Genomic DNA, 46,910 nt, shown 5'->3' with positions numbered 1-46,910 from the left:
TTGAGTTCTCAAGAATCACACGCACCAACCGCCTCGCGTTTCCGCTCCGCTGGCCGGGCAACCTGCAGAAACTTACGCAGTCTGCCTGGCGAAGTCAACTCGTGCGAGCCGACTCGCCGGACAGACCGAGATCTGCCTCTGCGGCCGCTGGGACGAACGCCTCGGTCGCAGCCTGACCGGCTGTCGTCCTCCGCGCCGTTCCCGGCGACGAAGAGAACATTACAGACGTGTTGCCCTGAGGCCAAATCCAGGTTGCGTGGTCTGCGCCTCACCCGCCTGGAGCCTTCTTCCGGACGGCCGCAGGACGGTACGCGGAGACGCTCCGCTCCCCCGCCAGCCACCAGCGCCACGGGCGGTCCGCAGCCCGGCGCAGGCCCACCCGCGGGCCGGCCTGGACGCGGTCCGGGTCCACCGGGGTCACGGTCGGCTCCAGCCGGGGGGCCCCGTCGCCGAGGAGCGGGAGGCCGTCGTCCTCGAGCGAGAGTGCCAGGCACCGGACCAGGCGGGCGGGACCCCGGGCCAGGTCGCGCGTGGAGCTCCCCGGTCGGCGCTCGCGAGCGAGAGCCAGGCCGTCGAGCACCTCGCCCGCTCGGAGCAGGACGGCGCCGCCCTCCCCCTCCGGGCCGGTCACCACGTTCGCGCACACGTGCATCCCGTAGGTGAAGTAGCAGTAGAGGTGGGCGGGCGCGCCGAACATGGACGCGTTGCGAGCCGTCGGTCCACGGAGGGCGTGGGAGCCGGGATCGTCGGCGCCCCCGTAGGCCTCGACCTCGGTGAGCCTCACCGTGACGCCGGCGTGGGTGAGCGTGGCTCCCAACAGCAACGGCGCCACCGTCTCCGGTGGCGCCGTCCAGTCGATCACAGGGGTCCCGTCAGCCCAGGCGGGACCGCAGTGCCTCGGCGCGGGCGAGCAGCTCGGCGTGCTGCTCGCGGACCCGGACGGGAGCGGTGCCCCCGCGGCCGTCACGCGAGGACACGGAGCCCTCGACCGTGAGCACGGAGCGCACGCCGGGCGTCAGGTGGGGCGAGATCTCGGCGAACTGCTCGTCGCTGAGGTCAGCCAGCTCGATCCCGAGCTCCTCGCAGCGGCGCACGCAGGCGCCCGCGACCTCGTGGGCGATGCGGAACGGGACGCCCTCGCACACGAGCCACTCGGCGACGTCCGTGGCCAGGGAGAAGCCCTGCGGGGCGAGCTCGCCCATGCGGTCCGCGTCGAAGACCAGCGTGGCGACCTGACCGGTGAAGGCCGGCAGCAGCACCTCCAGGGTGTCGACCGAGTCGAACACGGGCTCCTTGTCCTCCTGGAGGTCGCGGTTGTACGCCAGCGGGAGCGCCTTGAGCGTGGCGAGCAGTCCGGACAGGTTGCCGATGAGGCGCCCCGCCTTCCCGCGCGCCAGCTCCGAGATGTCCGGGTTCTTCTTCTGCGGCATGATGCTCGACCCGGTCGACCACGAGTCGTGCAGCGTGACGAAGGCGAACTCCTTCGTGGCCCAGAGGATGATCTCCTCCGCCATCCGGGAGACGTCGACGCCGATCTGGGCGGCGACGAAGGCGAACTCCGCGACGAAGTCGCGGCTCGCGGTGCCGTCGATGGAGTTCGCGGACGACCCGGAGAACCCGAGCTCGGCGGCGACACCGGTCGGGTCCAGGCCGAGCGACTGGCCGGCCAGCGCGCCGGAGCCGTAGGGCGAGTCACCGGCGACGCGCGCGTCCCAGTCGGCGAGGCGGTCGACGTCGCGCAGCAGCGACCAGGCGTGCGCCATCAGGTGGTGCGAGAGCAGCACCGGCTGGGCGTGCTGCAGGTGGGTGCGTCCCGGCATCACGGTCGGGGGCGTCACCTCGTCACCCAGGTGCGCGGCCGCCTGCTCGGCGATCGCCGAGACCAGGTCGAGCACGAGGGACGACATCACGCGGGCGTGGTCGCGGAGGAACACCTTGAACAGGGTCGCGATCTGGTCGTTGCGCGACCGACCCGCGCGCAGGCGTCCACCCACGTCGGGCCCGACCTCCTCGAGCAGGAGCCGCTCCAGGGCGCCGTGGACGTCCTCGTCGGTGACGTCGGGGTGCAGGTCGCCGGCGGCGAACCGCTCCCCCAGCACCGACAGGCCACGGAGGAGCTCTGCGTGGTCGGCGTCGGTCAGCAGCCCGGCGCGGTGCAGCGCGTTGGCGTGGGCACGGGAGCCGGCCAGGTCGTAGGGGGTCAGCCGCCAGTCGAAGTGCGTGGAGCGCGACAGCGCGTCCAGCTCCGGCGACGGGCCGCCGGCGAACCGACCGCCCCACAGCTTGCCGGTGTTCGTGCCGTGCTCGGTGCTCACTTCTGCTGCTGCCTCTCTGCCCGCGGGTGCGCGGTGGTCATCTTCTCAGCGGTCCTGCCTGCGGGCCACGGGTGCCCCGCTCGCCGCGACGCGGCCCCCGCCCCGAGGAGGGTGCGGGGGCCGCGCGGCTCGTCCGGTGGTGCCGGCTCGACGGCTCAGTCGTTGCCGGACTCGAACGCGACGTGGTCGAGCGCCTGGCTGCCGTCCTTGATCTGGTCGTTGGCCGTGATCCGGTCGCGGCCGCCGGCCTCGATCTCGCCGTACAGCGTGCCGTTCTCGACGAGCACCTGACCCTGGTCGAGCGGCTGGAGCGCGTACTGCTCGAGCTTGTCGCGGGAGTCGGCGATGTCGAGGTTGCGCATGGTGAGCTGGCCGATGCGGTCCAGCGGGCCGAACGCGGCGTTCTCGGTGCGCTCCATCGAGAGCTTCTCCGGGTGGTAGGAGAAGGCGGGGCCGTCGGTGGAGAGGATCGAGTAGTCCTCGCCGCGGCGGAGGCGGAGGACGACCTCACCGGTGACCAGCGAGGCGATCCACCGCTGGATGCCCTCACGGATCATCAGGGCCTGCGGGTCGAGCCAGCGGCCCTCGTAGAGCAGGCGGCCGAGCTTGCGGCCCTCGTTGTGGTACTGGGCGACGGTGTCCTCGTTGTGGATCGCGTTGACGAGGCGCTCGTAGGCGATCCAGAGCAGGGCCATGCCGGGCGCCTCGTAGATGCCGCGCGACTTCGCCTCGATGATCCGGTTCTCGATCTGGTCGCTCATGCCCAGGCCGTGCCGGCCGCCGATCGCGTTGGCCTCCATGACCAGCGCCACCGGGTCGTCGATCACGGTCCCGTTGATCGCGACCGGGCGTCCGTTCTCGAAGCGGATCGCGACGTCCTCGGTGTCGATCTGCACCGTCGGGTCCCAGAACTTCACGCCCATGATCGGCTCGACGGTCTCCAGCGAGACGTCCAGGTGCTCGAGCGTCTTGGCCTCGTGGGTCGCGCCCCAGATGTTGGCGTCGGTCGAGTACGCCTTCTCCTGCGAGTCGCGGTAGGGCAGGCCGTGCTCGACCAGCCACTGGCTCATCTCGGCGCGGCCGCCGAGCTCGGAGACGAACTGGGCGTCCAGCCACGGCTTGTAGATCCGCAGGTCGGGGTTGGCCATGAGGCCGTAGCGGTAGAACCGCTCGATGTCGTTGCCCTTGAAGGTCGAGCCGTCGCCCCAGATGTCCACGCCGTCCTCACGCATGGCACGGACCAGCATGGTGCCGGTGACGGCGCGGCCGATCGGGGTGGTGTTGAAGTAGGAGCGGCCACCGGAGCGGATGTGGAAGGCGCCGCACGCGATGGCGGCCAGCCCCTCCTCCACCAGCTGGCGGCGGCAGTCGACCGCCCGGGCGATCTCGGCGCCGTACTCGCGGGCCCGACCGGGGACGCCCGAGATGTCCGGCTCGTCGTACTGGCCGATGTCGGCGGTGTAGGTGCAGGGCACGGCGCCCTTGTCGCGCATCCAGGCGACGGCGACGGAGGTGTCGAGGCCGCCGGAGAACGCGATGCCCACGCGCTCGCCGATGGGCAGCGTGGTCAGGACCTTGCTCATGTGGTGCTCCTGTGTGGTGCGAGGGTTTCAGGGGGTACGAAGTGCGGGGTGGAGCAGGACGCCGGGTCGGCCGCTCAGGCGGGCCCGTCGCTGGCGGCCAGCTCCAGGAAGGTGCGGGCGAGCGCCTCGCCGCCCAGCGGGTCGCGGCCGATGACGAGGACGGTGTCGTCCCCGGCGATGGTGCCGAGGACCTCGCCGAGCTCGGCCTTGTCGAACGCCGAGGCCAGGTACTGCGCGGCCCCGGGCGGGGTGCGCAGGACGACGAGGTTCGCGCTCGCCTCGGCGCTGACGAGCAGCTCGCCGCAGAGCTTGGCGAGCCGGGCCCGGCCGGCCGCGGTCTCCGACGGCACGACCGGACGGCGGTCGCCGCCCTCGGCGGGCACGGCGTAGACCTGCGGGCCCTCGGCGGAGCGGACCTTGATGGCCTGGAGCTCGACGAGATCCCGCGAGAGCGTCGCCTGGGTGACGTGGACGCCGGCCTCGGCCAGCATCGCGGCGAGCTCGACCTGCGAGTGCACGGCCCGCGACGACACCAGCTCGATGATGAGCTGGTGCCGCGCCGACTTCGTGGCGGGACGCAGGGCGGACTCGGTCATGGCGCTCACACGCTCGCGGACTGTGCTGCCGGGGTGGTCGTCGAGGTGCCGGGCTCGTCGTCGAGGTGGGCCAGCAGCCAGGCCATGACGGCCTTCTGCGCGTGCCGACGGTTCTCGGCCTCGTCCCACACGGCGCTGCGCGGGCCCTCCAGGACCGAGGTGGCGATCTCCTTGTCCCGGTAGGCGGGCAGGCAGTGCAGGACGATCGCCTCGGCGTCCGCGTGGGCGAGGAGCTCCTCGGTGAGCGACCAGGCGCCGAAGACCTTGACGCGCTCGGCCGCCTCGTCCTCCTTCCCCATGGAGACCCAGGTGTCGGTGACGACGACGTCGGCGCCGGTCACGGCCTCCACGGGGTCGTGGTGGCCGGAGACGGAGCCGCCGGTGGTCGCCGCGATCTCGGCGGCACGGGCGAACATCGCCTCGTCGGGGAGGTAGCCCTCGGGGCCGCCCATCCGGACGTGCATGCCCGCGGTCGCCCCCGCGAGCAGCCAGGAGTTGCCCATGTTGCAGGCCGCGTCACCGATGAAGGCGACGGTGACGCCGGCCAGGCGGCCGAGGCGCTCCTGCACCGTGAGCAGGTCCGCGATGAGCTGGCAGGGGTGGAAGTCGTCGGTGAGCGCGTTGACCACCGGGATGCCGGCGTTGTCGGCCATCCGCTCGAGGTGGGACTGCAGGAACGTCCGCCAGACGACGACGGAGACCTGGCGGCCCAGGACGCGGGCGACGTCCTCGACGGACTCGCGCACGCCGATGCCGGCGAGCTTGCCCTCGACGAGCATCGGGTTGCCGCCGAGCTCGGCGATGCCGGCCCCGAACGAGGTCTGGGTCCGCAGCGTGGGCTTGTCGAAGATCATCGCCACGGACTGCGGACCCGCCAGCGGCTTGGCGCCGTAGGGGTCGGCCTTCATGGCGGCGGCGAGCGCCAGCACCTCGGCCTGCTCGGCCGGGGTGAGGTCGTCGTCGCGGAGGAAGTGGCGCACGGTCAGGCTCCTGCGGTCTCGGCGGCGGCCCAGGCGGCGTCGAGGATGCCCGGCCAGTCCGCGAGGAACCGGTCGGCCTCGGCCTGCGTGAGGACCAGCGGCGGGGCGAGCCGGATGCGGCTCGGGGTGGGCATGTTGACGATGTAGCCGGCGTCCTGGGCGGCCACCACGACGTGCGCGGCGACCGGCGCGGCCAGGTCGAGGCCGATGAGCAGGCCGTGGCCCCGCACCTCGGTGACCCGGGGCTCCGCGGCCAGCCCGGCACGCACGTGCGCGCCGAGCGCGGAGACGTGGGCCAGCAGCCCGTCGTCCTCGATGGTGCGCAGGACGGCGAGGGCGGCCGCGCAGGCGACCGGGTTGCCGCCGAAGGTGGTGCCGTGGTTGCCCGGCTCGAGGAGGTCGGCGGCCCTGCCGAGGCCGACGACGGCCCCGATCGGGAAGCCGCCGCCCAGGCCCTTGGCGAGGGTGACGATGTCGGGGAGGACCCCGGCGCGCTGGTGCTCGAACCAGATCCCGGTCCGCCCGACGCCGGACTGCACCTCGTCGAACCACAGCAGCGAGCCGTGCTCGTCGGCGATCGACCGGGCGGCGGCCAGGTAGCCGTCCGGCGGGACGACCACGCCCGCCTCGCCCTGGACGGGCTCGAGGCAGATCGCGGCGGTGGCGTCGGTGACGGCCGCGGCCAGCGCCTCGGCGTCCCCGTAGGGCACGAAGGTGACCTCGCCCGGCAGCGGCTCGAACGGCTCGCGGTAGGCGGCCTTGCTCGTGAGGGCGAGCGCCCCCATCGTCCGGCCGTGGAAGCCGCCCTCGGCGACGACCACGTGCGTGCGACCCGTGCGGCGGGTGAGCTTGAACGCCCCCTCGTTGGCCTCGGTGCCGGAGTTGGCCAGGAAGACCTTCCCCTGGGCCGGGGCCCCGCCCGTGCCGAGCAGCGAGAGGAGCTTCTCCGCGAGCTCGACCTGGGGCGGGGAGGTGAAGAAGTTCGAGATGTGGCCGAGCGTGGTGAGCTGCTCGGTGACCGCGCCGACCAGCGCCGGGTGGGCGTGGCCGAGGCTGTTGACGGCGATGCCCCCGAGCAGGTCGAGGTAGGCCTTGCCGTCGGAGTCCCACACGGTGGCGCCCTCGCCGCGCACCAGCGCGAGCTTGGGCGGGCCGAACGTGTTCATCAGCGCGTAGGTGTAGCGCCCGACGAGCTGGTCCTGGGTGTCGTGCAGGGTGCTCACTTCACCACCGCCTTCTTCCGGGCCTTGCGGATCTTGGTGTCGACGCCGGGCAGCACCTGGGTGCCGACGCCCTCGTCGGTGAACAGCTCGAGGAGCACCGCGTGCTTCTCGCGGCCGTCCACGACGGTCGCGCGCGGGACGCCGGAGGCGACCGCCTTCCGGCAGGCCTCCATCTTCGGGACCATGCCGGAGGCGAGCGTCGGCATGAGCTGGGCGAGCGTCTCGGGGCTGATCTCGTAGATGACGTCGTCGCTGTCCGGCCAGTCGCGGTACAGGCCCTCGACGTCGGTGAGGACCAGCAGCTTGTCGGCGCCCAGGGCCACGGCGAGCGCGGCCGCCGCGGTGTCGGCGTTGACGTTGTGCACCGCGCCGTGGGCGTCGGGGGCCACCGACGAGACGACCGGGATCCGGCCGGCCTCGATGAGGTCCATGATCGCCTCGGGGCGGACCCGGGCGACCTCGCCGACGAGGCCGAGGTCGACCTCCTCGCCGTCGACGACCGTGTGGGCGGGCTCGGCGGTGAACAGCCCCGCGTCCTCGCCGGACATCCCGACGGCCAGCGGGCCGTGCTCGTTGATGAGGCCCACCAGCTCACGCTGGACCTGGCCCACGAGCACCATCCGGACGACCTCCATGGCCTCCGGCGTGGTGACCCGCAGCCCGCCGCGGAACTCGGACTCGATGCCGAGCCTGCCCAGCATCGTGTTGATCTGCGGGCCGCCGCCGTGCACCACGACCGGCTTGAAGCCGGCGAAGCGGAGGAACGCGATGTCCTCGGCGAACGCGCGCTTGAGCGCGTCGTCCGTCATGGCGTTGCCGCCGTACTTCACCACCACGATCTTGCCGTAGTAGCGCTTCATCCAGGGCAGGGCCGCCGCGAGGACGGACGCCTTCTCCGGGTCCGCGGGCGGGACCTCGCTGAAGTGCATGGTGGACGGGTCGATGGCGCTGGGCACGTCGATGTTCTCGCTCATGAGCTGTAGGCGCTGTTCTCGTGGACGTAGGCGTGGGTCAGGTCGTTCGTCCAGACCGTGGCGCGGGCGTCGCCGGCCTTGAGGTCGATGGTCACGCTGACCTCGCGGCCGGTCAGGTCGACGGTCTCGGGGTCGGCGTCCGGGGTGCTGTTGCGGCACACCCAGACCCCGTTCATCGCGACGTCGAGGTCGGCGGGGTCGAAGGCCGCGCTCGTGGTGCCGATCGAGGCGAGCACCCGGCCCCAGTTCGGGTCGTTGCCGAAGATGGCCGCCTTGAACAGGTTGGAGCGGGCCACGCTGCGCGAGACCTCGACCGCCTCGTCCTCCGAGGCGGCGTTGAGGGTGGTGATGGCGATCTCGTGGTCGGCGCCCTCGGCGTCCTTGAGCAGCTGCATGGCCAGGTCCGTGCAGACCTGGACGAGCGCGTCGGTGAAGTCGCCCAGCGGCGGGGTGATGCCGCTGGCGCCGCTCGCCAGGAGCGTCACGGTGTCGTTGGTCGACATGCAGCCATCGGAGTCGAGCCGGTCGAAGGAGACCCGGGTGGCTGCGCGCAGGGCGGTGTCCAGGTCCGCGGCCGGCACCACGGCGTCCGTGGTGAGGACGACGAGCATGGTGGCCAGCTGCGGTGCCAGCATGCCGGCGCCCTTGGCCATGCCGCCGATGCTCCAGCCGGCGCCCTCGACGACGACCTGCTTGGAGACCGTGTCGGTGGTCATGATCGCGGCCGCGGCGTCCGCGCCGCCGTCGGCGGCCAGGCCCGCGTGGGCGGCGTCGACGCCCGCCAGCAGGTCGTCCCGGTCGTTCTGCTTGCCGATGAGACCGGTGGAGCAGACGACCACGTCGATCGCACCGATGCCGAGCTTCTCGGCGACGCGCTCGGCGACGGCGTGCGTGGTCTGGAAGCCCTCGGCGCCGGTGTAGCAGTTGGCGCCGCCGGAGTTGAGGACGACGGCCTTGACCGTGCCGTCCTTGACGACCTCCTTGCTCCAGAGCACCGGGTTGGCCTGGCAGCGGTTGGCGGTGAACACGGTGGCCGAGTCGAAGGTCGGGCCGTCGTTGACGACGAGCGCGACGTCCTTGGCGCCGGTCGACTTCAGTCCGGCGACGACGCCGGCGGCCCGGAAGCCTGCGGGGGTGGTGACGCCCATGGTGGGCTCCTGTCTGGGAGGGGTGGTCCGTCGGTCGAGGGAGGCCGCGCGCCCGGCCGGAGCCGGCGCGGCCCCGGCCTCAGGGGGCCAGACCGACGGTGGTGAGCCCGGTGGCCTCGTCGAGGCCCAGGGCGAGGTTCATGCACTGGACGGCGGCGCCACCGGTGCCCTTGGCGAGGTTGTCCACCACGCCGACGGCCACCAGGCGCCCGGCTCGCTCGTCGACCGCCACCTGGACGTGGACGGCGTTCGAGCCGACCACCGCCTTCGTCTGGGGCCACTGGCCCTCGGGGAGCAGGTGCACGAACGGCTCGTCGGCGTAGGCCTTCTCGTAGGCGGCCCGTGCGTCCTCGGCGCTCACGCCCGGCTTCAGCGGCGCGGAGCAGGTCGCGAGGATGCCGCGCGGGCTGGGCGCGAGGACGGGGGTGAAGCTGACCCGCACGTCGCCCGCGACCAGCTTGGAGAGGTTCTGGGTGATCTCCGGCGTGTGGCGGTGGACGCCGCCGACCCCGTAGGCCGACAGGTTGCCCATGATCTCGCTGCCGAGCAGGTGGGGCTTCGCGGCCTTCCCGGCGCCCGAGGTGCCGGACGCGGCGACCACCACGACGTCCGGCTCGACGAGACCGGCGGCGACGGCCGGGGCCAGCGTGAGCGTGGAGACGGTCGGGTAGCACCCGGGGACGGCGACCCGCTTGCTGCCCTGGAGCAGCGCCCGCTGCCCGGGCAGCTCGGGGAGGCCGTAGGGCCAGGTGCCCGCGTGGTCGCTGCCGTAGAAGTGCTCCCACTCCCCCGCGTCCTCGAGCCGGAAGTCGGCGCCGCAGTCGATCACGACGACGTCCTCGCCCAGCTGGGCGGCGACGGCCCCGGACTGACCGTGGGGCAGGGCAAGGAAGACGACGTCGTGCCCCGCGAGGTTCTCGAGGGTGGTCTCCTCGAGCACGCGGTCGGCCAGCGGCAGGAGGTGGGGCTGCAGGGCGCCGAGCTTCTGCCCGGCGTTGGAGCCGCCGGTGAGGGCGCCGATCTCCACCTGCGGGTGCCCGAGGAGGAGGCGCAGCACCTCCCCGCCGGCGTAGCCACTGGCTCCTGCGACTGCTGCTCTGACGCGGGTCATGTGCATGAACATACATGCCTTTGCATGGATATGTGAAACGGGTGGAAACACGCTTCCGTCACATGCTCGTGCGGCCTACGGTCGCCGGGTGACGGCGGCCTCCACTCTCCTACCCACGCACGTCCTGCTCAACCACCTGCGGGTCGAGTCCCAGCGGTTTCTCGACGTCCTCACGGGGTGCGACCCACACGCGCGGGTGCCCGCGTGCCCGGACTGGGACGCCGAGGACCTGGTCTGGCACCTCACCGAGGTGCACTCGTTCTGGGCGTGGGTGATCCGCCACCGCCCGCAGGCACCTGAGTCCCTCGACCGCGTCCGGCCCGCCGACCGGGAGGGCCTGCTCGCCGCGCTCGCCGAGGCCGGCGCCGACCTGCACGCCCTGCTGCGCCAGGCCGACCCGGCGGAGGAGGCCTGGTCGTGGGCCGAGGAACAGACCGTGGGCTTCACCGTCCGCCGGCAGGCGCACGAGGCCCTCGTCCACCGGCTGGACGCCGAGCAGGCCGCCGGGTGCGTGACGCCGCTGCCCGCCGAGCTGGCCGCGGACGGCGTGCACGAGCTGCTCGACGTCATGTACGGCGGCGAGCCGCCGGCCTGGTCGACGTTCACCCCGGACGGCCACGCGACCGTGCTCCGGCTCCTCGACACCGGCCACGTGCTCCGCGTCGTGACCGGGCACCTGGTGGGGACCTCCCCGGAGGGCTGGAGCGTCGACGGCCCGCACCTGGTGCTGCGCGCGCAGGACGCCGGGGCGGCCCCCGACGACCGGCTCACGTGCGAGGTCCGTGGCGACGCCGCCGACCTCGACGCCTGGCTCTGGCACCGCCGGGACGACGCCGGGATCACGGTGACCGGCTCGCCCGAGGCCTTCGCCGCCTTCCGGGCGGCCGTGGCGGCGCCGCTGACCTGAGGGCCACGGGCGGTTCACGGATGGTGTTCCGCAGCCGGTGTTTCACGGGTGGGGCGGGCAGTGAAACACCGGTGAAGGCGGGCGCGGGCACGGTGGCGCCATGACCACCAGCCAGTCCCCCGGCCCACAGCTCAGCCCACGCACCGACACCCGGCCCGACACCCGGCCCGACACCCAGCCCGGCGACCTCGCCGTGCAGGCCACCGGCCTCGTCAAGACGTTCGGCGGCCACCGCGCCGTCGACGGCGTCGACCTCGAGGTCCGACGCGGCGAGGTGTTCGGCGTCCTGGGCCCCAACGGCGCGGGCAAGACCACCACCCTGTCCATGCTCGCCACGCTCCTGCCGATCGACGGCGGCGAGGCCCGCATCCTGGGCGTGGACGTCCGGCGCGAGCCGCACAGGGTCCGCCAGCTCATCGGGCTCACCGGCCAGTACGCCTCCGTCGACGAGCGGCTCACCGCCACGGAGAACCTGCGGCTCTTCGGCCGGCTGCTCGGGATGAGCCGCCGCGAGGCCCGCAGCCGGGCGGTCGACCTGCTCGAGCGATTCGGCCTCCAGGAGGCCGCCGACCGCCCGCTCTCCGGCTTCTCGGGCGGCATGCGCCGGCGTCTCGACCTCGCCGCGAGCCTGCTCAGCCGCCCGCCGCTCATCTTCCTGGACGAGCCCACGACCGGGCTCGACCCGCGCACCCGCGGGCAGATGTGGGACACCATCCGCGAGCTCGTCGCCTCCGGCTGCACCGTGCTCCTGACCACCCAGTACCTCGACGAGGCCGACCAGCTCGCGGACCGGATCGCGGTCATCGACCACGGCCGCAAGGTCGCCGAGGGCACGCCCGAGGAGCTCAAGGCCGCGGTCGGGTCCTCGACCCTCCAGGTGCGGCTCACCGACCCCGCCCGGACCCAGGAGGCCGCCGGACTCGTCGCCGGGGCCACCGGCCAGGCGCCCACCGTCACCCCCGAGGCCGGCGCGCTGAACGTGCCCCTCGCGCAGGCGGACGCCGCGGCCGACGTCCTCATCGCCCTGCGCGCGGCGGGGGTCTCCATCGCCTCCGCCACCGTCGCCCAGCCCACGCTGGACGAGGTCTTCCTCACCCTCACCGGGGCGCCCACGGGCGCCGCCGCCACCGACCAGCACGAGAACGGAGAGGTGGCCTGATGACCACGCTCACGACCCCCACCGACACCCGCCCGGCCGCAGCCGGGGCCGCCGTCGTCGTCGACCCCGCGACCCTCCCGGCCCGCCCCGGCCTGCGCGACACCCTCACCCAGACGCTGGCCCTGGCCGGCCGCTCGCTCATCACCATGCGCCGCAACCCCGAGCAGCTCGTGGACGTCGCCATCCAGCCGCTGCTGTTCACCGCGATGTTCGCCTACCTGTTCGGCGGCGCCATCGCGGGCGGCGTGAGCAGCTACCTGCCGACGCTCATCCCCGGCATCCTCGGGCAGACGGCGCTCACCGCCTGCATGGCGACCGGCATCTCGCTGCGCGACGACATGGACAAGGGCGTCTTCGACCGGTTCCGGTCGCTGCCCATCGCCCGCATCGCCCCGCTCGCCGGGCCGGCGGTGGCCGACCTGGTCCGCTACGCGATCGCCGCGACGCTCACCGTCCTCACCGGCCTGGCCATGGGCTACCGGCCGGGCGGCGGCCTGCCCGGCGTCGTCGGTGGCTGGCTGGTGGTCGTCGCCGCGGGCTGGTCGCTGTCCTGGATCTTCACCTGGCTGGGCACCGTCGCCCGCTCGGCGCAGAGCGTGCAGGGCATCTCGATGATGGTGATGTTCCCGCTGACGTTCCTCTCGAACGCGTTCGTCCCGGTCGACACGCTCCCCTCGTGGCTCCAGCACTTCGTCACCTGGAACCCGGTCAGCCTCGTCATCGCCGCCGTGCGCGACCTGCTCAACGACGGCCAGGTCACCTGGCACGTGGGCGCCGCACTCCTGGGCTGCCTCGTCGTCGTCGCGATCTTCGCGCCGCTCTCGGTGCGCTCCTACGCGCGGAAGGTCTGACCCCGCCGTCGAGGGGCTACGAGGGGCGGTGGACGCCGTCCAGGGCGGCCAGGCCGGCGCCCACCTCGTCCGAGAGGCGCCGCGCGGGCTCCTCCCCCAGCGCCAGGGACGGCACCGAGGCCAGCAGCCCGGGCGCGCGGCCGTCGAGCTCGGCGGCCAGCGGCGCCCAGGCGAGCGAGGGCACGTACCGGTTGTACCCGGCGGCCTCGGCGGCACGCAGCAGCCGGGCGGCGGCCGGCAGGGCGGCGTCCGGGCCGCGGTGGACCTCCCAGCCGCCCAGGGCGAACGCGACGATCCCCAGGAGCGGGACGTCGAGCTCCGGGCGCACGCCGGCGTCGGCGCCGGCGCCGGCGTCGGCTCGCAGCAGCTGGTCGACGTGGGAGCGCAGGTCGGCGTGGACGTCCTCGCCGGCCCCACCGGCGCCGGACCGGCCGTGGCGGGCGAGGGCCATGGTGAGCGCGGCCGCCGCGAACAGCTGCCAGGGGGCGAGGAGGCCGGCCTCCTCCCAGCCGGGCAGCCGGAGCTCGGAGATGTCGGTGACCGCCTCGCGGTAGACGGCCAGCCCCTCGGCGACCCTGCCCTGCGCCAGCAGCAGCTCCGCCCGCAGCGGCCCGACCCCGAAGCTGGAGCGCAGCCCCAGCTCGGCGGCGTGCGGGCCGCTGAGCAGCCGGTCGGTCTCGGCCAGGAGCGCCTCCGCCTCCTCGAGGTCCCCGGCCGTGATGGCGGCACACCCGAGGACGGCGAGCAGCTGCACGCAGTCGTCGACGGCGCCGAGGCGCTCGAGCATCGGCAGGACCGTCCGGGCCTGGCGCACCACCGTCGCCTCGTCGCCACGCTGCGCGTGCAGGTCGATGAGCTGGGAGAGGGTCTGGACGCGTTGCCAGGGCCCGTCCTCGGGGCGCCACAGCGCCAGCGCGGCCTCGCCGTCGGCGACGGCCGCGGCGATGTCGCCGGAGTTCTCCCGGGCGTGGCAGCTCCAGGCCAGGGCCAGTGCCCGGGTGCGCCGGTCCTCGTGCTCCACGAGGGCGGCGAGGTGCTCCCGGGCGCCGGCGAGATCCACGGCGCCGGGCGAGGCGAGCAGTCGGGCCGCGGCCCGGACCGCCGGCAGCGAGGCCTCCTCGCCGTGCCGACGCAGCAGCTCGCGAGCGGCCCCGGTCGGCAGGGTCGCGGCGATCACCGCGTTGCGCACCACCGCGACGCTCGCTGCCAGGGCTGCGTCGCGATCGGGTGGCGCGGGCTCCCACCCGGCCAGGACGTCCTCGACCGTGGCGAGCAGGGAGAGCATGCGGACGTGGTCGCCCCGGATCGTCCACACCGCGCCCAGCGCCGCGAGCAGGCGGACGGCGTCCTCGCGCTCCACCGCGTCCAGCGCCCCGCGCAGCTCCGCGGCCAGCGTCGTCATCTCGGGATCGAGCCGGTCCAGCGCGGCCAGCTGGTCCGCGCCGTGCAGCCCCGGGGTCTCCCGCTCGGCCAGCGCCACGGCCCAGCCGCGCAGCCGTGCGCGCGCCGCGACCTCGTCACCGATCGCGGTCAGGCGCTGCAGCCCGAGCTCGCGCACGGTCTCCAGCATCCGGTAGCGGGGCTCACGCCCACCCTCCTCCACCAGCGAGAGCAGGGACTGGTCGAGGAGGGCCTGCACGGCGTCGAGCGGGTCGCTGCCGCCCGGCAGCACCCCGCTGAGCAGCGCGTCGGCCCCATCCAGGGCGAACCCGTCGGGGAACAGGGCGAGCCGGCACAGGGCGGCGCGCCCGTCGTCGTCGAGCAGGTCCCACGACCAGTCCACGACGGCCAGCAGCGTGCGGTGCCGGTCCGGCGCCGAGCGGTCGTTGCCGCGGAGCAGGGCGAAGCGGTCCTGGAGCCGGCGTGCGACCTCCGCCACCGACATCACCCGCACCTTGGCGGCGGCGAGCTCCACCGCCAGCGGAAGGCCGTCCAGGCGGGCGACCACCTCGGCGACCTCGGCGGGGTCGAGCTGGACGCCGGGACGGGCCGCGCGGGCGCGCTCGGTGAACAGCCGGACGGCGTCCTCGCGCCCGAGCACGGGGAGCGCGAGCACGGCCTCCGCAGCGATCGCCAGCGGGGCCCGGGTCGTGGTCACCACGGTGAGCCGCGGGCAGGCAGCGACGAGGAAGGCCACCACGTCGGCGACCGCGGCGACCACCTGCTCGCAGTTGTCCAGCACGAGCAGGGTCGGGGCACGGCCGAGGTGCGCGGCCAGCCGACCGCGGACGTCGCGCTGCTGCTCGGGGGTGAGGAGCAGCCGCTGCCCGGCCGAGTCGCGCACGCCCAGGACCGAGGCGAGCTCCGGCAGGACTCCTTCAGGCTCCGTCACGCCGACCAGCTCGACCACGCGGACCACCGGCTGCACGGCCTCCGCGGCCAGCGTCATGGCCAGGCGCGTCTTGCCCAGGCCTCCCGGGCCGAGGATCGAGACCACCCGGTGCCGCGCCAGCAGCCCGCGCAGGGTCCGCAGGTCGCCGTCCCGGCCGACCAGCGACGTCGAGGCGTGGGCCAGGCCCTCGCGCACGGGCCGGTCGGCCGCCAGCAGCTCGGCGTGGAGCTCCTGGAGCCGCGGGCCCGGGTCGATGCCGAGCCGGTCGGAGAGGTCGGCCCGCAGGCCGTCGTACCGCTCCAGGGCGGCGGGCACGCCCCGCACCGCGGCCAGGCTGCGCAGCAGGGCCGCCTGGGCGGCCTCGTCGTCGACGCCGTCCCCACCGACGTGCTGCTCGAGCAGCGGCAGCGCCTCGGGGTGCTCGCCCCGCGCGCAGAGCGCCCGTCCCAGCAGGGCGCGGCCGCGTGCCTGCGTGGCCAGCGCCTCGAGCCGCAGCTCGGCGAGCGGGCCTCCCGCCTCGAGCGTCCCGGCCTCGCCGACCGGCAGCGCGAGCGCGGACCGGGCGGCACGGACGGCCTCGTCCGGGTCGCCCTCGTCCGTCGCGGTCGCCGCCGCCCGGGCGAGGACGTCCAGGACCAGGACGTCGACGTCGTCGTCCGCGAGGCCGAGGCGGTAGCCCTGCGGGGTGCGGACGACGGCCTCGGCGCTCGTCTGGGTCCGCACGCGCGAGACGACCACCTGGAGCGCGCGGGTCGGGCTGGCGGGCACGGCGTCCTCGTCCCACAGGCCGTGGACCAGGCGCTCCTCGGAGACCGGCCGGCCGCCGGCCGCCGCCAGCAGCGCCAGCAGCGCGGGGCCCCGGCCCGCAGGCAGCGCAGCACCGGCCCACGCGACGCGGTCGAGGAGCTCGAGCGACGGGGGCGGCATGCTCGGCGGGCCGCTCATCGGCGGCTCATCGGCATCGCAGTGCAGCCCGCCGCCGGTGACGGCGACGGGCTGCGGGGCGCGTCTCAGCGCTGGGTGGCACCACAGCGCTCCGCGGCGAGCGCCACAGCGCCGTCGCGGGCGCCCTTGACCTCGTCGTCGGTGAGCGTGCGGTCGCCCGCGCGCAGGCGCAGCGCGAAGGCCAGGGACTTCCGGTCGGAGCCCAGCTGCTCGCTGCGGTAGACGTCGAAGAGCCGGATCGACTCCAGCAGCTCACCCGCCCCCTCGCGCAGCGCGGCCTCGACCTGGGCCGCCGGGACGTCCTCGGCCACGACCAGCGCCACGTCCTCCTTGGCGACCGGGTAGGTCGACAGGGTCGGCGGCACGGCGCGCTCCGGTGCGGCGGCCATCAGCGCGTCCAGGTCCAGCTCCAGGGCGGCCGCACGGGCCGGGAGGTCGAAGGCCTTGACCACGCGCGGGTGCAGCTCGCCGGCGTGGCCGAGGGTGCGACCTCCCACCCGCAGGGCTGCGCAGCGGCCCGGGTGCCACGGCTGACGCACGCTGGCCACGACCTCCAGGTCGACGCCGAGCTCGGTGGCCAGGCGGCGCGCCACGGCGATCGCGTCGGCCCAGTCGGCCGCGCGTCCCTCGCCCCACCAGCCGGCGCGCTCGCGCTCGCCGGCCAGCACGACACCCAGGTGCAGCGGCTGGGCGGGCAGGGCCGCGAACAGCTGCTCCACCTCGGCCTCGGTGGGCCGGGTGTGCGTCGGGTAGATCGGGGCGGGGCCGGCGCCCTCGCGCGGGATCGCCACGGTGGCGGTCTCGAAGACCGCGGCCCCGGCGGCACCCCGGGCGACGTTGCGGGCGGCCGTGCCGAGCAGGTTCGGCAGCAGCGTGGTGGTGTACTCCGGCTCCTCGTTCGAGAGCGGGTTCGCCAGGCGCACGGTGCTGCGCCGCGGGTCGTCCGCCTCGAGCCCGAGCTTGTCGAAGGCCGCCTGGCCGACGAACGGGAAGCACACGACCTCGGACAGGCCTGCCCCGGCCAGGGTGCGGCCGACACGGCGACGCAGGCGCTGGCTGCGGGTGAGCCCGCGGCCGGCCGCCTCGCGCGGGAGGACGGAGGGCACCTGGTCGTAGCCGACGACGCGGAGCACCTCCTCGACGAGGTCGAAGGGGTCGGTGACGTCCGGGCGCCAGGTCGGCGGGACGGCGACGAGGCGGTTGGTCGGCACGCCGTCCTCGCCCACCTCGGCGACCAGCGTGACCGTGCACCCGACGCCCTCGAGGGCCGCCACCGCGGTGGCGGTGTCGATCGGCAGGCCCGCCACGCGCTGCGGCAGGTCGGCGGCGATGGTGATGGCGGACGGCGCGGGCACCGAGCCCACCACGGTCACGCCCGGCTCGGCGGTGGCGCCGCCCAGCTCGCAGAGGAGCTCGACCACGCGGTCCGCGGCGGCCTCGCAGGACGCCGGGTCGGCACCGCGCTCGTTGCGCTTGCCGGCCTCGGAGGAGATCTTGTGGCGCTTGCCGGTGCGGAACATCGACACCGGCTCCCAGTGCGCGGACTCGACGAGCACCCGCGTGGTGGAGGCGGACATCTCGGTCGTCTCGCCACCCATGACGCCGGCCAGGCCGATCGGGCCCGAGTCGTCCGCGATGACGAGGTCCTGCTCGGAGAGCACCCGCGCCGTCCCGTCGAGGGTGGTGAGCTTCTCGCCCACCGTGGCCCGGCGCACGCGCAGCGCGCCCGCCACCTTCTCGGCGTCGTAGCCGTGGATCGGCCGGCCTGTCTCGAGCATCACGTAGTTGGTGACGTCGACGGCCAGGCTGATGGGCCGCATGCCCGCGGCGGTGAGGCGCGAGGCCATCCAGTCGGGGGTCTCGGCCGTGGGGTCGAACCCGGCGACGGTGCGGGCGACGAAGACCGGGCAGCCGGCCTCGTCCTCGACGACGACGGGGTGACCCGCGTCGTCGGCGGCGGGCAGGACCCGGTCGCACGGGTCGGAGAACGGGGCGGAGAAGCCCAGCGCGGCGTCCCGGGCGATGCCGCGCAGGGACAGGCCGTAGGCGCGGTCGGGGTTCACCTCGAACTCGATGATCTCCTCGTCCAGGCCCAGGAGCGGGCGGACGTCGGAGCCGGGCTGCAGCGCGGTGTCGGCGGGCAGCACGATGATGCCGCCGGCGCCACCGAAGGCGTCCTCGGGCAGGCCGAGCTCGGCGGCGGAGCAGATCATGCCCGCGGAGACGTGGCCGTAGGTCTTGCGCGCGGAGATCGCGAAGCCGCCCGGCAGCACGCCCCCGGGCAGGACCACGCAGACCAGGTCGCCCGGGCCGAAGTTGTGGGCGCCGCAGACGATGCCCTGGGGCTCGCCGGTGCCGTTGGCGTCACCGACGTCGACGGTGCACCAGTTGATGGTCTTGCCGTTCTTCTGCGGCTCCTTGTCCTGCGTCAGGACACGGCCGACCACGAGCGGGCCGGTGATGGCCGCGCCGGGGCTCTCGATCGCCTCGAGCTTGAGACCGAGCAGCGTGAGCTTGTCGGTGAGGGCCTCGGTGGTGACCTCGGCGGGCAGGTCCACGTACTCGCGGATCCAGCTGACGGGGGCCTTCATCTGGTGCTCAGAGCTCCGTTCCGAACGCGGGGGTGAAGCGGACGTCGCCCTCGAAGAACGAGCGCAGGTCGGTGATGCCGTGGCGGAACATGAGCGAGCGGTCGATGCCCATGCCGAACGCGAAGCCGGTGTAGGTCTCCGGGTCCACGCCGCAGGCGACGAGGACGCGCGGGTTCACGACGCCGCAGCCGCCCCACTCGATCCAGCCCTCGCCCCGGCACGTGCGGCAGGCGTCGCTGTCGACGCCGCGGCACACGAAGCAGCGCAGGTCGACCTCGGCGCTCGGCTCGGTGAAGGGGAAGTAGGACGGGCGGAAGCGCGTGTCGATGCCCTCGCCGAACATCCGGGCGGCGAAGTGGTCGAGCGTGCCCTTGAGGTGCGCCATGGAGATGCCCTCGTCCACGACGAGGCCCTCGACCTGGTGGAACATCGGGCTGTGCGTGGCGTCGTACTCGTCGGTGCGGAACACGCGACCGGGGCAGGCGACGTAGATCGGCGGCTTCCGGGTGAGCATCGTCCGGGCCTGCACGGGGCTCGTCTGGGTGCGCAGCACGACGTGGTTCTCCGCCGGCTCGGTCCAGAACGTGTCCTGCATCGTGCGGGCCGGGTGGTCCGGGCCCAGGTTGAGGGCGTCGAAGTTGAGCCACTCGGCCTCGATGAGCGGGCCCTCGGCGATCTCCCAGCCCATCGAGACGAAGATGTCCGCGATGAGCTCGGCGCCGGTCGTCAGCGGGTGCCGCCCGCCGGTCGGCACGCGGTCGGTCGGGAGGGTGACGTCGACCGTCTCCTCGATGAGCATCCGCTCCTCGTGCTCGGCCTCGAGCACCTCGGTGCGAGCCGCGAGGGCCTTGTTCACCGCACCGCGCGCCTGGCCGACCCGCTGGCCGGCCTCCTTGCGGGCCTGCGGCGGCAGGGCGCCGATCTCCCGGTTGGCCAGGGCCAGCGGGGAGCGGTCCCCGGCGTGGTCCAGCCGGACCTGCTTGAGCGCCTCGAGGTCGCTCGCCCCGGCGATGGCGGCCAGCGCCGCGTCGCGCGCGGCCTCGACCTCCTCGGCCTGCAGCGGGGTGACCTCGACGGGGTCGTACTCGGTGTTCGGGCCCGACATGGCAGCCTTTCGAAGCAGGTGGCGGGACAACCAGGTCAGTCTAGGAAGGTGGCCCGCCGGGGAGCGAACCGGTCACCCCTGCCGGACGTCCGGGTGGACCGCGTGGGCGTGGGAGGAGACCTCCGCGTGCGCCGCGAGGGCCGCCGTGCCCGTCCGCACGAGCGCCTCCCGCAGCGCGACGGGCTCGAGGAGCTCCACGTCCCCGCCGAGACCGAGGACGAGCGCGAGGGCCTGGCGCCGGTGCCGCACCACCGCCTCCAGCAGGACGCCGGGCTGCGGCCGCCCGCCGACGTGCTCGGTCCGCCCCCGCCCGCGCACGGTGCCCGGGAGCGCCTGGAACCCCAGCAGGCGGCGGACGTCCTGCTCGACGTCGGTGGCGACCGCCAGCAGCACCCGCTGGTCGTCCCCGGACTCGAAGCGTCGGCGGGTCGCCTCCCACTCCGCCGCGAGGTCGAGGTCGGCGGGGCGGTCGGCCGGCTCGTCCAGCACCTCGACCTCCTCGACCCGGGACACGCGGAAGCTGCGGACCTGCGTCTCCCTGGCCTCCCCCGTCTCCCCCGTCTCCCCCGTCTCCCCCGTCTCCCCCGTCTCCCCCGCCTCCCCCGCCGCCCCCGCGATCGGCTGCGCGGCCAGCAGGTACCACCGCCCGCCGCTCTCGACGAGGCCGTAGGGGTCCAGGACGCGCGTGCGGGGCCGCTCGTCGCCGGGCGTGGCGTAGCGGACCCGCACCCGGCGGCCGGCGACGGCCGCCTCGCGCAGCACCGGGAGCACCGGGACCTCGTCGACCGCCGAGAACCACCGGCGTCGGTCCACGACCAGCACCGCGGACAGCGCCTCCGCGCCCGCCAGTGCCGGCGCCGGGACGGTCGCGGCGAGCTTCGTCAGGGCGGTGCCGAGCTCGGCGCCGAGGCCCAGCTCGCGCGCCGCGTCCCGCCCGTTCCAGGTGAGCAGCGCCTGCGCCTCGCCCGTGGTCAGCCCGGAGAGGTCGGTGCGGTAGCCCTCCATGAGGACGCACCCGCCGCCGCGCCCCCGCTGGAGGTAGACCGGGACGCCGGCCGCCGAGAGCGCCTCCATGTCCCGCAGCACCGTGCGCTCGGAGCACTCGAGGAGCTCGGCCAGGCGCCGCGCGGGCAGGCGGCCGTGGCGCTGGAGCAGGTGGAGGAGCTGCAGGAGACGGTCGGCGCGCACAGGACGACTCTCCCAGGAAAACCTGACAGCAGGTGTCGTCTTTGTGTCGCAGAGTGGAGTCATGACCCAGACGCAGCAGCTCCCCGACCCCCGCCCCCGGCTCCTGGCGACCGCCGACGCCGTCACCCCGCTCCTCGAGACCCTCACCGCCGACGACCTGGGCCGCCCCACCCCGTGCGCCGGCTGGACCGTGGCCGACCTCCTCGCCCACTTCGTGGCCGTCGAGCACCGGGTCGCGCACATCATGCGCGGCGGCAGGCCGTTCGAGGTCCCCTCGGTCGTGGAGGTCGAGGACCCGGCCGACCCGGACGTCTGGCGCGCCGCCTGGGCCGCCGGACGGGTCGTGCTCGGCGAGGCGCTCGCGGACCCGGCCGTGCTCGAGGGGCTGGTCCACCACCCGGCCGCGACGATGCCCGCGCCCGCCGCGCTCACCACCTACGTGAGCGAGCTCGGGACGCACGGGTGGGACCTGGCGGTCGCGCTGGGCCGGCTCGACGAGCTGCACGTCGACCCCGCCGCGGTGGAGGCGGCCCTGGCCGTGGTCACCCGGGCGATCCCGGCCTCCGACCGGCCCGCGGGCGTCCCGTTCGACGACGCCGTCGACGTCCCCGAGGACGCCGACCCGCTGCTGCGGCTCGTGGCCTTCTTCGGCCGCGACCCCCGCTGGGCGGGGCCGGCTCAGTAGGTCTGCTCCACCGGCCACGTGATGCTCACCAGCGCACCGCCCCCCGGGGCGGTGCCGAGGGTGACGGTGCCCCCGTGGGCGCGCACCAGGCCGTGGACGATGTAGAGGCCGAGCCCGGAGCCGCCCCGCACGCCCGAGGTCCAGAACTTCGTGAAGACCCGGGCGCGCATCTCGGGGGCGATCCCCTCGCCCTCGTCGCTGACCTCGAGCAGGACGTGGCCGGGGTCCGGCACGCTGAGGCGGACCAGGACTGTGCCCTCGCCGTGCCGGACCCCGTTCTCCACGAGGTTCGTCAGCACCTGCGTCAGCTTGTCGGGGTCGGCGTGCAGCCTCGGCAGGCTCCCGTCGGAGGCGGGGACGCTCTCCAGGACCACGGCGCGCGAGGTGGCGGCGGCCACCGACGCCACCACCCGCTCGGCGATGACCGCCGGGTCGGTCGGGCGGGGCGAGAGCTGCAGGCGCCCCGTGTCGATCCGTGCGACGTCCAGGAGCTCGACGATGAGCCGGCTGAGCCGGTCCGCGTCGGAGGCGACGGTGGTGAGCATGAGCTTCTTCTGCTCGTCCTGGAGCTTGTCCCAGCGGTTGAGGAGCGCGGTGACGAAGCCCTTCACCCCGGTCAGCGGGGAGCGGAGCTCGTGCGCGACGGTGGCGACGAGGTCCGAGCGCTCCCGGTCGAGCCGCTCGCGTCCCCTCGCCGAGCGCAGGCTCACCGCCGCGGCGGTCACCGGCCCGCCCCGCTCCGCGCGGTGCAGCCGCGCCGTCACGAGGACCTCGCCGCCGTCCGGGAGCAACCAAGACTGCTCGGGCACGGCCGTGCGCGTGCGCAGGCCGGCGAAGGGGCGGTTCACCTCCGACCACGCGCAGCCGCGCTGGTCCAGGAGCGTCAGGACGTCCGCCAGCGGCCGGCCCACCGCGGCGTCCGGTTCCGTCCCGAGCATCCGGGCGGCCACGACGGAGACCCGGCGGACGCGCCCGTCCCCGTCCGCGAGGACGACACCGTCGGGCAGCAGGTCCAGGTCGTCCGGGGGCACGCCCCGACCCTAGGCGTCCGCGCGCGGGGCCGCGAGCACCCGGGAGGCCAGGGCCAGGGGTCGGCCAGGGAGGTCGGAACCTCAGGCCCGCTGCGCGCGGGCGCTCGCGTAGAGGCAGAGCGCGGCGGCGGTCGCGAGGTTGAGCGACTCGGCGCGGCCGTGGATCGGGATCGAGACCCGGTGGTCGGCCGCGGCGGCCAGCTCCTCGGGCAGGCCCCAGGCCTCGTTGCCGAAGAGCCACGCCGTCGGCCGCGCGAGCAGCTCGTCGGCCTCGAAGAGGTCCACCTCACCGGCGCCGTCGGCGGCCAGCACGGTCAGCCCCGCCGCCTGGGCGGCGCGCACGGCGGCGAGCGGGTCCGGCTCGAGGGCCACCGGAAGGTGGAAGACGGAGCCGACGGACGCGCGCACGGTCTTGGGGTTGTGCAGGTCGACCGACGAGCCCGCGAGCACGACGGCGTCCGCGCCCGCGGCGTCCGCGCACCGCACGACGGTCCCGGCGTTGCCGGGGTCGCGCACGTCGGCGCAGAGGGCGACCAGCCGGCGTTCCTGCCCGACGGGGGGCGTCAGGACGTCGGCCAGCGGCCGGTCGAGGAGACGGCAGACGCCCACCACGCCGGCGGGGCTGACGGCGTCCGAGAGCGCCTCGATCCCCCGATGCTCGACGAGCGTCCACGGGACGCCGGCCGCCTCGCAGGCGGCGAGGAGGTGGGGGTGGGCGAGGTGCGCCTCGGGCGCGGCGAAGACCTCGACGAGGCAGCCGTCCCGCTCCAGCGCACCCTCGACGGCCTTCGGGCCGTCAGCGAGGAACAGCCGCCGCTCGGATCGCTCCGAGCGGCGGCTGAGCCTGCGTGCGTCCTTCACGCGGCGGTTGGCCGCGCTCAGGGGTGCCTGCTGGTGCGCGGAGGGCGCACCGTGCGAGGCGTCTGCGTTCAGGCCGAGGCCTTGGGCGCGTTGACGTCCTCGGGGAGGGCGGCCTTCGCGGTCGCGACCAGCGCCGAGAAGGCGGCCGGGTCGTTGACGGCGAGGTCGGCGAGGATCTTGCGGTCGACCTCGACACCGGCGAGGCCGAGGCCCTGGATGAACCGGTTGTAGGTCATGCCCTCGGCGCGAGCCGCGGCGTTGATGCGCTGGATCCACAGACGACGGAAGTTGCCCTTGTTCTTGCGGCGGTCGTTGTAGCTGTAGACGAGCGAGTGGGTGACCTGCTCCTTCGCCTTGCGGTAGAGGCGCGAGCGCTGCCCGCGGTAACCGCTGGCGCGCTCGAGGACGACCCGGCGCTTCTTCTGGGCGTTCACTGCCCGCTTGACGCGTGCCATGTTTACTCCTTGGTGCTTGTTGTCAGGGGGTCAGTGAGGCTCAGATGCCGAGCAGCTTCTTGACGCGCTTGACGTCGGCCTTGTCGACGTCGACCTCGCCGGCGTTGCGGCGGTGCTTCTTGCGGCTGCCGGTGGTCGGGGACGACGCGAACGCAGCGCCCGACTTGCGGTGGGCCTGGAGGCGGCGGACCTTGCCGCTGCCGGTGACCTTGAACCGCTTCTTGGTCCCGGAGTGGGTCTTGTTCTTGGGCATCGTGCTCTCTCTTCTTCTCAGCTCGTGCCGGCGGCCGGCCCGCGAGGGGCCCGCCGCCGGGAGGGCGTCAGGGGTGGATCAGATGTCGACGTCGGGGTCGAGGTTCTCGGAGGGCCCGCGCTTCTTGGCCTCGTTCGGCACGCGCGCCGCGTTCGCGGCGGTGCGCTCGGCCTTCTCCTCGGCCTCGTCGGCGGCGCGCTCCGCGGCCCGGGCGGTCTTCGCCGCCTTGACCTCGGCCTTGGCCTCCGCCTTCTTCTTGTGCGGACCCAGGACCATGATCATGTTGCGGCCGTCCTGCTTGGGCGAGGACTCCACGAAGCCCAGGTCGTCCACGTCCTCCGCGAGACGCTGGAGCAGCCGGAACCCGAGCTCGGGGCGGTGCTGCTCGCGACCGCGGAACATGATCGTGATCTTGACCTTGTCGCCGGCCTTGAGGAAGCGCACCACGTGACCCTTCTTGGTCTCGTAGTCGTGCGCGTCGATCTTGGGCCGGAGCTTCATCTCCTTGATGACCACGTTGGTCTGGTTCCGGCGGGCCTCACGGGCCTTCTGGGCGTTCTCGTACTTGAACTTCCCGTAGTCCATGAGCTTGCACACCGGCGGACGCGCCATGGGGGCGACCTCGACGAGGTCCAGGTCGGCCTCCTGCGCGAGGCGCAGCGCGTCGGCCGTCGGCACGATGCCGACGGTCTCACCGTTGGGGCCAACGAGTCGGACCTCCGCGACGCGGATCCGGTCGTTGATTCGAAGCTCGGTGCTGATGTGTCCTCCTGGGAGTCGGGTGCTGGCCTGTCTCCGTCGCCGTGGGCCGCGGCCCGAAAACGACGAAGGCTTCCGCTTGGTCCAAGCGGAAGCCAGTCACGACACGGCACCTCGGGGAGGAGCAGTCTCACTCCGGGACGTCTCGACGCACCCTCTCGCGAGGGCGTGCCGGGCTCCCGGCGACCGGACCCGACGACCTGTGGCGGCCGATGCGGGTGGGAGACGATCGTGCATGGTCCCCGCTTGTGGGATCGGCCCTCGCTGCTCGCCCTGCCCCTTGCGGAGCCCTGCGCACACCGAGGACTGATCGGTCAACAGGAGAGACTACGCAGTTCTTCCCGTGACGACCAATCGGCGCGGTGGGCGCCCCGCACAGGGGACGGAACAGGGACGGCCGGGGGCGGCGGTCAGGCAGGCCGGACCCAGCCCACGGTAGCCGAGGGCCCCTCGCCGACCCGTGCCAGTGTCCACCCCGAGGCCAGCGCCCCGAGGTCGTCGCCCTCGACCACCAGCCGGTGCGGGCCGGCGAGGTCCAGCACCAGCGCCGAGGCGCCCTCGGCCAGGGCGGCCTCGGCTGCCACGCGGGCGGGCACGCCGACGGGGCGGGCCGCCGCGTCCCAGGCCGCCATGGTGGCGGCGGAGCTGAAGGCGAGCAGGGCGGTGCGGCCGTCGGCCCCGGTGAGCAGGACGGCGGCCATGTCGCTGTCCTTCTCCACGCGCAGCCCGTCGGGGCTCACGTCGACCTCGCCGAGCACGGCCACCACGGGCACCAGCAGCCGGGCCCGGGTCAGCGCGTCCAGGCACGCCAGGTAGGCCTCCCCCGCCGCCGCCCGGTCACCCGCGGACGCGGCTCGGCCGGCGAGCGCGGCGGCCAGGCCGGCGTCCGCGCTGCCGTCGTCGTCGGGGAAGGCGGGCGCCTCGAGCGCACGGCCGTCGCCCTGCACGGGGAAGGACCAGGTGCGCTTGCCGTCGGCGTCGACGTGGGGACGGTAGGGATCGACCACGCGCCCCATCGTCGCGCACGAGGGCCGTGACTCCCACTCCGGGAGCCGGCGCTGTGGCAGGCTGGCGGTCGTGGACGACGTCGCCTGGCTGGCCCTGTGCACCGCCCTCACCGTGCTCGGTGGCCTGGGCACCTGGTTCGCGTGGCGGCGCCGGGGGCTCGCGGCGGGCCTGCGGCTCGCCGGGCTCACGCTCCTCGTGCCCGCCGCCTACCTCACGCGCACGCTGCGGATGTTCACGCGGATCGTGGACGCGGTGCTCGACTGGGTCCTCACGCTCGTCCTCGTGCCGACCGTGTGGGTCGGGATCGTGCTGGCCGGCGTGGCCGTCCTGCTGCTGCTCGCCTCGAACCGGCTCCGCGCGCGCGAGCTCGCCCGGGCGAGGTCCGGCGGTGCCCCCGCCGTCGGGGCGGGCCGCCCGCGGTCCTCGCAGTCCGCGCCCCCGAGCCCCGCCGGCGCGCCGGCCGCCTCCGGCGACGACGACCTGGACGAGATCGAGGCCCTCCTGCGCCGCCGGGGGATCAGCTGAGCACCGCGGCGCCCGGGCCCGGCGGATCGACCCCGGGCGCGCCCGACGCGGTCGCCAGGACCCTGCTCGAGCTCGCGCTCGCGCGGGGCCCGCGCGCCGGGAGCACGCGCGTCGTGGCGCTCGACGGGCCCTCGGGCTCCGGGAAGACCACGCTGTCCCGCGCGCTGGCGGCGCAGGCGGAGGCCGCCGGCCTCGCCTGCCGGCAGGTGCACATGGACGACCTGTACGAGGGCTGGTCCGGCCTCCCGCACGTCCGCACGCAGCTCGCCACGCTGCTGCGGCCGCTCACGGAGGGCCGCGCCGGGGTCTACCGGCGCTGGGACTGGTTCGAGTCGGCCTGGGCCGAGGACGTGGAGGTGCCGCCGACGGACCTGCTCGTCCTCGAGGGCGTCGGGTCGGGGGTGCGCGCGACCGCTCCCCTGCTGACGCTCCTGGCCTGGCTCGACGCACCCGTGGAGGAGCGGCACGCGCGCGGCCTGGCGCGCGACGGCGAGACCTTCGAACCCTGGTGGGACACGTGGGCGGGCCACGAGGCGGCCCTCTACGCCGAGGAGGGCACGCGCGGTCGGGCCGACGTCCTCGTGGACGGGACCGGGGCGACGCCGCCGGTGCTGGTGGGCGGCGCCGCCGAGGGCTGAGGCGGGACTTTCGGCCCGCATCCGGACCGCGGCGTCCGAGGGCTGGGCTTTCACCCCGTGCGGTGCCCCGCCCGGTCCTACGCTGTGCCGCATGCTTCCCCCCAGTGGCGAACAGTTCGAGATCGCGGCCGGCGGCTACCGCGCCGTCATCACCGAGTCCGGTGGCGCGCTGCGTCTCCTCGAGCACGGGGGACGCCCGCTCGTCGACGGGTTCGGCGAGGACGAGATGTCCGCGGGCGGTCGTGGCCAGCAGCTGGTCCCGTGGCCCAACCGCACCCGCGACGGCCGCTACACGTTCGAGGGGACGACCCAGCAGCTGCCGCTCACCGAGCCCAAGCGCGGCAACGCCTCGCACGGGCTGGCGCGCTGGGTGGCGTGGAGCGTGGAGGAGCACACCGCTCACTCCGTCTCGCTGCAGTACCGGCTCATGGCCCAGACCGGCTACCCGTGGACGCTGGACCTGCACGTCGTCTACGACCTGTCCGCCGACGGCCTCACCGTCACCCAGACCGCGACGAACATGTCCGGCGCCCGGGCGCCGTACGCCGTGGGGTCGCACCCCTACGTGTGCGTGGGCGACGGCCCCGTGGACACCCTGGAGCTCACCTTCCCCGGGGCGACGCGCTACCTGGTGGACCCCGAGCGGCTGCTGCCGCACGGCAGCGAGCCCGTGGAGGGCACCGAGTTCGACTTCCGCCTGTCGCGGCCGCTGAAGAAGACCGTCCTCAACGACACCTTCACCGACCTCGACCGCGACGAGCGCGGCGTGGCCACGGCGACCCTGCTCGACCCGGCCACCGGTCAGGGTGTCTCCCTGTGGGTGGACGCCGGCTACTCCTGCCTGCTGCTCTACACCGCCGACGACGTGCCCGCGACCGCCCGCCGGTCGCTGGCGATCGAGCCCATGTCGGCCCCGCCGGACGCGCTCAACTCGGGCACCGACCTCGTCGTCCTGTCCCCCGCCGGCACCGACGGCGACGAGCACACCGCCGCCTGGGGCATCCGCGCGGTCGACTGACCGCAGGGGCCCCGCCCCTTCGGGGCAGGCTCAGCGGGTGGGCTCAGCGGGTGGGCTCAGCGGGTGGGCTCAGCGGGTGAGCTCGGTGGCCAGCGCGCGCAGCTGCTGCACGGCCTCGACCGCGCGGCGGCCGTCCGCGCCCTGGATGGCCAGCGCGCCCACGCTGGAGCCGTCGGAGAGGTCGAGGGTGACCCACGGAGCGCCCGGCGGCATGGACACCGCCACGACCTGGGCCCACGCGTACTCGCGGCGGCGGTAGCCGTTCACGATGACGACCTTGTCGCGGTAGGCGGTGACCTTGCACCGGACGACCGCGTAGAGCGTCGCCCAGCCGCCGGCGACCAGCAGCACCAGGGTGATGAAGTGCCGCAGCTTGAACTCGGCCCGCACCTCCGGGGAGAGCGTGAACCAGGCGAAGGCGAACACCACGCCGAAGCAGATGCTCAGCGCCCAGGCCATGATGCGCACGCCCAGCGGTCGCCAGGTGTGCGGCAGCGTCGGGCCCAGCCCGTCGACGTCGGGCGCCGCGTGGTCGCGGTCAGAGTCGGCAGGCATGGATGCCGGTGAGGAGGATGCCGCGGGCACCCACCTGGTAGAGCTCGTCCATGAGCCGCTGGGAGCCGTCGCGGGGCACCATCACGCGCACCGCCGACCAGCCCTCGCGGTGCAGCGGGGCCACGGTCGGGGACTCGAAGCCCGGGGTGAGCCGCACGGCCTCCGGCAGGCGGTCGGTGGGGATGTCGTAGTCCATCATCACGTAGCTGCGCGCGACCAGGACGCCCTCGATGCGTCGCTGGAAGACCTCGAAGCCGGACGGGACGTCGCCGGTGCGCGTGATCAGGACGGCCTCGGACTCGAGGATCGTGTCCCCGAAGACCTCCAGCCCGGCACGACGCAGGGTCGAGCCGGTCTCCACGACGTCGGCGATCACGTCGGCCACGCCGAGCTGGATCGAGGTCTCGACCGCACCGTCCAGGCGGGTCACGGACGCCTCGATGCCGCGCCGCTGGAGGAAGGCCTCCACGACGCCGGTGTAGGACGTGGCGATCCGCAGCCCGGCGAGCTGGGACAGGTCGGTGTAGCGACCGGCCGGCCCCGCGAAGCGGAAGGTGCTGCGCCCGAAGCCGAGCCCGCGCACCTCCTCGGCCTTGGCGCCGGAGTCGGAGAGCAGGTCACGGCCGGTGATCCCGACGTCCAGCGTGCCCTCGCCGACGTACAGCGCGATGTCGCGCGGGCGCAGGTAGAAGAACTCGACGCCGTTCTCGGCGTCCACGAGCGTGAGCTGCTTGGAGTCCTCGCGCTGGCGGTAGCCGCCCTCGCGGAGGATGTCGGAGGCCGCCTGCGAGAGGGCGCCCTTGTTGGGGACGGCGACGCGGAGCAGGGTCATGGTCGGGGGCCTTCCGAGCTCAGAGGTGCGCGTAGACGTCGTCGAGGCTGATGCCGGAGGCCAGCATCAGGCACTGCGCGTGGTAGAGGAGCTGGCTGATCTCCTCGGCGGCGCGGGCGTTGCCCTCGTGCTCGGCGGCCATCCACGACTCGGCGGCCTCCTCCACCAGCTTCTTGCCGATGAAGTGCACGCCGGCGTCCAGCTCGCGCACGGTGCCCGAGCCCTCGGGCCGGGTCTGGGCCTTCTCGCTCAGCTCGTCCCACAGCTGCTCGAACGTCTTCACGAGGAGTCAGCCTAGGTGCTCACGGTCGCGGGTGCGGAATCGCGTGGCCGGGGCGAGACGGCACAAAGGCCCGGGCGCGCGGCCCGGGGCAGTGCCACGATCGGCCGATGAGCTCCCCCCAGCCGACCCGCCGGTCCCCCGGGCCTCCCACGACCCTGCACGGCTGCCGCCCGTGGCCGCTGCGCACGCCGCGGCTCCTCCTGCGGCCGGAGACGCCGGCCGACGCCGACGCCACCTGGGCGTTCCGTCGCCTGCCCGAGGTCACGGAGTGGATCGGCTGGGCCTCGACGCGCCGCGAGGAGTACCTCGAGCGGTTCCTGCGGCCCGAGCGCATCCGCTCCAAGCTCGTGGTGGCGGACGTCGGGGACGGGAGGGTGCTGGGCGACCTCATGCTCGCCGTCCGCGACGGCTGGGCGCAGGCGGAGGTCCGCGAGCAGGCGGAGGGCTGCGAGGTGGAGCTCGGCTGGACGCTCCACCCCGCCGAGCAGGGGCGCGGCCTGGCCACGGAGGCCGTGACCGCGGCACTGGCCGTCGCGTTCGAGGACCTGGGCGCCCGGCGGGTGACCGCGAGCTGCTTCGCCGACAACACCGCCTCGTGGCGGCTCATGGAGCGGGTCGGGATGCGTCGGGAGCTGCACGGCCGCGCCGACTCGCTGCACCGGACCCGGGGCTGGCTCGACGGCTACGGCTACGCGCTCCTGGTGCAGGAGTGGCGTCAGGCCCGCGTGGAGAGCGCGACCGCGACCAGCGCCACCGCGTAGACCAGCGCCAGGAGCGGCACGAGCAGGACGATCCGCGGTGTCCGCGGCCGCAGGCGCAGCCGCCCGTGCGGCCCGCCCCGCCCGTGGACGGTGAACGGCACGTGGTCCGGCACGCCTGCGCCCACGTGGTCGCCGGGGCGCAGGCGGTCGTGCTCGGGCGGCAGGTCGGCGGGCAGGGCTGCTCCTGGCTCTGGTCTCGTCGGGTGGGCTGAGGGGGAGGGTGTCGCTCAGGCCTCGGCGGCGCGCATGGCGTCCACCGCGTTGAACCCGCCCAGGATGTCGGAGACGTCGGTGAACCCCTCGCTGCGCAGGTAGGAGGCGGCGACCGAGGACCGCCAGCCCCCCGCGCAGTAGACCACGACGGCCTTGTCGCGCGGGACCTCGTCGACGCGGCGGCGCAGCTCGGCCAGCGGGATGTTCAGCGCGCCCTCGACGCCACCGGCCTCGACCTCACCGGCGTTGCGGACGTCGACGAGCACGACGTCGCGGGCCTCGTCGGCCAGGACCTCGTCGAGCTGGGCCGGGGTGAGGCGGCTCGCGTGGCCCACGCACACGCCCTCGGCCTGCGTGAGCACCTCCTCGATGTCCGCGAGGTGGCCGACGACGCCGTCGAAGCCGATCCGGGCCAGCCGGGTGACGGCCTCGGCCTCGTGCCCCTCCGGGGCGACCACGACGATCTCGTCGTGCGGCTTCAGCAGCATGCCGGCGGTCTCGGCGAAGCGACCGTCGAGCGGGACCGACACGGACCCGCGCAGGTGGCCGGCCGCGAACTCGGACTGCTCGCGCGTGTCCAGGAGGACGGCGCCGCCGGCCGTGGCCTCGGTGGCCTGGGCGAACGTCAGCTCGGCGGCGGCCGACTCGTCGTACGTGGCGTGCTGACGGCGGTTGAGGGTGGCGTCGTAGCCGAAGTACTCCGGGGCGGAGGGCTGCCCGGCGGTGACGATGTCGACGAAGGTCTGCTCGTCCATCGGCTGGCACGCGTAGTTGAAGCGGCGCTGCTCCCCGATGGTGGACTGCGTCTCGGTGGAGAGGTTCTTGCCGCAGGCCGAGCCGGCGCCGTGGGCCGGGAAGACCCGGACCTCGTCGGGCAGGCCCATCAGCTTGTGCTGCACGGAGTCGTAGAGCATCCCGCCGAGCTCGCGAGCGGTGACGCCGAAGGAGGCCAGGAGGTCGGGCCGGCCCACGTCGCCGATGAAGAGGGCGTCACCGGTGAGGGCGCCGTAGGGCGTCTCGTCGGTGCCGTGCTCGTAGACCAGGACGCTGATCGACTCGGGCGTGTGGCCCGGCGTGTGCATGATCTCGAGGGTCACCCCGTCCGGCCCGCCCAGCTCGACCCGCTCGCCGTCGGCGAAGGAGCGGATGTCGTAGTCGGTCTCCGCCCGGTCGCCGTAGCCGATCCACGCGCCGGTCGCCTCGGCCATCTCCAGGTGGCCGGCGAGGAAGTCGGCGTGGAAGTGGGTGTTGATGACGCCCACGATCCGCAGGCCGTGGGCGGCCGCGTCCTCGACGTACTCGGCGACGTCACGGCGGGGGTCGACGACGACGGCCTGGCCCGAGGCCTCGTCCCCGACGAGGTAGGAGGCCTGGGACAGGCAGTCGAGGTAGTGCTGGGCGAAGTACATGGCGGAACCTTTCATCGGGCGGGGCCCGTGACGCGGGCCGGTCGGAGTGCGTGGTGCGGTGCGGTGCGGTGCTGGCGTGGGGAGCTGGTGGTACTCAGACGACGGTGGAGACGGCGGTGGCGGCGGCGACCAGCACGAGGAGTGCGGCGAAGCCATGCCGCAGGCGGGCGGCGGGCAGGCGGTCGGCGACGCGCCGGCCGAGGAGGACCCCGGCGACGGCCGCGAGGGAGAAGGGGACGACGACCGCCCAGTCGATCTCGAGGCTGCCGAGGCGGGCCAGCAGCGAGCTGGCGGAGTTCAGCGCCACGACCACCAGCGAGGTGCCGACGGCCACCGACATGGGCAGGCGCAGCACGATGACGAGGGCCGGGACGACGACGAACCCGCCGCCCACGCCGAGGAACCCGGTGAGCAGGCCGACGGCGAGGCCGACCGCGCCGGCCGCGGCCAGGCCGCGACCGGTGCCCGCGGGGGCCCGGTCGGCGATCTCGCCGGACACGGCGGTGCGGGCGGCCACGAGGACCCCCGCCCGGCCGGCTGCCTGGCCACCGGCGACAGGGGTGCCGGCGGCCGCGACGGTCGGACGGACCGCGGGCGAGGTGGGGGCGGGGCGGGCGTCGCGGTAGCGACGCCGCAGGGACGGGAGGGCCGGGAGGCGCGGGGTGGGCGCCTTCTCGGGGTCGATCTCGATGCAGGAGGGGCAGCCGCGGACCATCGCCGCCGCGGCCACGACCATGAGGCCCGAGAAGGCGAGGAGCAGCACCGGCTCGGGGACCGCGTGGCTCAGCTGCGCGCCGACCCAGGCCGTCGGGAGCCCGGCCACGCCGAGGCCCAGTGCGGTGCCCCAGCGGACCCGCCCGGCGCGGGCGTGCCCGAGGGCGCCCACGACGGCCGCGACCCCGACGACGACGAGGCTGCTGGCGGTCGCCTGCACGGCGGACTGGCCGACGACCAGGACGAGCGCGGGGACCGTGAGGACTCCACCGCCACCGCCGAGGCCGCCGAGGACGAGGCCGATGGCCAGGCCCAGCCCGGCGAGCAGGAGGAGCTCCACGACTCGTTCACTCCCCCGCGACGACGAGCGGCAGGCCGGCCTCGGCCCAGGCCAGGACGCCGCCGGTCATGTTGACGACGTCGACGCCGGCACCGGCCAGGGCCTCCGCGGCGCGGCCGGAGCGGTTGCCGGAGCGGCACACGGCCACCACGAGGCGGTCGCGGCCCACGGCGGCGGGGTCGAGGGTGCCCAGCGGGACGTGGGTGGCGCCGTCGATGTGGGCCTGCGCCCACTCGTCGTCCTCGCGGACGTCGAGCAGGACGGCGCCCTGGTCGGCGAGGCGACGGGCTTCGTGGACGTCGACGGTGCGGACGGCGGTGGTCATGGCGGTCTCCTGGGTCTGTCGCGGGGTGGGCGTGCGGGGTGGTCCGGGGGTGCGGCGCGTCAGGACTCGGCGGTGACCTGGACGCGGTCCGGGCTCGCCAGGTCGGTGACCAGGGCGTAGCGGTCGCCCCGGACGAGGGTCCGACGGAGCTCGACGAGGCGGCCGAGGCTCGTGCCGACGCGCTCGAGGTGCAGGGCAGCGACGTCGGCGCCGATGCCGAGGGTGCGGCGCTCGGCCGACGTCGGGACGACGGCGCGGACCTGCTCGGTGCCGCCGGTGAGGCGGATGCCGCAGTGGGCCTCGAGGGCCCCGTAGAGCGAGGTGGCGGAGAGGTCGACGGTGAGCAGCGGCGCGGCGACCTCGGCGGGCAGCCACACCCGGTCCAGCGCCAGGGGCTCGTCGTCCATCATCCGCACGCGCTCGAGGTAGACGAGCGGCGAGGACTCCTCCAGGCCGAGGCGGCTGGCGACCACGCCGTCCGCGAAGACCTCGAGGCGGCGGACGACCGAGCGCTGCCGGTGCCCGGTCGACTCCACCGAGGCGAAGAGGCTGTAGAGGGTGCCCTGCGACTGGGTGATCCGGGGGGCGGCGACACGGGGCTGGCGGCCGCGAGCGGACTCGATGACGCCCGTCTCGCGCAGCGCCCGGAGCGCGGCGCGGACGGTGTGCCGGCTGACCTCGTAGTCAGCGACGAGCTGCATCTCGCCGGGGAAGGAGTCGACGAACTCGCCCCGCTCCAGCCTCCGGTTGAGATCGGCCTGGAGCTGCTCCCACAGCGGCTGGGGCGCGCCCCGGTCGAGTCGGGCCAGCGTCTGCTCGGTCATCCTCGCTCCTCCTGAATGGAACCCCCCGAGGGGTTATATCCCTCAATGTACGGACATATTCACCGGGGCGCAAGAGGGCGCGCGAGCACCCGCGGACCACCCCCCGTGGGGCGCGCGCGTCCGCGCAGGTCAGGAGCGCGTGCGGCCCGGATCAGACCGCGGCGGGCTCAGGCGCGTTCCGGCCGCTCGGCCAGCACCAGGCGTCGGACGAGCCGGTCCAGCACGGCGCGCTCCTCGTCGTCCAGGACGGCGAGGTAGCCCTCCGTGGCCTGGCGCCGGGACTCTGCCAGCAACGCCTGGAGCCGACGACCCTCCTCGGTCGGCACGACGCAGGTGGCGCGACGATCCACCGGGTCGGGCTCGCGCAGCACGAGCCCCCGTTCCTGCAGGTGGTCGACCACCTCGGTGGCCGAGCGCGGGGCGATGTGCAGGCGCTCGGCGAGCCGGGAGATGCGCACGGGCGCCTCGCGGCAGACCACCCCCAGCGCCTTGGCCTGGGCCGGCGCGACGTCCCACTCCCCCGCCGAGTGCCACACCGCGCGCCGCAGGGAGCGCGCCGCGCTCATGAGCAGGTCCCCCGTCGTCTCCTGGTGGACGTGACCGGCCTCGCGCGGGTCCTGTGAGCTGTCGGCGTGGGGCACGGGAACACTCTAGCGGGAATGCGGGTTGCCTCATCGTGAGGTAACCTCACTAACTGATCGACACCCGTACGGCAGAGGAAGGAGTGGTCGCATGGCAGGCCACCCCGGGGGCGGCGGAGGCCGCCCCGGCATGGGCAGCACCCCCGAGCAGCGGCGCGCGGCGCGCGACCAGCTGCGCTCCTCCCCCGTCTCCGTCGGCCGGGTGGCCGGGCTCTTCCGTCCGCACCGTGCCGCCCTGGCCCTCGTGGTCGTCCTCATCGTCACCAGCTCGCTGGCGTCGCTGGCCTCGCCGTTCCTGGTGCGTGCCGTCATCGACGACGCCCTGCCGACGGGCGACGTGCGCCTGCTGCTCCTGTGCGTGCTCGGCATGGTCCTGGTCGCGGTCGTCACCGCGGTCCTGGGCGTCGGCCAGACGTGGATCTCCACCGCCGTGGGCCAGAAGGTCATGCACCGGCTCCGCTCCGACCTGTTCACGCACCTCCAGCGCCAGTCCGTGGGCTTCTTCACCCGGACCCGCGGGGGCGAGATCCAGTCCCGGGTCATCAACGACATCGGGAGCATGCAGTCGGTCGTGACGTCGACCGCCACGTCCATCGCCTCCAACGTGACGATCGTGGTGGGCTCCATCGTGGCGATGCTCGCGCTCTCCTGGCGGCTGGCCCTCGTCACCCTCGTGGTCCTGCCCCCGGCGGTGATCCTCTCCCGGCAGACCGCCAAGCTGCGCTACGCGGTGACCACGGCGCGCCAGAAGAAGCTGGCCGACCTGCACGTCCAGGTCGAGGAGGGACTCTCCGTGAGCGGGGTGCAGCTCACCAAGACCCTCGGCGCCGGCCCTGCTCTCGCCGAGCGCTTCCGGCGCACGTCGTCCGACCTGGTGGACCTCGAGGTCCGCTCTCAGCTGGCGGGGCGGTGGCGGATGGCCAGCATGACGGTCGTGTTCGCGGTCGTGCCGGCGACCCTGTACCTGGCCGCCGGGTTCCCCGCCACCAGCGGCGGGATGACGATCGGGACGCTCGTGGCGTTCGTGGCGCTCCAGTCCCAGCTGTTCCGCCCGCTGGCCCAGCTGCTCAACGTCGGCGTCGACGTCACCGCCTCCCTGGCCCTGTTCAGCCGCCTCTTCGAGTACCTGGACCTGCCCGTGGAGATCGACGACCCGGCGCACCCGGTGCCCCTCGGCGAGCCGCGCGGCGAGGTCGACCTCGACCACGTCACCTTCGCCTACGGCGACTCCCCCGTCCTGCGCGACGTCACGCTGCACGTGCCGGCCGGCGGCTCCCTGGCGCTGGTCGGCGAGACGGGCAGCGGCAAGTCGACGCTCGCCTCGCTCGTCGCCCGCCTGCACGACCCGACCTCCGGCGCCGTCCGGGTCGACGGCATCGACCTGCGCGACCTGACCTTGGCCGACGTCGCCCGCACCGTCGGCGTCGTCACGCAGGAGACCTACCTGCTGCACGCCACCGTCGCCGAGAACCTCCGCCACGCGCGCCCGGAGGCCACCGACGCCGACCTCGAGGAGGCCTGCCGGGCGGCCCGCATCCACGACGTCATCGCGTCACTGCCGGACGGCTACGACACCATGGTCGGCTCCCGCGGCCACCGCTTCTCCGGCGGCGAGCGACAGCGGCTCGCCATCGCCAGGACCCTGCTGCGCGACCCCCGGGTCCTCGTCCTGGACGAGGCGACCAGCGCCCTGGACAACACCACCGAGCGCGAGGTCCAGGAGGCGCTCGACCGGCTGGCGCACGGCCGCACCACCATCACGATCGCCCACCGGCTGAGCACGGTGCGCGACGCCGACCAGATCGTCGTCCTGGACCACGGGCGGGTGGCCGAGGTCGGCACCCACGAGGAGCTGCTCCTGCGGGCGGGTCGCTACGCCGACCTCGTGCGGCGCGGCCTGGGGACCGCAGCCGCCTGAGGCGCGCCGCACCACTCGGGCACGACGGGCACGACGGGCGCGGCCTGTCGGCGCGACTGCCTAGGGTGGCGGGGTGCCTCCCCCGCCCGCCCACCGCCTCTCCCGCGCCGAGGCGCGCCGCGTCGCGGTGCGTGCCCAGCTCCTCACCGGGCGACGACCCGGCGACGTCCTGGAGGTGGTGCGCCACCTCGGCGTCCTCCAGCTCGACCCGACCCGGCACGTGGCGCCCAGCGCGCACCTGGTGCTCTGGAGCAGGCTGGGCAGCGGCTACGACCGCGAGGAGCTGGACGACCTGCTGGCCGGAGGCGCGCTCGTCGAGATCGGCGGGTACGCCCGCCCCGCCGAGGACGTGCGGCTCCACACCGCGGAGATGGCGGCCTGGCCGGGCACCGGCGAGCTCTCGCCGTGGCAGCAGGAGCTGGCCGCGTGGGTGGAGGACAACGACGGCGCACGGCTGGAGACCCTCGAGCTCCTCCGGCAGGACGGCCCGCTCGCCGCGCCCGACCTCCCGAGGGGCGCGATCGTCCGCCCCTGGCGCTCCAGCGGCTGGAACGACGACCGCTCCCTGCTGCGCCTCCTCGACCTCATGGCGGCCCGCGGCGAGGTGGCCGTGGTCGGCCGTCAGGGCCAGCACCGGCTCTGGGACCTCGCCGAGCGGGTGCTCCCCGACGACGAGCCGGTGCCGCCGGCCGAGGCGCTGGCCGAGCGGGCCCGTCGGCGGCTCGCGGCACTGGGGGTCGCGCGCGCCCGGGCGGCCGTCGCGCCCGGCGAGCCCCACGACGTGGGGGCGAGCGGGGAGCCGGCGAGCATCGAGGGCGTCCGCGGCACCTGGCGCGTGGACCCCACCCTCCTGGACGCCCACGCGGACTCGTTCCTGCCGCGCACCGCGCTGCTCTCACCGCTCGACCGGCTCGTCATGGACCGCAAGCGCATGGCCGAGCTGTGGGGCTTCGACTACCAGCTGGAGATGTACAAGCCGGCCTCGGCCCGCCGCTGGGGCTACTGGGCCCTGCCGGTCCTGCACGGCGAGGACCTCGTGGGCAAGGTCGACGCCCAGCACCTGCCACTGGAGGGCACCCTGCTCGTCCGGGCCGTGCACGAGGACGCGCCGTGGCCCGCGTCCCTGCGCGAGGACGTGGACGCCGAGCTGGCCGACCTCGCGGCCTGGCTCGACGCCGAGGTCGTGCGGGCCTGAGGCCCGCGACACCTCTCAGCAGGCGAACTGTCGCCGGTACGCCTGAGGGCTCAGGCCCCGGACCCGGGTGAAGTGGTGGCGCAGGGTGGCCGGGTTGCCGAACCCGACCTCGCGGGCGATCCAGTCCACGGGGCGGTCGCTGCGCTCAAGGAGCTCCTCGGCCGCGCGCACCCGCTGCGCCGTCACCCACACGTGGGGCGTGGTGCCGGTCTCCTCGCGGAAGCGCCGGGCGAAGGTCCGAGGAGCCAGGTGGACGCGCCGCGCCAGCGTCTCGACGCCCAGGTCGGCGTCCAGGTTCTCCATCATCCACGCCAGCAGGGGGCCGAGCGTGTCGGCGTCGCACTCGGGCACCGCGCGCGCGATGAACTGGGCCTGGCCGCCGTCGCGCTGCGGCGGGACCACCATCCGGCGGGCGATCACGTTGGCGACCGAGGACCCGTGCTCCTGGCGCCACACGTGCAGCGCCGCGTCGATCCCGGCGGCGGTGCCCGCGCTCGTCACCACCTGCCCGCTGTCCACGTAGAGCACCTCGGGCACGACGGTGGCCAGCGGGAACTGGCCGGCCAGGCGGGCGGTGTAGCGCCAGTGCGTCGTGCACTCCCGGCCGTCGAGGAGGCCCGCGGCGCCCAGCGTGAAGGCCCCCGAGCACACCGACAGCAGGCGCGCACCGCGCTCGTGGGCGGCCTGCAGCGCCGCGATGATCTCCGGCGGCGCCTCGCCGCGGGGCTGGGCGGGCACGCAGACGAGGTCGGCCTCCGCCACCCGCCCCAGGTCGCGCCGGACGTCGATGGCGAAACCCATGTCCGTCTCCACCGGGCCGGGGCGGACGCCGCAGACCGCGAAGTCGAGCACGGGCACGCCGTCGTCGGCCCGGTCCAGGCCGAAGGCCTCGCAGAGCACGCCGAGCTCGAAGGGGGCGACCCCGTCGTAGACGAGGGCGGCGACGTTGGTGAGCACGGGGACAGCCTCTCACGAGCAGTGGCAGGAAATCGAGCATCAGTGACATCTCTGCCACTCGCGGCAGGATCTTACGCAGAGCAGGATTCCTGCCATGACCGCACTCGTCCTCTTCCTGCTCCTCACCGCCCTCACCACGACCGCCCTCCTCGGTCTCCGCTCCCTGCTCGACGACCGCCCCGGCCAGGGCTACGTCCCGCCCCGCAGCCACGAGACGGACGAGTTCGCCCACACCGGCTCCTCGTGGCACTGAGCCGCGCCCTCCCGTCGACCACCGAGAACGACCCCCGAGAAACGACGAAGCCCCGCCCGGGTGACCCGGGCGGGGCTTCGTTCGTGGGTGCGGGACGCCGGTGAGGGCGTCAGCCGCCGGGGGCTCAGTTGCCGCCGGTCAGCTTCTCGCGGAGCGCCTGCAGCGCCTCGTCCGAGGCGAGCGAGCCGCCGTCGGCGACCTCGTCGGTCTCGTTCGAGGAGGAGTACGAGGTGGCCTCGCCGGCCTCGATCTCGGCCTTGGCGGCCTCCTGCTGCTGCTTGACGTGCTGCTCCCAGCGGGCGTGCGCCTGGGCGTACTCGGCCTCCCAGGCGGCGCGCTGCTCGTCGTAGCCCTCGCGCCACTCGCCGGTCTCCGGGTCGAAGCCCTCGGGGTAGACGTAGTTGCCCTGCTCGTCGTACGTGGCGGTCATGCCGTAGAGCGTCGGGTCGAACTCCTCGACGTCGGTGGCGACGGCGGTCTCGTTGGCCTGCTTCAGCGACAGCGAGATGCGGCGACGCTCGAGGTCGATGTCGATGATCTTGACCATGACGCCGTCGTTGACCTGGACGACCTGCTCCGGGATCTCCACGTGGCGCTCGGCCAGCTCGGAGATGTGCACCAGGCCCTCGATGCCCTCCTCGACGCGGACGAAGGAGCCGAAGGGCACCAGCTTGGTGACCTTGCCCGGCACGATCTGACCGATCTGGTGGGTACGGGCGAAGTGCTGCCACGGGTCCTCCTGCGTCGCCTTCAGCGACAGGGAGACACGCTCGCGGTCCATGTCCACGTCGAGGACCTCGACGGTGACCTCGTCGCCCACGGCGACGACCTCGGACGGGTGGTCGATGTGCTTCCAGGACAGCTCCGAGACGTGGACGAGACCGTCGACGCCGCCGAGGTCCACGAACGCACCGAAGTTGACGATCGAGGACACGACACCCTTGCGGATCTGGCCCTTCTGGAGCTGCGTGAGGAAGCCGTGGCGGACCTCGGACTGGGTCTGCTCGAGCCAGGCGCGGCGGGACAGGACCACGTTGTTGCGGTTCTTGTCCAGCTCGATGATCTTCGCCTCGAGGGTCTGGCCCACGTACGGCTGCAGGTCGCGGACGCGGCGCATCTCCACCAGCGAGGCGGGGAGGAAGCCACGGAGACCGATGTCGAGGATGAGGCCGCCCTTGACGACCTCGATGACGGTGCCCTCGACGACGCCGTCCTCCTCCTTGACCTGCTCGATCGTGCCCCAGGCGCGCTCGTACTGGGCGCGCTTCTTGGACAGGATCAGGCGGCCTTCCTTGTCCTCCTTCTGGAGGACGAGGGCCTCGACCTGGTCGCCGACCGAGACGACCTCGGCCGGGTCCACGTCGTGCTTGATCGACAGCTCGCGCGAGGGGATGACGCCCTCGGTCTTGTAGCCGATGTCGAGCAGGACCTCGTCACGGTCCACCTTGACGATGGTGCCGTCGACGATGTCACCGTCGTTGAAGTACTTGATGGTCTCGTCGATCGCGGCGAGGAAGTCCGCCTCCGAGCCGATGTCGTTGACCGCAACCTGCGGCGCGTCGGTCTCGGGAAGGGTGGAAGAGATGGTCATGGAGTAGGTGAGTCCTTGGAGTGGGCAGAAGTCGTACGTGCGCGCGTGAAGCCCTCGCCGTCACGGCCACAGGGCCGTCGGCACCGTCGGTGCCGCTCCGCAGTGCCCCACCGGGCCGAGCCGGGTGACCCCGGCCGGCAGGAGGGACGTGCTTCGCTGGCGAGCCCGGTCCGCTCCGTACGGGACGTGGGCGGACTCCAGGCGCACAGACCAGGGTACGGCGCACGGCCGGAGCCGTCCAACCGGCGCTGACCAGCCGTCAGGACCGGGGCGTCGCACCCAGGTCGCGCGCCCGGGCGCAGTGTCTCAGGAGCCGCTCGGCGCGCTCGGCGGGCGGGTGCGTGCCGGCGCGCGACGCGAGCTCGACCAGGGCCAGGAGGTCCAGCGCCCGCGCGCGCTCCACGAGCAGTCCCGGGTCCTCCCCGCGGAGGTCGGCGTAGACCTCGACCAGCGGCTCGACGAGCGCCGGACGCTCCTCGTGCCGCAGCAGGTTGCCCAGGTCCGTCTCGGGTGCGCCCGCGTACGCGTGCTCCCAGTCCAGGACGCCGGCCGGACGCACGCCCTCGGGCGTCCTGGACAGCAGCAGGTTCTTGGGGTTGAGGTCGGCGTGGACCAGCACCGGGTGCTCCGGGCCGGCCAGCGGCTCGGCCAGGACCTCCTCCGCCCGGGCCACCAGCGCGTCGAGACCGGCCCGCTCCTGCGCCGACCAGCCCGTCAGCCCCGGGGCCAGTGCCGCCACGGCGGCGGCGAGCTCGTCCCACGGCTCCGGCCAGGGCTCGGTGCGCAGGCCGGCGTCCACGAACCTCCCGGCGGCGGGCAGCGGCACCGAGGCCAGGCGCGCGAGCAGCCGGCCCAGCGCGGCGCCCACCTCGCCCGCCTCCTCCTCGCTGAGGGTCGGCAGGACCTGGTCGGCCGGCGACCCCTCCAGCCACCCCGTCACCAGGAGTCCGGGGAGGCCGGCGGCGGCGTCCCCGGAGCGCGCCTCCAGGACCGGCGGGACGAGGCCGACGACCTGCTCGGCGCGGCGCAGGACGGCGGCGGCGACGAGCGGGTCGCCGGGCTCGCCGGGCGGGTGGAGCCGCACGACGGTGCGCTCCCCCGCTGACTCGGCCAGGAACGCCCGCCCGGAGAAGCCGCCGGGGAGAGGACGCAGCGTGCCGACCCCGGGCAGCGAGAGCAGGGGCTCCTCGGGCAGGGGCTCCTCGGGCAGGGGCGCGTCCATGACCCCGATGCTCGCAGGGCCGGACCGGTGCGCACGAGCCGGTGCCTGCCGGGGCCGGTGCCACCGTCGGTCTCGCGCCGTACGGTGACCCCATGGCCTCCCCTCTGCTCGGCCGCGCCGCCGGGACAGCCGCCTCCGTGGCGGTGCTCCCCTGGCGGCTCGCCCTGGCTGCGACCCGCACCACGCTCGCCCTCGGCGACCTCGCCTCCCCCGACGGCCCGCTGCGGCGTCCGGGCGGCTACCGCGACCAGCTGGAGAAGGTGATCGGTCCCGGCGGGCACGCCGACCGGCTCATGGCCCTCCTGGACGACCCCGACGGCCCGCTGCGGCTGGCCACCGCGGTCGCCGAGCTCGTCTCGCCCGACCGGCCGCTCGGTCGGATGCTGGCCCGCGACGGCGTGCTCGACCGGCTGCTGGCCGACGGCGGGCCGGTGGAGCGACTGCTCACCGACGGCGGGGCCCTCGACCGGCTCGCCGGCGAGGGAGGCGCGCTCGACCGGCTCGTGGAGGAGGGCGGAGTCCTGGAGCGGCTCCTGGCCGTGGACGGGGCCGTCGACCGGCTCACGCGGGAGGAGGGCCTGCTCGAGCAGGTGCTCCGGCCCGGCGGTCTGGCCGACCGGATGCTCGCCGACGACGGCTTCCTGGAGACGATGCTCTCCGAGGGCGGCACGCTCGACCAGCTCATCGCCCTGGGCGAGACCCTCGAGGCGCTCCAGCCGCGCCTGGCCGAGCTGGCCCGCCTCGTCCCCGCCCTCTCCGGCTCGGCGGAGGCCCTCGAGAAGGCCGTCGGCCCGATCGGCGAGATCGCCGGCATGCTGCCCCTGCCGCGGCGCCGCTTCGGTGGCGGCGGCTCGAACCCCGTCGTGCCCGGGGGCCTGGGGTGAGCGCACCGTCCTCCCCCGACCTGCCCGACCTGCCGCCCGTCGCCCCCGACTCCCGCAGCCATCCCCCGCTCCCGCCGGTGCTGGTGGAGCGGCGCGCCGTGGACGAGGCCGAGTCGCGCGCGGCCAACGGCCCGGACTGGGACCGCTACGCCGACGACTACCAGGCCACCCACGGCGAGTTCCTGGGCGACGTGGGCTTCGTGTGGGGGCCCGAGGGCCTCACCGAGGAGCGCGCGGGCGTCCTGGGGGACGTCGCGGGCAAGGACGTGCTCGAGGTCGGCTCGGGCGCCGGCCAGTGCTCGCGCTGGGTGCGCAGCCGCGGCGGCCGCGGGTTCGGCCTCGACCTCTCCCACCGCCAGCTCCAGCACTCCCGTCGGCTCGACGAGGCCACCGGGCTCGCCGTGCCGTCGGTGCGCGGCACGGCCACGGACCTGCCGTTCGCCGACGGCTCGTTCGACGTCGTCTTCTCCTCCTTCGGCGCGCTGCAGTTCGTCGCGGACATCGACGTGGCGGTCGACGAGGTGGTGCGCGTGCTGCGCCCCGGGGGGCGCTTCGCCTTCTCCATCACCCACCCGACCCGGTGGATGTTCGCCGACGACCCCGGCGAGGAGGGCCTGGTGGCCAGCCAGTCCTACTGGGACCGCCGGCCCTACGTGGAGGTCGACGAGGGCAGCGGGGAGGTCTCCTACGTGGAGCACCACCGGACGCTGGGCGACTGGGTGTCGCTGCTGGCCGACCGCGGCCTCGTGATCCGCCGCCTGCTGGAGCCGGAGTGGCCCGAGCACCACGACCGGGTCTGGGGCGGCTGGTCCGCCACCCGCGGGCGGCTCACCCCGGGCACGGCGATCGTGGCGGCCGACCTGCCCGCCTAGACGCGCCGAGGCGCCGCCCCCGGGTGGGGACGGCGCCTCGGACGGTCACTGCGGACGCGTCAGCCGAGCAGCTTGCGCCGCAGCAGCATCACGCCGGCACCGGCCAGGACGATGCCGCCCGCAAGCAGCCCGCGGTTCACGTCACGGCCGGTCTCCCCGTCCTCGCCCTGCACCTGGAAGGAGTAGGCGGCGAGGCCGACGGCGCCCTCGGGGGCGCCCACGACCATCGACTCCGTCTGCGCGCGCTCGGCCTGGGCGGCCAGCGTGGCGTACATGGCGCCGTAGGACTGAGCCGTGTCCTCGCCCGCCGAGACCAGCTGCGAGGTGCCCTCGTCGGAGAGCTGCTGGGCCCCGTCGACGAGCGCGGGGGCGCCGTCGGCGGCCTGGTGGAGGCCGTCGGCGAGCTGCTGGGACCCGGTCGCGGCGTTCTGCAGGCCGGAGGCGAGCAGGGCCGAGCCGTCGGCCAGGTCGCCCGAGCCGTCGGCGGCCTGCTGCGCCCCGTCGGCGAGCTGCTGCGCGCCGTCGTCCAGCTGCCCCGCCCCGTCGGCGAGCTCCCCGGTGCCGGCCGAGAGGCGGTCCGCGCCCGCGGAGAGCTGCTGGGCCCCGGTCAGGAGGCGCCCGGTGCCGTCGGCGAGCTCCACCGTGCCGTCGGCCAGCAGGACGCTGCCGTCGGCGAGCTTCACGGTGCCGTCCGCGAGCTCCTGGGAGCCGTCCGCGAGCTGGTCGGCACCGTCGGCGAGTGCGCCGGCCCCGTCGTCGAGCTGGCCGAGACCGGCCTCGAGCTGCGCGCTGCCGGTGTGGGCCGCCTGCGCCCCGGCGCTGAGCTGGAGCGCGCCCTGGACGGCGGCGGTGAGGCCGTCGGCGAGGGCGTCCAGCCCCGCCGAGACCTGCCCGACGCCACCGGCGGCCTGCTGGGCGCCCGTGTGCAGCTGCTGGCTGCCCGTCTTGGCCTGACCCAGGCTGGTGGCCAGCTGGGAGGCGCCCGGCACGAGCTGGGTGTCCAGCGCCGCCAGCGCGGTGGCGAGTCCGCTCGAGACCTGGCCCAGCCCGGCCGAGGCCTGCTGGGTGCTCGTCCGGCTGCTCTCGACGGCCGCGGCGAGCGCGTCCATGGTGGCGCCGCACTGGGCGTCGGCGGTGCACCACGCCAGCGTCTTGACCCCGAGGATGGACGTCTTGAGCTGGTCGATGGACCCGCCGCTGCCGGCGGCCGCGTCGAGCCCGGCCTTCACCTGGTCCACGCCGGCCTTGGCGGCGCCGAGCCCGCTGGTGTCGCTGCGCAGCGCGACGAGACCGCCGTGGATCTGGCTCGCACCCGTCTCGGCCTGACCGAGGCCGGTGGAGAGCGCCTGGAGCCCGCCCACGAGGCTGGCCGGGTCGGAGTCGGAACCCAGGCCGGCCTGGATCTGCGCGACGCCGGCCTGGAGGGCGGCGACGCCGTCCGCCGCGGCGCCCAGCCCGCTCGACCCGCTCAGGGCGTCGAGGCCCGCGGAGATCTGGGCGAGGCCGTCGGTGAGGTCGGCGCTGCCGTTGCGTGCCGCCTTGGTGCCGGCCGCCAGCTGGTCCGCGCCGGCGGACAGCTTGGTGGCGCCGTCGCCGACCTGCTCGGCCCCCGAGCTCGCCCTGCCCAGCCCACGGGCCAGCCGCGCCGCACCCGAGCGCAGCTCCTGGGCACCGTCGTCCGCCTGCTCGAGACCGTCCGCGAGCCGACCGGCGCCCGCGCCGAGGCGCTGCCCGCCGGCGTTGATCTTGTCGGCGCCCACGAGCAGCTCGCCCGTGCCGTCCGCGAGCTGTCCCGCACCGTCCGAGAGCTGGCCCAGCCCGGAGCGCAGCTGCCCCGCACCGTCCGCGACCTTCTGCGCGCCGGGGGCGGCGTCGTCGGTGAGGCCGGCGCTCAGCTCGTCCGCGCCGTCGCGCAGCTGCACGAGGCCGGCCAGGAGCTGGGCCGCGCCGTCGCGCAGCTCGAGCAGGTGGGAGTCGATCTGCGCCGCCCCGGAGGCCAGCTCGGCGCCGGTGTCGGCGCCGCCCTGGTAGGAGGTGGCGGCGGTGGCGAACGTCGGGCTGGACAGCGGGTCCACCGGCAGGGCCGTGAGCTCGGCGTCCGGCACGAGACCGTCGGTGATGTCCGCGCTCCAGCCGACCGTGCTCGAGTCCGACCCGATCGGCGGGATGAGCGTCATCGTGAAGCTGAGGATCATGCCGCCCTTGCCGTCACCGGCCATGTTGGCGGCCTCGCTCGTGACGCCGGTGAAGGACGCCGGGACCGAGGTGGTGAGGCTGGCGACCATCGGCAGCGGCACCGAGACGGTGTCGGTGACCGTCCCGCCGTTGCCGTCGTCGTAGGTGATCTCGGTCGGCTGCGCGGAGGTGTTGGTGACGGTGTAGCGGACCTCGAGGTGGCCGGTGGCGCCGACGATCTCCGAGGGGTCCACCTGCTCGCCGTCGAGCAGGTAGACGACGTCCAGCGTGATCGGCAGGTCGCCGTCGTAGTCGCTGACCGAGCGGAGCTCGCTCGCGCCGTCCACGTGGACGTCGGCGACCTGGACGCCGCCCTCCGTGCTCACGCCGGAGAAGCCGTCGAGGTTGCGCAGGCCGCTGGTCGCCACGGGGTTCTTGACCGTGACGTCGCCCTCGCCGGTGAGGGAGAGCTGCTCGTAGAGGCGGCTGGACTGCGGCGCGCCACTGGCGTCGGTGTAGATCTGGACGGTCTCGGTGTTGACGACGTCGACGTCGCCGGAGGAGTCGTCGGCCGCCGACGCGGCCGGCAGGCCGGCGGTGCTGACCGCGGCGACGAGGAGCAGGGCGGCGGCCGGACCGGCCACGGCGGCGGAACGACGTCGGGTGCTCATCGGCCCGCCTCCGTGGTGACGATGCCCAGGCCGG

General features: G+C 74.6%; 46 protein-coding genes (1 of these 46 only partly in view). 13 read left to right on the top strand and 33 right to left on the bottom strand.

Annotation, left to right across the window (positions count from 1 at the left end):
* Positions 1-268: 268 nt before the first annotated feature.
* The 9 genes from E8D37_RS14730 to argC form a co-directional block, all read right to left on the bottom strand.
* Positions 269-862, bottom strand: coding sequence for a DNA-3-methyladenine glycosylase (locus E8D37_RS14730; protein WP_136570498.1), 594 nt, complete (start codon positions 860-862; stop codon positions 269-271).
* 10 nt (positions 863-872) lie between these two features.
* Positions 873-2,315: an argininosuccinate lyase gene (argH, locus tag E8D37_RS14725; protein ID WP_136570497.1), complete on the bottom strand. Its 1,443-nt coding sequence runs from the start codon at positions 2,313-2,315 to the stop codon at positions 873-875.
* A 155-nt stretch (positions 2,316-2,470) separates the two neighbouring features.
* On the bottom strand, positions 2,471-3,898 hold the full coding sequence (gene argG, locus E8D37_RS14720; protein WP_136570496.1) for an argininosuccinate synthase: 1,428 nt from the start codon (positions 3,896-3,898) through the stop codon (positions 2,471-2,473).
* A gap of 74 nt (positions 3,899-3,972) precedes the next feature.
* The gene (locus tag E8D37_RS14715) at positions 3,973-4,494 is read right to left on the bottom strand and encodes an arginine repressor (protein ID WP_136570495.1); all 522 of its coding nucleotides are present in this window, start codon (positions 4,492-4,494) and stop codon (positions 3,973-3,975) included.
* A gap of 5 nt (positions 4,495-4,499) precedes the next feature.
* Positions 4,500-5,474 carry an ornithine carbamoyltransferase gene (gene argF / locus E8D37_RS14710; protein ID WP_136570494.1) on the bottom strand — a complete coding sequence of 325 codons (975 nt, stop codon included), beginning with the start codon at positions 5,472-5,474 and terminating at the stop codon, positions 4,500-4,502.
* 2 nt (positions 5,475-5,476) lie between these two features.
* A complete protein-coding gene (locus E8D37_RS14705) occupies positions 5,477-6,697 on the bottom strand; it encodes an acetylornithine transaminase (protein WP_276606499.1) in 1,221 nt (406 codons plus the stop codon).
* The gene (argB, locus tag E8D37_RS14700; RefSeq protein WP_206055769.1) at positions 6,694-7,626 is read right to left on the bottom strand and encodes an acetylglutamate kinase; all 933 of its coding nucleotides are present in this window, start codon (positions 7,624-7,626) and stop codon (positions 6,694-6,696) included. The genes E8D37_RS14705 and argB overlap by 4 nt, the downstream gene beginning before the upstream one ends.
* 41 nt (positions 7,627-7,667) lie before the next feature.
* Complete coding sequence (gene argJ, locus E8D37_RS14695; RefSeq protein WP_136570492.1) at positions 7,668-8,819, bottom strand: bifunctional glutamate N-acetyltransferase/amino-acid acetyltransferase ArgJ; 1,152 nt, start codon at positions 8,817-8,819, stop codon at positions 7,668-7,670.
* Between the two features lie 79 nt (positions 8,820-8,898).
* A complete protein-coding gene (argC, locus tag E8D37_RS14690; protein WP_136570491.1) occupies positions 8,899-9,930 on the bottom strand; it encodes an N-acetyl-gamma-glutamyl-phosphate reductase in 1,032 nt (343 codons plus the stop codon).
* Positions 9,931-10,018: 88 nt separating this feature from the next.
* Between argC and E8D37_RS14685 the strand changes: the two genes are divergently transcribed.
* The 3 genes from E8D37_RS14685 (at position 10,019) to E8D37_RS14675 (ending at position 12,847) form a co-directional block, all read left to right on the top strand.
* Positions 10,019-10,837: a maleylpyruvate isomerase family mycothiol-dependent enzyme gene (locus E8D37_RS14685; protein WP_240770452.1), complete on the top strand. Its 819-nt coding sequence runs from the start codon at positions 10,019-10,021 to the stop codon at positions 10,835-10,837.
* A gap of 100 nt (positions 10,838-10,937) precedes the next feature.
* Positions 10,938-11,996 (top strand): ATP-binding cassette domain-containing protein, encoded by a 1,059-nt coding sequence (locus tag E8D37_RS14680; RefSeq protein WP_136570489.1) that lies wholly within the window; start codon positions 10,938-10,940, stop codon positions 11,994-11,996.
* Positions 11,996-12,847: an ABC transporter permease gene (locus E8D37_RS14675; RefSeq protein ID WP_136570488.1), complete on the top strand. Its 852-nt coding sequence runs from the start codon at positions 11,996-11,998 to the stop codon at positions 12,845-12,847. Before E8D37_RS14680 ends, E8D37_RS14675 begins: the two co-directional genes overlap by 1 nt.
* A 16-nt stretch (positions 12,848-12,863) precedes the next feature.
* Here E8D37_RS14675 and E8D37_RS14670 read toward each other — a convergent pair whose 3' ends face one another.
* The 4 genes from E8D37_RS14670 to E8D37_RS14655 all read right to left on the bottom strand — a co-directional run bounded on the left by E8D37_RS14670 (position 12,864) and on the right by E8D37_RS14655 (position 21,008).
* Positions 12,864-16,124: a BTAD domain-containing putative transcriptional regulator gene (locus E8D37_RS14670; RefSeq protein ID WP_206055755.1), complete on the bottom strand. Its 3,261-nt coding sequence runs from the start codon at positions 16,122-16,124 to the stop codon at positions 12,864-12,866.
* 65 nt (positions 16,125-16,189) lie between these two features.
* On the bottom strand, positions 16,190-18,715 hold the full coding sequence (pheT, locus tag E8D37_RS14665; protein WP_136570487.1) for a phenylalanine--tRNA ligase subunit beta: 2,526 nt from the start codon (positions 18,713-18,715) through the stop codon (positions 16,190-16,192).
* 7 nt (positions 18,716-18,722) lie between these two features.
* Positions 18,723-19,820 carry a phenylalanine--tRNA ligase subunit alpha gene (gene pheS, locus E8D37_RS14660; RefSeq protein WP_136570486.1) on the bottom strand — a complete coding sequence of 366 codons (1,098 nt, stop codon included), beginning with the start codon at positions 19,818-19,820 and terminating at the stop codon, positions 18,723-18,725.
* Between the two features lie 72 nt (positions 19,821-19,892).
* Entirely contained in the window at positions 19,893-21,008 is a 1,116-nt protein-coding gene (locus tag E8D37_RS14655; RefSeq protein ID WP_136570485.1) for a WYL domain-containing protein, read from the bottom strand.
* Positions 21,009-21,069: 61 nt separating this feature from the next.
* Between E8D37_RS14655 and E8D37_RS14650 the strand changes: the two genes are divergently transcribed.
* A complete protein-coding gene (locus tag E8D37_RS14650; RefSeq protein ID WP_168929763.1) occupies positions 21,070-21,693 on the top strand; it encodes a TIGR03086 family metal-binding protein in 624 nt (207 codons plus the stop codon).
* Here the strand turns inward: E8D37_RS14650 and E8D37_RS14645 are convergent.
* The 6 genes from E8D37_RS14645 to E8D37_RS14620 all read right to left on the bottom strand — a co-directional run bounded on the left by E8D37_RS14645 (position 21,687) and on the right by E8D37_RS14620 (position 26,059).
* Positions 21,687-22,724 (bottom strand): HAMP domain-containing sensor histidine kinase, encoded by a 1,038-nt coding sequence (locus tag E8D37_RS14645; protein ID WP_136570483.1) that lies wholly within the window; start codon positions 22,722-22,724, stop codon positions 21,687-21,689. The two genes, E8D37_RS14650 and E8D37_RS14645, sit on opposite strands and share 7 nt — an antisense overlap.
* 81 nt (positions 22,725-22,805) lie before the next feature.
* On the bottom strand, positions 22,806-23,585 hold the full coding sequence (locus E8D37_RS14640) for an RNA methyltransferase (RefSeq protein WP_240770451.1): 780 nt from the start codon (positions 23,583-23,585) through the stop codon (positions 22,806-22,808).
* Between the two features lie 68 nt (positions 23,586-23,653).
* Positions 23,654-24,040 carry a 50S ribosomal protein L20 gene (gene rplT, locus E8D37_RS14635; protein ID WP_136570482.1) on the bottom strand — a complete coding sequence of 129 codons (387 nt, stop codon included), beginning with the start codon at positions 24,038-24,040 and terminating at the stop codon, positions 23,654-23,656.
* A 40-nt stretch (positions 24,041-24,080) separates the two neighbouring features.
* Positions 24,081-24,293 carry a 50S ribosomal protein L35 gene (locus tag E8D37_RS14630; protein WP_136570481.1) on the bottom strand — a complete coding sequence of 71 codons (213 nt, stop codon included), beginning with the start codon at positions 24,291-24,293 and terminating at the stop codon, positions 24,081-24,083.
* 78 nt (positions 24,294-24,371) lie between these two features.
* Positions 24,372-25,037 carry a translation initiation factor IF-3 gene (gene infC, locus E8D37_RS14625; protein WP_346763596.1) on the bottom strand — a complete coding sequence of 222 codons (666 nt, stop codon included), beginning with the start codon at positions 25,035-25,037 and terminating at the stop codon, positions 24,372-24,374.
* 425 nt (positions 25,038-25,462) lie between these two features.
* Positions 25,463-26,059 carry an SseB family protein gene (locus tag E8D37_RS14620; RefSeq protein WP_240770450.1) on the bottom strand — a complete coding sequence of 199 codons (597 nt, stop codon included), beginning with the start codon at positions 26,057-26,059 and terminating at the stop codon, positions 25,463-25,465.
* Positions 26,060-26,129: 70 nt separating this feature from the next.
* Between E8D37_RS14620 and E8D37_RS14615 the strand changes: the two genes are divergently transcribed.
* The 3 genes from E8D37_RS14615 (at position 26,130) to E8D37_RS14605 (ending at position 28,241) form a co-directional block, all read left to right on the top strand.
* Positions 26,130-26,585, top strand: coding sequence for a cellulose synthase (locus E8D37_RS14615; RefSeq protein ID WP_136570479.1), 456 nt, complete (start codon positions 26,130-26,132; stop codon positions 26,583-26,585).
* Positions 26,586-26,698: 113 nt separating this feature from the next.
* Entirely contained in the window at positions 26,699-27,223 is a 525-nt protein-coding gene (locus tag E8D37_RS14610) for a (d)CMP kinase (protein ID WP_240770449.1), read from the top strand.
* A 91-nt stretch (positions 27,224-27,314) separates the two neighbouring features.
* Positions 27,315-28,241, top strand: coding sequence for an aldose 1-epimerase family protein (locus E8D37_RS14605; protein ID WP_136570478.1), 927 nt, complete (start codon positions 27,315-27,317; stop codon positions 28,239-28,241).
* A gap of 69 nt (positions 28,242-28,310) precedes the next feature.
* Here the strand turns inward: E8D37_RS14605 and E8D37_RS14600 are convergent, their stop codons facing one another.
* From E8D37_RS14600 to E8D37_RS14590, 3 genes are read right to left on the bottom strand one after another with little or no spacing between them, the layout of a single operon-like run.
* Positions 28,311-28,796, bottom strand: coding sequence for a PH domain-containing protein (locus E8D37_RS14600; protein WP_136570477.1), 486 nt, complete (start codon positions 28,794-28,796; stop codon positions 28,311-28,313).
* A complete protein-coding gene (gene hisG / locus E8D37_RS14595; protein WP_136570476.1) occupies positions 28,780-29,628 on the bottom strand; it encodes an ATP phosphoribosyltransferase in 849 nt (282 codons plus the stop codon). Before hisG ends, E8D37_RS14600 begins: the two co-directional genes overlap by 17 nt.
* 19 nt (positions 29,629-29,647) lie before the next feature.
* The gene (locus E8D37_RS14590) at positions 29,648-29,911 is read right to left on the bottom strand and encodes a phosphoribosyl-ATP diphosphatase (RefSeq protein ID WP_136570475.1); all 264 of its coding nucleotides are present in this window, start codon (positions 29,909-29,911) and stop codon (positions 29,648-29,650) included.
* 107 nt (positions 29,912-30,018) lie between these two features.
* Between E8D37_RS14590 and E8D37_RS14585 the strand changes: the two genes are divergently transcribed.
* Positions 30,019-30,672, top strand: a complete 654-nt coding sequence (locus E8D37_RS14585; RefSeq protein ID WP_136570474.1) for a GNAT family protein — start codon at positions 30,019-30,021, stop codon at positions 30,670-30,672.
* On the opposite strand, the gene E8D37_RS19920 is transcribed toward E8D37_RS14585, so the two are convergent.
* The 6 genes from E8D37_RS19920 to E8D37_RS14560 all read right to left on the bottom strand — a co-directional run bounded on the left by E8D37_RS19920 (position 30,627) and on the right by E8D37_RS14560 (position 35,138).
* On the bottom strand, positions 30,627-30,785 hold the full coding sequence (locus tag E8D37_RS19920) for a hypothetical protein (protein ID WP_168929762.1): 159 nt from the start codon (positions 30,783-30,785) through the stop codon (positions 30,627-30,629). The genes E8D37_RS14585 and E8D37_RS19920 overlap by 46 nt on opposite strands.
* 114 nt (positions 30,786-30,899) lie before the next feature.
* Positions 30,900-32,294, bottom strand: a complete 1,395-nt coding sequence (locus tag E8D37_RS14580; RefSeq protein WP_136570473.1) for a rhodanese-like domain-containing protein — start codon at positions 32,292-32,294, stop codon at positions 30,900-30,902.
* A 94-nt stretch (positions 32,295-32,388) separates the two neighbouring features.
* Entirely contained in the window at positions 32,389-33,348 is a 960-nt protein-coding gene (locus tag E8D37_RS14575) for a sulfite exporter TauE/SafE family protein (protein WP_136570472.1), read from the bottom strand.
* A gap of 7 nt (positions 33,349-33,355) precedes the next feature.
* Complete coding sequence (locus E8D37_RS14570) at positions 33,356-33,673, bottom strand: rhodanese-like domain-containing protein (RefSeq protein WP_136570471.1); 318 nt, start codon at positions 33,671-33,673, stop codon at positions 33,356-33,358.
* Between the two features lie 59 nt (positions 33,674-33,732).
* Positions 33,733-34,497 (bottom strand): GntR family transcriptional regulator, encoded by a 765-nt coding sequence (locus E8D37_RS14565; protein ID WP_136570470.1) that lies wholly within the window; start codon positions 34,495-34,497, stop codon positions 33,733-33,735.
* A gap of 167 nt (positions 34,498-34,664) precedes the next feature.
* Positions 34,665-35,138, bottom strand: coding sequence for a MarR family transcriptional regulator (locus E8D37_RS14560; protein ID WP_276606498.1), 474 nt, complete (start codon positions 35,136-35,138; stop codon positions 34,665-34,667).
* Between the two features lie 91 nt (positions 35,139-35,229).
* On the opposite strand from E8D37_RS14560, the gene E8D37_RS14555 reads away from it, so the two are divergent.
* Together E8D37_RS14555 and E8D37_RS14550 are read left to right on the top strand one after the other, a co-directional pair.
* Positions 35,230-37,056, top strand: a complete 1,827-nt coding sequence (locus E8D37_RS14555) for an ABC transporter ATP-binding protein (RefSeq protein ID WP_136570469.1) — start codon at positions 35,230-35,232, stop codon at positions 37,054-37,056.
* A 73-nt stretch (positions 37,057-37,129) separates the two neighbouring features.
* Positions 37,130-38,251 carry a crosslink repair DNA glycosylase YcaQ family protein gene (locus E8D37_RS14550; RefSeq protein ID WP_136570468.1) on the top strand — a complete coding sequence of 374 codons (1,122 nt, stop codon included), beginning with the start codon at positions 37,130-37,132 and terminating at the stop codon, positions 38,249-38,251.
* 15 nt (positions 38,252-38,266) lie between these two features.
* Here the strand turns inward: E8D37_RS14550 and E8D37_RS14545 are convergent, their stop codons facing one another.
* Entirely contained in the window at positions 38,267-39,208 is a 942-nt protein-coding gene (locus E8D37_RS14545; protein ID WP_136570467.1) for a helix-turn-helix domain-containing protein, read from the bottom strand.
* Between the two features lie 94 nt (positions 39,209-39,302).
* Here E8D37_RS14545 and E8D37_RS19915 point away from each other — a divergent pair, with 94 nt between their 5' ends.
* Positions 39,303-39,461, top strand: a complete 159-nt coding sequence (locus E8D37_RS19915) for a hypothetical protein (protein WP_168929761.1) — start codon at positions 39,303-39,305, stop codon at positions 39,459-39,461.
* Positions 39,462-39,585: 124 nt separating this feature from the next.
* On the opposite strand, the gene rpsA is transcribed toward E8D37_RS19915, so the two are convergent.
* Both rpsA and E8D37_RS14535 read right to left on the bottom strand, forming a co-directional pair.
* Positions 39,586-41,052: a 30S ribosomal protein S1 gene (rpsA, locus tag E8D37_RS14540; protein ID WP_136570466.1), complete on the bottom strand. Its 1,467-nt coding sequence runs from the start codon at positions 41,050-41,052 to the stop codon at positions 39,586-39,588.
* 259 nt (positions 41,053-41,311) lie between these two features.
* Positions 41,312-42,274 carry an aminoglycoside phosphotransferase family protein gene (locus E8D37_RS14535; protein WP_136570465.1) on the bottom strand — a complete coding sequence of 321 codons (963 nt, stop codon included), beginning with the start codon at positions 42,272-42,274 and terminating at the stop codon, positions 41,312-41,314.
* 92 nt (positions 42,275-42,366) lie between these two features.
* On the opposite strand from E8D37_RS14535, the gene E8D37_RS14530 reads away from it, so the two are divergent.
* Together E8D37_RS14530 and E8D37_RS14525 are read left to right on the top strand one after the other, a co-directional pair.
* Complete coding sequence (locus E8D37_RS14530; protein WP_136570464.1) at positions 42,367-43,158, top strand: ABC transporter; 792 nt, start codon at positions 42,367-42,369, stop codon at positions 43,156-43,158.
* Positions 43,155-44,030 (top strand): class I SAM-dependent methyltransferase, encoded by an 876-nt coding sequence (locus E8D37_RS14525; protein WP_240770448.1) that lies wholly within the window; start codon positions 43,155-43,157, stop codon positions 44,028-44,030. Before E8D37_RS14530 ends, E8D37_RS14525 begins: the two co-directional genes overlap by 4 nt.
* A gap of 59 nt (positions 44,031-44,089) precedes the next feature.
* Here E8D37_RS14525 and E8D37_RS14520 read toward each other — a convergent pair whose 3' ends face one another.
* Together E8D37_RS14520 and E8D37_RS14515 are read right to left on the bottom strand one after the other, a co-directional pair.
* A complete protein-coding gene (locus E8D37_RS14520) occupies positions 44,090-46,876 on the bottom strand; it encodes a hypothetical protein (RefSeq protein WP_136570463.1) in 2,787 nt (928 codons plus the stop codon).
* On the bottom strand, positions 46,873-46,910 hold the final stretch of the coding sequence (locus tag E8D37_RS14515; RefSeq protein WP_136570462.1) for a hypothetical protein. It continues 610 nt past the right edge of the window; the window shows 38 of its 648 coding nt (coding positions 611-648); the start codon falls outside the window, past its right edge; it ends in the stop codon at positions 46,873-46,875. The genes E8D37_RS14520 and E8D37_RS14515 overlap by 4 nt, the downstream gene beginning before the upstream one ends.

Origin of the sequence: Nocardioides sp. GY 10127, from assembly GCF_004919085.1 — a bacterium.
In the GTDB taxonomy this organism is placed as follows: domain Bacteria; phylum Actinomycetota; class Actinomycetes; order Propionibacteriales; family Nocardioidaceae; genus Nocardioides.
This window is presented reverse-complemented; position numbering and strand designations above follow the sequence as displayed.

Excerpts from the sequence above, each read along its gene's own strand:
- argG (WP_136570496.1), bottom strand. The coding sequence starts at position 3,898 with ATGAGCAAGGTCCTGACCACGCTGCCCATCGGCGAGCGCGTGGGCATC.
- E8D37_RS14715 (WP_136570495.1), bottom strand. The coding sequence starts at position 4,494 with ATGACCGAGTCCGCCCTGCGTCCCGCCACGAAGTCGGCGCGGCACCAG.
- argB (WP_206055769.1), bottom strand. The coding sequence starts at position 7,626 with ATGCACTTCAGCGAGGTCCCGCCCGCGGACCCGGAGAAGGCGTCCGTC.
- argJ (WP_136570492.1), bottom strand. The coding sequence starts at position 8,819 with ATGGGCGTCACCACCCCCGCAGGCTTCCGGGCCGCCGGCGTCGTCGCC.
- argC (WP_136570491.1), bottom strand. The coding sequence starts at position 9,930 with ATGACCCGCGTCAGAGCAGCAGTCGCAGGAGCCAGTGGCTACGCCGGC.
- E8D37_RS14680 (WP_136570489.1), top strand. The coding sequence starts at position 10,938 with ATGACCACCAGCCAGTCCCCCGGCCCACAGCTCAGCCCACGCACCGAC.
- E8D37_RS14675 (WP_136570488.1), top strand. The coding sequence starts at position 11,996 with ATGACCACGCTCACGACCCCCACCGACACCCGCCCGGCCGCAGCCGGG.
- E8D37_RS14670 (WP_206055755.1), bottom strand. The coding sequence starts at position 16,124 with ATGAGCGGCCCGCCGAGCATGCCGCCCCCGTCGCTCGAGCTCCTCGAC.
- pheT (WP_136570487.1), bottom strand. The coding sequence starts at position 18,715 with ATGAAGGCCCCCGTCAGCTGGATCCGCGAGTACGTGGACCTGCCCGCC.
- pheS (WP_136570486.1), bottom strand. The coding sequence starts at position 19,820 with ATGTCGGGCCCGAACACCGAGTACGACCCCGTCGAGGTCACCCCGCTG.
- E8D37_RS14650 (WP_168929763.1), top strand. The coding sequence starts at position 21,070 with ATGACCCAGACGCAGCAGCTCCCCGACCCCCGCCCCCGGCTCCTGGCG.
- rplT (WP_136570482.1), bottom strand. The coding sequence starts at position 24,040 with ATGGCACGCGTCAAGCGGGCAGTGAACGCCCAGAAGAAGCGCCGGGTC.
- E8D37_RS14630 (WP_136570481.1), bottom strand. The coding sequence starts at position 24,293 with ATGCCCAAGAACAAGACCCACTCCGGGACCAAGAAGCGGTTCAAGGTC.
- E8D37_RS14605 (WP_136570478.1), top strand. The coding sequence starts at position 27,315 with ATGCTTCCCCCCAGTGGCGAACAGTTCGAGATCGCGGCCGGCGGCTAC.
- E8D37_RS14600 (WP_136570477.1), bottom strand. The coding sequence starts at position 28,796 with ATGCCTGCCGACTCTGACCGCGACCACGCGGCGCCCGACGTCGACGGG.
- hisG (WP_136570476.1), bottom strand. The coding sequence starts at position 29,628 with ATGACCCTGCTCCGCGTCGCCGTCCCCAACAAGGGCGCCCTCTCGCAG.
- E8D37_RS14585 (WP_136570474.1), top strand. The coding sequence starts at position 30,019 with ATGAGCTCCCCCCAGCCGACCCGCCGGTCCCCCGGGCCTCCCACGACC.
- E8D37_RS14580 (WP_136570473.1), bottom strand. The coding sequence starts at position 32,294 with ATGTACTTCGCCCAGCACTACCTCGACTGCCTGTCCCAGGCCTCCTAC.
- E8D37_RS14570 (WP_136570471.1), bottom strand. The coding sequence starts at position 33,673 with ATGACCACCGCCGTCCGCACCGTCGACGTCCACGAAGCCCGTCGCCTC.
- E8D37_RS14565 (WP_136570470.1), bottom strand. The coding sequence starts at position 34,497 with ATGACCGAGCAGACGCTGGCCCGACTCGACCGGGGCGCGCCCCAGCCG.
- E8D37_RS14555 (WP_136570469.1), top strand. The coding sequence starts at position 35,230 with ATGGCAGGCCACCCCGGGGGCGGCGGAGGCCGCCCCGGCATGGGCAGC.
- E8D37_RS19915 (WP_168929761.1), top strand. The coding sequence starts at position 39,303 with ATGACCGCACTCGTCCTCTTCCTGCTCCTCACCGCCCTCACCACGACC.
- rpsA (WP_136570466.1), bottom strand. The coding sequence starts at position 41,052 with ATGACCATCTCTTCCACCCTTCCCGAGACCGACGCGCCGCAGGTTGCG.
- E8D37_RS14535 (WP_136570465.1), bottom strand. The coding sequence starts at position 42,274 with ATGGACGCGCCCCTGCCCGAGGAGCCCCTGCCCGAGGAGCCCCTGCTC.
- E8D37_RS14530 (WP_136570464.1), top strand. The coding sequence starts at position 42,367 with ATGGCCTCCCCTCTGCTCGGCCGCGCCGCCGGGACAGCCGCCTCCGTG.
- E8D37_RS14520 (WP_136570463.1), bottom strand. The coding sequence starts at position 46,876 with ATGAGCACCCGACGTCGTTCCGCCGCCGTGGCCGGTCCGGCCGCCGCC.